Annotated in this window: 39 protein-coding genes (1 of these 39 running past the window's edge); 19 read left to right on the top strand and 20 right to left on the bottom strand. The window is 61.0% G+C overall.

All coding sequences use genetic code 11. From position 1 onward, the window contains the following. The 7 genes from pilQ to hemE form a co-directional block, all read left to right on the top strand. A protein-coding gene (gene pilQ / locus BBI10_RS03010) for a type IV pilus secretin PilQ (protein ID WP_065986738.1) crosses the window boundary here: on the top strand, window positions 1-806 show its end. The gene continues 1,273 nt to the left of window position 1, outside the view; the window shows 806 of its 2,079 coding nt (coding positions 1,274-2,079); its start codon lies beyond the left edge, outside the window; its stop codon occupies window positions 804-806. Between the two features lie 4 nt (window positions 807-810). After that, entirely contained in the window at window positions 811-1,329 is a 519-nt protein-coding gene (aroK, locus tag BBI10_RS03005; RefSeq protein WP_065986620.1) for a shikimate kinase AroK, read from the top strand. A 130-nt stretch (window positions 1,330-1,459) separates the two neighbouring features. Then, a complete protein-coding gene (gene aroB, locus BBI10_RS03000) occupies window positions 1,460-2,563 on the top strand; it encodes a 3-dehydroquinate synthase (protein ID WP_065986618.1) in 1,104 nt (367 codons plus the stop codon). Window positions 2,564-2,573: 10 nt separating this feature from the next. Next, window positions 2,574-4,193, top strand: a complete 1,620-nt coding sequence (locus tag BBI10_RS02995) for an SPOR domain-containing protein (protein ID WP_065986616.1) — start codon at window positions 2,574-2,576, stop codon at window positions 4,191-4,193. A 358-nt stretch (window positions 4,194-4,551) separates the two neighbouring features. After that, window positions 4,552-8,997: a glutamate synthase large subunit gene (gene gltB / locus BBI10_RS02990; protein ID WP_065986615.1), complete on the top strand. Its 4,446-nt coding sequence runs from the start codon at window positions 4,552-4,554 to the stop codon at window positions 8,995-8,997. 122 nt (window positions 8,998-9,119) lie between these two features. Continuing rightward, window positions 9,120-10,538, top strand: coding sequence for an FAD-dependent oxidoreductase (locus tag BBI10_RS02985; protein ID WP_065986613.1), 1,419 nt, complete (start codon window positions 9,120-9,122; stop codon window positions 10,536-10,538). 207 nt (window positions 10,539-10,745) lie between these two features. Then, a complete protein-coding gene (gene hemE / locus BBI10_RS02980; protein WP_065986611.1) occupies window positions 10,746-11,810 on the top strand; it encodes a uroporphyrinogen decarboxylase in 1,065 nt (354 codons plus the stop codon). Between the two features lie 54 nt (window positions 11,811-11,864). Here the strand turns inward: hemE and BBI10_RS02975 are convergent, their stop codons facing one another. From BBI10_RS02975 to BBI10_RS02970, 3 genes are all read right to left on the bottom strand, one after another. Continuing rightward, window positions 11,865-12,164 (bottom strand): HigA family addiction module antitoxin, encoded by a 300-nt coding sequence (locus BBI10_RS02975; RefSeq protein WP_065986609.1) that lies wholly within the window; start codon window positions 12,162-12,164, stop codon window positions 11,865-11,867. A 14-nt stretch (window positions 12,165-12,178) separates the two neighbouring features. Then, window positions 12,179-12,457, bottom strand: coding sequence for a type II toxin-antitoxin system RelE/ParE family toxin (locus BBI10_RS26400; protein ID WP_083233002.1), 279 nt, complete (start codon window positions 12,455-12,457; stop codon window positions 12,179-12,181). A gap of 102 nt (window positions 12,458-12,559) precedes the next feature. Further along, window positions 12,560-13,825, bottom strand: coding sequence for an MFS transporter (locus BBI10_RS02970; RefSeq protein WP_065986608.1), 1,266 nt, complete (start codon window positions 13,823-13,825; stop codon window positions 12,560-12,562). Window positions 13,826-13,941: 116 nt separating this feature from the next. Here BBI10_RS02970 and BBI10_RS02965 point away from each other — a divergent pair, with 116 nt between their 5' ends. Further along, the gene (locus tag BBI10_RS02965; RefSeq protein ID WP_065986607.1) at window positions 13,942-14,832 is read left to right on the top strand and encodes a LysR family transcriptional regulator; all 891 of its coding nucleotides are present in this window, start codon (window positions 13,942-13,944) and stop codon (window positions 14,830-14,832) included. Between the two features lie 64 nt (window positions 14,833-14,896). On the opposite strand, the gene BBI10_RS02960 is transcribed toward BBI10_RS02965, so the two are convergent. Then, window positions 14,897-15,385, bottom strand: coding sequence for a DUF3261 domain-containing protein (locus tag BBI10_RS02960; protein ID WP_065986606.1), 489 nt, complete (start codon window positions 15,383-15,385; stop codon window positions 14,897-14,899). A gap of 354 nt (window positions 15,386-15,739) precedes the next feature. On the opposite strand from BBI10_RS02960, the gene BBI10_RS02955 reads away from it, so the two are divergent. Beyond that, window positions 15,740-16,522 carry a ParA family protein gene (locus BBI10_RS02955; RefSeq protein WP_065986605.1) on the top strand — a complete coding sequence of 261 codons (783 nt, stop codon included), beginning with the start codon at window positions 15,740-15,742 and terminating at the stop codon, window positions 16,520-16,522. 28 nt (window positions 16,523-16,550) lie between these two features. Here the strand turns inward: BBI10_RS02955 and BBI10_RS02950 are convergent, their stop codons facing one another. Both BBI10_RS02950 and trxC read right to left on the bottom strand, forming a co-directional pair. Then, window positions 16,551-16,928 (bottom strand): PAAR domain-containing protein, encoded by a 378-nt coding sequence (locus BBI10_RS02950; protein ID WP_065986603.1) that lies wholly within the window; start codon window positions 16,926-16,928, stop codon window positions 16,551-16,553. 136 nt (window positions 16,929-17,064) lie between these two features. Beyond that, window positions 17,065-17,499 carry a thioredoxin TrxC gene (trxC, locus tag BBI10_RS02945; RefSeq protein ID WP_065986601.1) on the bottom strand — a complete coding sequence of 145 codons (435 nt, stop codon included), beginning with the start codon at window positions 17,497-17,499 and terminating at the stop codon, window positions 17,065-17,067. A gap of 397 nt (window positions 17,500-17,896) precedes the next feature. Here trxC and BBI10_RS02940 point away from each other — a divergent pair, with 397 nt between their 5' ends. The 3 genes from BBI10_RS02940 (at window position 17,897) to BBI10_RS02930 (ending at window position 19,607) form a co-directional block, all read left to right on the top strand. Next, a complete protein-coding gene (locus BBI10_RS02940; protein WP_065986599.1) occupies window positions 17,897-18,838 on the top strand; it encodes a hypothetical protein in 942 nt (313 codons plus the stop codon). 77 nt (window positions 18,839-18,915) lie between these two features. Continuing rightward, window positions 18,916-19,209 carry a type II toxin-antitoxin system HigB family toxin gene (locus BBI10_RS02935; RefSeq protein ID WP_065986597.1) on the top strand — a complete coding sequence of 98 codons (294 nt, stop codon included), beginning with the start codon at window positions 18,916-18,918 and terminating at the stop codon, window positions 19,207-19,209. Next, complete coding sequence (locus BBI10_RS02930) at window positions 19,206-19,607, top strand: helix-turn-helix domain-containing protein (RefSeq protein ID WP_065986595.1); 402 nt, start codon at window positions 19,206-19,208, stop codon at window positions 19,605-19,607. The genes BBI10_RS02935 and BBI10_RS02930 overlap by 4 nt, the downstream gene beginning before the upstream one ends. A gap of 17 nt (window positions 19,608-19,624) precedes the next feature. Here the strand turns inward: BBI10_RS02930 and selO are convergent, their stop codons facing one another. From selO to BBI10_RS02915, 3 genes are read right to left on the bottom strand one after another with little or no spacing between them, the layout of a single operon-like run. Further along, on the bottom strand, window positions 19,625-21,088 hold the full coding sequence (gene selO / locus BBI10_RS02925) for a protein adenylyltransferase SelO (RefSeq protein ID WP_065986593.1): 1,464 nt from the start codon (window positions 21,086-21,088) through the stop codon (window positions 19,625-19,627). A gap of 48 nt (window positions 21,089-21,136) precedes the next feature. After that, a complete protein-coding gene (gene mscK, locus BBI10_RS02920; protein WP_065986591.1) occupies window positions 21,137-24,505 on the bottom strand; it encodes a mechanosensitive channel MscK in 3,369 nt (1,122 codons plus the stop codon). A gap of 35 nt (window positions 24,506-24,540) precedes the next feature. Then, on the bottom strand, window positions 24,541-26,283 hold the full coding sequence (locus BBI10_RS02915) for a potassium/proton antiporter (protein ID WP_065986589.1): 1,743 nt from the start codon (window positions 26,281-26,283) through the stop codon (window positions 24,541-24,543). A 266-nt stretch (window positions 26,284-26,549) separates the two neighbouring features. Here BBI10_RS02915 and BBI10_RS02910 point away from each other — a divergent pair, with 266 nt between their 5' ends. Then, window positions 26,550-29,129 (top strand): dermonecrotic toxin domain-containing protein, encoded by a 2,580-nt coding sequence (locus tag BBI10_RS02910; RefSeq protein WP_065986587.1) that lies wholly within the window; start codon window positions 26,550-26,552, stop codon window positions 29,127-29,129. A 234-nt stretch (window positions 29,130-29,363) separates the two neighbouring features. Next, complete coding sequence (locus BBI10_RS02905) at window positions 29,364-33,800, top strand: dermonecrotic toxin domain-containing protein (protein ID WP_065986585.1); 4,437 nt, start codon at window positions 29,364-29,366, stop codon at window positions 33,798-33,800. Window positions 33,801-33,816: 16 nt separating this feature from the next. Here the strand turns inward: BBI10_RS02905 and BBI10_RS02900 are convergent, their stop codons facing one another. Both BBI10_RS02900 and putA read right to left on the bottom strand, forming a co-directional pair. Then, window positions 33,817-35,619, bottom strand: coding sequence for an acyl-CoA dehydrogenase (locus BBI10_RS02900; RefSeq protein WP_065986584.1), 1,803 nt, complete (start codon window positions 35,617-35,619; stop codon window positions 33,817-33,819). Window positions 35,620-35,753: 134 nt separating this feature from the next. After that, window positions 35,754-39,707 carry a trifunctional transcriptional regulator/proline dehydrogenase/L-glutamate gamma-semialdehyde dehydrogenase gene (putA, locus tag BBI10_RS02895; RefSeq protein WP_065986583.1) on the bottom strand — a complete coding sequence of 1,318 codons (3,954 nt, stop codon included), beginning with the start codon at window positions 39,705-39,707 and terminating at the stop codon, window positions 35,754-35,756. A gap of 431 nt (window positions 39,708-40,138) precedes the next feature. Here putA and putP point away from each other — a divergent pair, with 431 nt between their 5' ends. After that, the gene (gene putP / locus BBI10_RS02890) at window positions 40,139-41,623 is read left to right on the top strand and encodes a sodium/proline symporter PutP (protein ID WP_065986581.1); all 1,485 of its coding nucleotides are present in this window, start codon (window positions 40,139-40,141) and stop codon (window positions 41,621-41,623) included. A gap of 62 nt (window positions 41,624-41,685) precedes the next feature. Here putP and BBI10_RS02885 read toward each other — a convergent pair whose 3' ends face one another. After that, window positions 41,686-42,351, bottom strand: coding sequence for a polysaccharide lyase family 7 protein (locus BBI10_RS02885; protein WP_065986578.1), 666 nt, complete (start codon window positions 42,349-42,351; stop codon window positions 41,686-41,688). A 316-nt stretch (window positions 42,352-42,667) separates the two neighbouring features. On the opposite strand from BBI10_RS02885, the gene BBI10_RS02880 reads away from it, so the two are divergent. From BBI10_RS02880 to BBI10_RS02870, 3 genes are read left to right on the top strand one after another with little or no spacing between them, the layout of a single operon-like run. Then, window positions 42,668-44,809 carry a putative bifunctional diguanylate cyclase/phosphodiesterase gene (locus tag BBI10_RS02880; RefSeq protein ID WP_065986576.1) on the top strand — a complete coding sequence of 714 codons (2,142 nt, stop codon included), beginning with the start codon at window positions 42,668-42,670 and terminating at the stop codon, window positions 44,807-44,809. Between the two features lie 57 nt (window positions 44,810-44,866). Then, complete coding sequence (locus BBI10_RS02875; protein WP_410928351.1) at window positions 44,867-45,367, top strand: YgjP-like metallopeptidase domain-containing protein; 501 nt, start codon at window positions 44,867-44,869, stop codon at window positions 45,365-45,367. Between the two features lie 31 nt (window positions 45,368-45,398). Continuing rightward, on the top strand, window positions 45,399-45,695 hold the full coding sequence (locus tag BBI10_RS02870) for a winged helix-turn-helix domain-containing protein (RefSeq protein ID WP_065986572.1): 297 nt from the start codon (window positions 45,399-45,401) through the stop codon (window positions 45,693-45,695). A gap of 123 nt (window positions 45,696-45,818) precedes the next feature. Here the strand turns inward: BBI10_RS02870 and BBI10_RS02865 are convergent, their stop codons facing one another. After that, entirely contained in the window at window positions 45,819-46,277 is a 459-nt protein-coding gene (locus tag BBI10_RS02865; RefSeq protein ID WP_065986732.1) for a GNAT family N-acetyltransferase, read from the bottom strand. A 206-nt stretch (window positions 46,278-46,483) separates the two neighbouring features. Between BBI10_RS02865 and BBI10_RS02860 the strand changes: the two genes are divergently transcribed. Beyond that, window positions 46,484-47,221 carry a substrate-binding periplasmic protein gene (locus tag BBI10_RS02860; protein ID WP_065986571.1) on the top strand — a complete coding sequence of 246 codons (738 nt, stop codon included), beginning with the start codon at window positions 46,484-46,486 and terminating at the stop codon, window positions 47,219-47,221. Here BBI10_RS02860 and yccS read toward each other — a convergent pair. The 7 genes from yccS to BBI10_RS02825 all read right to left on the bottom strand — a co-directional run bounded on the left by yccS (window position 47,202) and on the right by BBI10_RS02825 (window position 57,524). Next, entirely contained in the window at window positions 47,202-49,409 is a 2,208-nt protein-coding gene (yccS, locus tag BBI10_RS02855; protein ID WP_065986569.1) for a YccS family putative transporter, read from the bottom strand. The two genes, BBI10_RS02860 and yccS, sit on opposite strands and share 20 nt — an antisense overlap. Before the next feature lie 321 nt (window positions 49,410-49,730). Next, window positions 49,731-50,909 (bottom strand): NAD(P)/FAD-dependent oxidoreductase, encoded by a 1,179-nt coding sequence (locus BBI10_RS02850; protein WP_065986567.1) that lies wholly within the window; start codon window positions 50,907-50,909, stop codon window positions 49,731-49,733. A gap of 182 nt (window positions 50,910-51,091) precedes the next feature. Next, window positions 51,092-52,471, bottom strand: a complete 1,380-nt coding sequence (gene dbpA / locus BBI10_RS02845) for an ATP-dependent RNA helicase DbpA (RefSeq protein WP_083233000.1) — start codon at window positions 52,469-52,471, stop codon at window positions 51,092-51,094. 86 nt (window positions 52,472-52,557) lie between these two features. Then, window positions 52,558-54,000 (bottom strand): multidrug transporter subunit MdtD, encoded by a 1,443-nt coding sequence (mdtD, locus tag BBI10_RS02840; RefSeq protein ID WP_065986565.1) that lies wholly within the window; start codon window positions 53,998-54,000, stop codon window positions 52,558-52,560. Between the two features lie 196 nt (window positions 54,001-54,196). Continuing rightward, window positions 54,197-55,522: a TldD/PmbA family protein gene (locus BBI10_RS02835; RefSeq protein ID WP_065986728.1), complete on the bottom strand. Its 1,326-nt coding sequence runs from the start codon at window positions 55,520-55,522 to the stop codon at window positions 54,197-54,199. Continuing rightward, entirely contained in the window at window positions 55,522-56,964 is a 1,443-nt protein-coding gene (locus tag BBI10_RS02830) for a TldD/PmbA family protein (RefSeq protein ID WP_065986563.1), read from the bottom strand. Before BBI10_RS02830 ends, BBI10_RS02835 begins: the two co-directional genes overlap by 1 nt. Before the next feature lie 254 nt (window positions 56,965-57,218). Continuing rightward, complete coding sequence (locus tag BBI10_RS02825) at window positions 57,219-57,524, bottom strand: hypothetical protein (RefSeq protein ID WP_065986559.1); 306 nt, start codon at window positions 57,522-57,524, stop codon at window positions 57,219-57,221. Window positions 57,525-57,671 lie beyond the last annotated feature (147 nt).

Raw genomic sequence — 57,671 nt, 5'->3', positions numbered from 1 at the left:
TTGCCTACCAGACCCAGGACCGTCTGGACGAGCTGCGCCGCATCGTTTCGCAACTGGACATTCCGGTGCGCCAAGTGATGATCGAGGCGCGCATCGTCGAGGCCAACGTCGATTACGACAAGTCTCTGGGCGTGCGCTGGGGTGGTTCGAGCAGCAAGGGCAATTTCACCACCGGCGGCAGTGGCACGGTGACAGGCGCCTCGGCGACCAATGGCCCTTACGTCGACATGGGCGTAACCGACGCCACTTCGTCGATCGGCCTGGGCTTCCTGACTAACAACACGATTCTCGATCTCGAACTGACGGCGATGGAGAAGAGCGGCAACGGCGAAGTGGTCTCGCAGCCCAAGGTCGTTACCTCGGACAAGGAAACCGCGAAAATCCTGAAAGGTACGGAAGTGCCGTATCAGGAGGCCAGTTCCAGCGGCGCGACGTCGGTGTCGTTCAAAGAGGCGTCGCTGTCCCTGGAAGTGACCCCGCAGATCACGCCTGACAACCGCATCATCATGGAGGTTAAGGTCACGAAAGATGAGCCTGACTACGTGAATACGGTGCTGGGTGTGCCACCGATCAAGAAAAACGAAGTCAACGCCAAGGTGCTGGTGGCCGATGGCGAGACCATCGTAATTGGTGGCGTGTTCTCGAATACGCAGAGTAAAGTCGTCGACAAGGTGCCATTTTTAGGCGATGTGCCGTATGTTGGCCGCCTTTTCCGGCGCGATGTGGTTTCGGAGTCAAAATCCGAGCTGTTGGTGTTTCTCACTCCGCGTATCATGAACAACCAGGCGATTGCTGTGAGTCGTTGATTCTGTGCGAAATTTAATTCTTGTGGGGCCGATGGGGGCTGGTAAAAGCACCATCGGCCGCTTGCTGGCCAAAGAGCTTCGACTGCCGTTCAAGGATTCCGACAAGGAAATCGAGCTGCGAACGGGCGCCAATATTCCCTGGATCTTCGACAAGGAAGGCGAGGCGGGTTTTCGTGATCGTGAACAGGCGATGATTGCCGAGCTCTCCGCACTGGATGGCGTAGTCGTGGCCACCGGCGGAGGCGCAGTCATGCGCGAAGAAAATCGCCGCGCCCTGCATGCCGGTGGTCGGGTGGTGTATTTGCACGCTTCCGTTGAGCAGCAGGTGGGCCGGACCTCGCGGGATCGCAATCGCCCATTGTTGCGCACGGCTGACCCGGCCCGGGTGCTGCGCGAACTGCTGGCTATCCGCGATCCGCTGTACCGCGAGATCGCCGATGTCATCATCGAAACCGATGAGCGGCCCCCGCGAATGGTGGTTATCGACATCCTCGCTCTGCTGGCCGAGCTTCCTCCCCGTTAAAGCGCAGACGGAAATGCGCTATCCTCGGCGACCATAAAAAGTGGGGTCGCTACATGGCCTTGCGCCATAGCCGGTGTTGGCGTTTTTCAAGACGTGCACAGGCAACCAATTGTTAACAGCGTGGGGACACATGCAGACACTCAAGGTCGAGCTTGGCGAACGCAGCTACCCGATCCATATCGGCGAAGGCTTGCTGGATCAGCCCGAGTTGCTCAAGCCGTACATTGCCGGTAAACAGGTGGCGATCGTCTCCAACGCCACCGTTGCGCCGCTCTACATGGAACGCCTCACCCGATCCCTCGCCGGTTACAGCGTCTTGCCGATCGTGCTTCCCGACGGTGAAGCCTTCAAGAACTGGGAAACCCTGCAAACCATCTTCGACGCGTTGCTCACCGCACGCCACGACCGCCGCACCACGGTGATTGCGCTGGGCGGAGGCGTTATCGGTGATATGGCCGGCTTTGCGGCTGCCTGTTACCAGCGCGGCGTCGAATTCATTCAAGTGCCGACCACACTGCTCTCCCAGGTCGATTCTTCGGTCGGTGGCAAAACCGGCATCAATCACCCGCTGGGCAAAAACATGGTGGGTGCTTTCTATCAGCCCAATGCGGTGCTAATCGACACGTTGTCGCTGAACACCCTGCCTGAACGCGAACTGTCCGCCGGTCTTGCCGAGGTCATCAAATACGGTTTGATCTGTGACGAACCGTTCCTGACGTGGCTCGAAGAGAACATGGACAAGCTGCGCGGGCTGGATCAGGTCACACTGACGAGGGCAATCGAGCGCTCGTGCGCCGCCAAGGCGGCTGTCGTTGGCGCCGATGAGCGCGAGTCCGGCGTGCGTGCCACGCTGAACCTCGGCCACACCTTCGGCCATGCCATCGAAACCCACATGGGTTACGGCGTGTGGCTGCACGGCGAGGCGGTGGCGGCAGGCACGGTGATGGCGCTGGAAATGTCGGCGCGTCTGGGCTGGATCACCGAGCAGGAACGTGACCGCGGCATACGTATTTTTCAGCGCGCCGGCTTGCCGGTGGTTCCGCCGCAAGACATGACGCCCGAGCATTTCCTCGAGCACATGGCGGTGGACAAAAAGGTCATTGACGGTCGTCTGCGCCTGGTGCTGTTGCGTCGCATCGGTGAAGCAGTGGTAACTGACGAATATCCACAAGAAGTACTACAGGCCACACTGGTCGCGGACTACCGCGCCTTGGTGGATCAGCTTAGAGGTTAATGAGAAATCCATGACTAGTTTGCACGCCGATGAGGCCTTCCTCGGTCATTACCAGTTGAGTCATGACCCCTTTGCAACGCGGGTTCCCGGCTTCAAGTTCTTCCCCGCACAGCGCAAGCCCGTGCTGGGCCAGCTGCATCACCTCGCGCGCTACAGCCAGCTGCTGCTGGTCGTGACCGGGCCTCAGGGCAGCGGCAAAACGCTGTTGCGTCAGGCGCTGGTGGCGAGCACCAACAAGCAGTCGGTGCAGAGCGTTGTGGTGTCGGCGCGCGGCGCCGGTGATGCGACGGGCGTGTTGCGCCAGGTTGCTCAGGCGCTGAACGTTGCTCAAGCGGAAATGCGTCCGATCCTGGCGCAAGTCGTGCAGCTGGCGCTGACCGGCCAGGAAGTCTACATCCTGGTGGACGATGCCGAACAACTGGGCGAATCCGCACTCGAAGCGTTGTTGGGATTGGCAGCAGGCACCCCGGAAGGGCGTCCGCATGTCTTCCTGTTCGGCGAGGCTTCGATCATTGATCGCCTGGATCAGCTGTGCGCCGAGAGCGGTACCGAGGAAGAACGCTTCCACGTTATCGAGCTGGCGCCGTATACCGAAGAAGAAACCCGTGAGTATCTGGCTCAGCGTCTCGAAGGCGCAGGGCAGGGTGTTGAGTTGTTCAGCGCCGCGCAGATCACTGATATCCACGAGCAGTCCGGTGGATGGCCAGGCGCGATCAACCAGGTCGCGCGCGATTCGATGATCGAAGCCATGATTGCCAGCCGCTCTGCGGTCAAGCGTCCAAGTATGGGGTTCAAAATGCCTAAGAAACACGTGTTGGCTTTGGGTGGGGTTGTTGTCGCGGCCGTTCTCGCGGCGTGGCTGATTCCAGGCCGCAGCAACGCTCCTGCCACGGCGCCAGCCAACTCTCAGGCTCAACTGCCTCTGGGTCAGGGCCAGGCGCCTGCGCAACAATCGAACAACGGTGGCCCGGCCATCGAGTTCGCCGGTAATTCGCAACCGATGCCGCTGCCCATGAATGGCTCGCAGCCTGCGACCCGCGCGCCGCTGGCTGAAGCTGCGGGCTCGGGCGAGGGTGATGGCGAAGATGGCGGTCCTGCGGCTAATCAATCGCTGCAGCCGCCGACCGTGACCACCACTGCGCCACCGGTGGGCGCGACGGCAAGTCCTGCGCCGACCGTGGCGCAGCAGCCGGTCCCGGCAACGCGTCCGGCCCCGGCCGCCAAGCCGACGCCCGCTCCGGCCCCTGCCGCGAAACCTGCGCCGGCGCCGACCCAGGTGGCCACCGCCAAACCTGCCCCGGCACCGGCGGCCAAGCCGGCAGCTGCAGCGTCTGGCGCGGCGGGCAGCGGCTGGTATGCGGGTCAGGCACCGACGCATTACGTGGTGCAGATCCTCGGCACCAGCTCCGAAGCCACCGCTCAGAGCTACGTGAAAGAGCAGGGCGCCGAGTACCGTTACTTCAAGAAAACCCTGCAGGGCAAGCCTCTGTTCGTGGTGACGTACGGCAGCTTCGCAGACCGCAATGCGGCACTGACCGCTATCAAGGCCTTGCCAGAGAAGGTTCAGGCTGGTAAACCTTGGCCTCGTACTGTCGGCAGTATCCAACAGGAACTCGCCGCCGCCCGCTGATGACGCAGGGACCTTATCCAGGTCCCTCGCTTGGCCCTCCCGATATCACGCATGAGCGTGCTGCCAACGAGCAGCGCGCCTTGCGGTGTCTGCGTCTCAGACGCGCATTGATCTTCGGGCTCTCATTGGTCAGACTCGCAAAAAAGCTCTGGGTAGCACGAGAATCGATATAAAACCTTTCATGAATGCGACATAAATTTGCGACACTTCGTCGTCAAATTTGTGAGGACTTGTGTCGCTGTGTACAATGACCTCCCTTTTGCTCCCGCAAAGCCGGCATACGTTCGGCGTGGATGGTAAATGGTTGAATTGAAAAGAAATTTGCCTCGTTAAGGGGCAGCCTGGTGAGAATGTGTCTATGAAAGCAGGTCTGTACCATCCAGAAGAATTCAAGGATAACTGTGGTTTCGGCCTGATCGCCCATATGCAAGGCGAGCCCAGTCATCACCTGTTGCAGACGGCTATCGAAGCCCTGACCTGCATGACCCACCGTGGTGGTATCAACGCCGACGGCAAGACCGGTGACGGTTGCGGGCTGTTGATGCAAAAACCGGACACCTTCCTGCGTGCAGTGGCCACCGAGCATTTCGGCGTTGACCTGCCGCGTCAGTATTGCGCTGGCATGGTCTTCCTCAATCAGGACGACGCCAGGGCCGAAGCCGCCCGCGAAAACATGAACCGTGAAATCCTGGCGGCCGGCCTGACCCTGATCGGCTGGCGCCAGGTGCCGATCGACACCAGCGTCCTGGGTCGTCTGGCCCTTGAGCGTCTGCCGAAGATCGAGCAGGTGTTCATCGGCGGCGAAGGCCTGAGCGATCAGGAATTCGCAATCAAGCTGTTCTGCGCACGTCGTCGCTCCTCGGTGGCCAACGCCGCCGACACTGACCACTACATCTGCAGCTTTTCCCACAAGACCATCATCTACAAAGGCCTGATGATGCCGCGTGACCTCACGGCATTCTTCCCGGACCTCAACGACGAACGCCTGCAAACCGCGATCTGCGTGTTCCACCAGCGCTTCTCGACCAACACCCTGCCGAAATGGCCGCTGGCACAGCCGTTCCGCTTCCTCGCGCACAATGGCGAGATCAACACCATCACCGGTAACCGCAACTGGGCCCAGGCCCGTCGCACCAAGTTCACCAACGACCTGATGGACCTCGACGAGCTGGGCCCGCTGGTCAACCGCGTGGGTTCCGACTCTTCGAGCATGGACAACATGCTCGAGCTGATGGTGACCGGTGGCATCGACCTGTTCCGTGGCGTGCGCATGCTCGTGCCGCCGGCGTGGCAGAACGTCGAAACCATGGACCCGGATCTGCGCGCGTTCTACGAATTCAACTCCATGCACATGGAACCGTGGGACGGCCCGGCCGGCATCGTCATGACCGAAGGTCGCCATGCGGTCTGCCTGCTGGACCGTAACGGCCTGCGCCCTGCGCGCTGGGTCACCACCAAGAACGGCTACATCACCCTCGCGTCGGAAATCGGCGTGTGGAACTACAAGCCGGAAGACGTTATCGCCAAGGGCCGTGTCGGTCCGGGCCAGATCTTCGCCGTGGACACCGAAACCGGGCAAATCCTCGATACCGATGCCATCGACAGCCGTCTGAAGTCGCGCCACCCGTACAAGCAGTGGCTGCGCAAAAACGCCCTGCGTATTCAGGCGACGCTGGAAGACCACGACCACGGTTCGGCGTTCTACAACCCGGATCAGCTCAAGCAGTACATGAAGATGTTCCAGGTCACGTTCGAAGAGCGTGATCAGATCCTGCGCCCACTGGGTGAGCAGGGTCAGGAAGCGGTCGGCTCCATGGGCGATGACACGCCGATGGCGGTCTTGTCGCGTCGTGTCCGCACGCCTTACGACTATTTCCGTCAGCAGTTCGCGCAGGTCACCAACCCGCCGATCGACCCGCTGCGCGAAGCCATCGTCATGTCGCTGGAAGTCTGCCTCGGTGCCGAGCGCAACATTTTCCAGGAGTCGCCGGAGCACGCGTCTCGCGTGATCCTCAGCTCGCCGGTCATTTCCCCGGCCAAGTGGCGCTCGCTGATGACCCTGGATCGTCCGGGCTTTGATCGTCAGATCATCGACCTGAACTACGACGAAGCCATGGGCCTGGAAGCGGCCGTGCGTAACATCGCCGATCAGGCTGAAGAGGCCGTGCGTTCGGGCAAGACCCAGATCGTCTTGAGCGACCGCCATATCGCGCCGGGCAAACTGCCGATTCACGCGTCGCTGGCCACCGGTGCGGTGCATCACCGTTTGACCGAAAAAGGCCTGCGCTGCGACAGCAACATCCTGGTCGAGACCGCAACAGCACGCGATCCGCACCATTTCGCCGTGCTGATCGGCTTCGGCGCCTCGGCGGTCTATCCGTTCCTGGCGTACGAGGTGCTGGGCGACCTGATCCGTACCGGCGAAGTGCTGGGCGATCTGTACGAAGTCTTCAAGAACTACCGCAAAGGCATCACCAAAGGCCTGCTGAAGATCCTGTCGAAGATGGGCATCTCGACCGTCGCTTCGTACCGTGGCGCGCAGCTTTTCGAAGCCATTGGCCTGTCGGAAGAAGTCTGTGACCTGAGCTTCCGTGGCGTGCCGAGCCGCATCAAGGGCGCGCGTTTCGTCGATATCGAAGCCGAGCAGAAAGCTCTGGCCTTCGAAGCCTGGAGCGCGCGCAAGCCGATCCAGCAGGGCGGGCTGCTGAAGTTTGTCTACGGTGGCGAATACCACGCCTATAACCCTGATGTGGTGGCGACGCTGCAAGCCGCCGTTCAGCAGGGTGATTACGCTAAATTCAAGGAATACACAGCGCTGGTGGACAACCGTCCGGTGTCGATGATCCGTGACCTGCTCAAGGTCAGAGAGCTCGACACGCCGCTGGGCATCGATGAAATCGAACCGCTTGAAGCCATTTTGAAGCGCTTCGACTCGGCGGGTATCTCGCTGGGCGCGCTGTCGCCGGAAGCCCACGAAGCGCTGGCCGAGGCGATGAACCGTCTGGGCGCGCGCTCCAACTCCGGTGAGGGCGGCGAAGATCCGGCGCGCTATGGCACCATCCGCAGCTCCAAGATCAAACAGATCGCGACCGGCCGTTTTGGCGTAACGCCTGAGTACCTGGTCAACGCCGACGTGCTGCAGATCAAAGTCGCCCAGGGCGCCAAGCCGGGCGAGGGTGGTCAATTGCCGGGCGGCAAGGTCAACGGCCTGATCGCCAAGCTGCGTTACGCAGTGCCGGGCGTGACGCTGATTTCGCCGCCGCCGCACCACGACATCTACTCCATCGAAGACTTGTCGCAGCTGATCTTTGACCTCAAGCAGGTCAATCCGGCCGCGCTGGTCTCGGTCAAGCTGGTGGCTGAAGCAGGCGTGGGCACGATTGCGGCCGGTGTGGCCAAGGCCTACGCCGACCTGATCACCATTTCCGGCTATGACGGCGGCACTGGTGCGTCGCCGCTGTCGTCGATCAAATACGCGGGCTCGCCATGGGAAATCGGCCTGGCCGAGACCCACCAGACCCTGCGCGGCAACGACCTGCGCGGCAAGGTCCGGGTACAGACGGACGGCGGCCTGAAAACCGGCCTGGATGTGATCAAGGCAGCCATCCTTGGCGCCGAAAGCTTCGGCTTTGGTACGGCGCCAATGATCGCGCTGGGCTGCAAATACCTGCGCATCTGCCACCTGAACAACTGCGCCACCGGCGTCGCGACCCAGAACGACAAGCTGCGCAAGGACCACTACATCGGCACCGTCGACATGGTGATCAACTTCTTCACCTACGTGGCTGAAGAAACCCGCGAGTGGCTGGCGAAGCTGGGCGTTCGTTCGCTGGAAGAGCTGATCGGGCGTACCGACCTGCTGGACATCCTGCCGGGTGAAACCGCCAAGCAGCAGCATCTGGACCTGACGCCCCTGCTGGGCAGCGACCACATTCCGGCCGACAAACCGCAGTTCAGCCAGGTTGATCGCAACCCGCCGTTCGACAAAGGCCTGCTGGCCGAGAAGATGGTGGAACTGGCGATCTCTGCCATTCAGGCCAAGAGCGGCGGCGACTACGAACTGGATATCTGCAACTGCGACCGCTCCATCGGTGCGCGGATTTCCGGCGAAATCGCCAAGCTCCACGGCAACCAGGGCATGAACGACGCGCCGGTGACTTTCCGCTTCAAGGGCACGGCCGGTCAGAGCTTTGGCGTGTGGAACGCAGGCGGTCTGAACATGTACCTGGAAGGCGACGCCAACGACTACGTCGGCAAAGGCATGACCGCTGGCAAGCTGGTGATCGTGCCGCCGAAAGGCAGCCCGTTCAAGACCCAGGACAGCGCCATCATCGGTAACACCTGCCTGTACGGCGCGACCGGCGGCAAGCTGTTCGCGGCGGGCACGGCAGGTGAGCGTTTCGCGGTGCGTAACTCCGGCGCTCACACCGTTGTGGAAGGCACGGGCGATCACTGCTGCGAATACATGACCGGCGGTTTCGTCTGCGTGCTGGGCAAGACCGGCTACAACTTCGGCTCAGGCATGACCGGCGGCTTCGCCTACGTGCTCGACCAGGACAACACCTTCGTTGACCGGGTCAACCACGAACTGGTCGAGATCCAGCGCATCAGCGGCGAAGCGATGGAAGCCTATCGCAGCCATCTGGAGCGCGTGCTGGCCGAATACGTGACCGAAACCGACAGTGAATGGGGCCGCAATCTCTGGGAAAACCTGGACGACTACCTGCGCCGCTTCTGGCTGGTGAAGCCGAAGGCCGCCAACTTGAAGTCGCTGTTGTCCAGCACCCGCGCGAATCCGCAATAACAGCAGCTGCGAGCGGCAAGCTTCAAGCCGCAAGTTAACGGCAGCGCGCGAGTGCCTGCGAACATGATTTTCTTGCAGCTCCAAGCGTGGCGCTTGGGGCTGTAGTCAGGAGTTCTAACACCATGGCTGAACGTCTCAGTAACGACTTCCAGTTCATCGAAGTCGGGCGTAAAGATCCGAAGAAGAAACTGCTGCGTCAGCGCAAGAAAGAGTTCGTGGAGATCTACGAACCTTTCAAGCCTCAGCAGTCCGCCGATCAGGCGCACCGTTGCCTGGGTTGCGGCAACCCGTACTGTGAATGGAAATGCCCTGTGCATAACTTCATTCCCAACTGGCTGAAGCTGGTCTCCGAGGGCAACATCCTCGCGGCCGCCGAGCTGTCGCACCAGACCAACACCCTGCCGGAAGTTTGCGGCCGTGTGTGCCCGCAGGATCGTCTGTGCGAGGGCGCGTGCACCCTCAACGACGGCTTCGGCGCGGTGACCATTGGTTCGGTCGAGAAGTACATCACCGATACGGCCTTCGCCATGGGCTGGCGCCCGGACATGTCCCGCGTTGTGCCCAACGGCAAGCGCGTGGCAATCATTGGCGCAGGGCCTGCGGGTCTTGGTTGCGCTGACGTTCTGGTGCGTGGCGGCGTGAAGCCGGTGGTGTTCGACAAGAACCCGGAAATCGGCGGTCTGCTGACCTTCGGTATTCCCGAGTTCAAGCTCGAGAAGAGCGTGCTGAGCAATCGCCGCGAAGTGTTCACCGGCATGGGCATCGAGTTCCGCCTCAACACTGAGATCGGCAAGGACATCACCGTCGAGCAGTTGCTGGAAGAGTACGACGCGGTGTTCATGGGCATGGGCACGTACACGTACATGAAGGGTGGCTTCCCCGGTGAAGACTTGCCGGGCGTGCACGACGCGCTGGATTTCCTGATCGCCAACGTCAACCGCAACATGGGCTTTGAAAAGTCGCCGGAAGATTTCGTCGACATGAAGGGCAAGAAAGTCGTGGTACTGGGCGGCGGTGACACGGCGATGGACTGCAACCGCACATCGATCCGCCAGGGCGCCAAGTCAGTGACCTGCGCCTATCGTCGCGACGAAGAAAACATGCCGGGCTCGCGCAAGGAAGTGAAGAACGCCAAGGAAGAGGGCGTAAGGTTCCTCTACAACCGTCAGCCCATCGCCATCGTGGGCGAGGATCGGGTCGAAGGCGTGAAAGTCGTCGAAACGCGCCTGGGCGAGCCGGATGCGCGAGGCCGTCGCAGCCCGGAGCCGATTCCGGGTTCCGAAGAGATCATCCCGGCGGATGCCGTGGTCATCGCCTTCGGCTTCCGGCCAAGCCCGGCATTGTGGTTCGATCCGCAGGGTATCCAGGTCGACAGCCAGGGCCGTGTCGTGGCGCCGGAGCAGGGCCAGTTCAAGCACCAGACCAGCAACCCGAAGATCTTCGCCGGCGGCGACATGGTGCGCGGGTCTGATCTGGTGGTGACGGCGATCTTTGAAGGCCGCAACGCGGCTGAAGGGATTCTGGATTATCTGGGCGTCTAGTTGACGCAAGCTGCAAGCGGTAAGCGGTAAGCGCCAAGCCACAAGCTAATGGCAGACGCTGATCTGCTTTTACTTGAAGCTTGCCGCTTGAAGCTCGCCGCTGCATTGATGCGACAAATCGCCCCGATAAATAAAAGGCACGGCACCGACCGTGCCTTTTATGTTGGTGTCTGAGAAAATGCCCGCACTTTTTTTCCGGATGCCGACATGACTGCCCTGAAGAACGACCGTTTCCTTCGCGCCCTGCTCAAGCAGCCTGTTGACGTCACGCCTGTATGGATGATGCGCCAGGCCGGCCGCTACCTCCCGGAGTACCGCGCCAGTCGCGCCAAGGCCGGAGACTTCATGAGCTTGTGCATGAACCCGGCGTTCGCCTGTGAAGTTACCCTGCAGCCCCTTGAGCGCTATCCGCTCGACGCCGCCATTCTGTTCTCCGACATTCTCACCGTTCCCGATGCCATGGGCCTGGGCCTGTACTTCGAAACCGGCGAAGGTCCGCGCTTCCGCAAAACCGTCACCGCCCTGGCTGACATCGAAGCGCTGCCGATCCCTGACGCGCAGAAAGACCTCGGCTACGTCATGGACGCGGTCAGCACCATTCGCCGCGAGCTCAACGGCCGTGTGCCGCTGATCGGGTTCGCCGGTAGCCCGTGGACCCTGGCGACGTATATGGTCGAAGGCGGCTCGTCCAAGGACTTCCGTAAATCCAAGGCCATGCTCTACGACAACCCGCAGGCCATGCACTTGCTGCTCGACAAGCTCGCACAATCGGTCACGGCGTACCTGAACGGCCAGATTCTGGCAGGCGCCCAGGCGGTGCAGATCTTCGACAGCTGGGGCGGGAGCCTTTCGGCTGCGGCGTATCAGGAATTCTCACTGGCTTACATGCGCAAGATCGTCAACGGCCTGATCCGTGAGCACGACGGGCGCAAAGTGCCGGTCATCCTGTTCACCAAAGGCGGCGGCATGTGGCTGGAAAGCATCGCCGACGCGGGCGCCGATGCGCTGGGCCTGGACTGGACCTGCGACATCGGCGAAGCCCGCCGCCGCGTCGGCAGCAAGGTCGCGCTGCAAGGCAACATGGACCCGACTGTGCTCTACGCCAACCCAAACGCCATCCGCCAGGAAGTCTCGAACATCCTCGCCAGCTACGGCAGCGGCACCGGCCACGTCTTCAACCTTGGCCACGGCATCACCCCCGAAGTCAACCCGGCCAATGCCGGCGCCTTCATCGAAGCGGTGCACGAAATGTCGGCGAAGTATCACCAGTAAGCGCTTTGCAGCTATGAAAACGCCCGGCACATGCCGGGCGTTTTCGTGTGGGGTTCAGGCTGCAGTGATCGTCGGTGCGATATACAACGGCCTTATGGGCGGCTGCTCCCGGTGCTCGGCCTGCCAGAGGTCGTGGCTCATCTGTAATGCCAGCCACATTCGTGCAGTGCTCAGACCGGCGCGTTCCAGTCGGACGGCCAGATCCGGGCTGACCGGCGCACGGCAATTGATGACCCGTGACAACATCTCGCGAGAGTAGTGAAGCCGCCTTGCCATTTCGGCAATTTTAATATTCATCTCCGGAAGCATCTCTTGGATGATTTCACCAGGGTGCGGAGGATTATGCATTCTCATGCCAGTGACTCCTGTCAGTGGTAGTCGAGATAGTCGACCAATTCGATGTCGTTCTCGATAAATCTAAAAATAATTCGCCAGTTTCCGCTCACTGATACAGACCAAAATCCGGTCAGGTCACCCCTCAGAGGATGCAACCTGAAACCGGGTATATCTAAGTCATTAGCGTTTCGTGCAAAGGCCATAACACCAAGGATCTGGCTAAGCCGTCTCGCATGATCGGGGCGAATTCCCTTTGTGGTTCCAGTCTGGAAAAAAGCCCTAAGGCCCTTATGTTTGAAAGATCTAATCATAGCAGCAAAGCGTGAATCAATTATTCACGCTTTGCTGTCAGGCGAGGTAGACGCGAAAGATGTGAAACGATGCCGCGATTTGTGCGAAAACGCATACACCCTTCAAACCTGCACATTCACCGCAAGCGGTTTTACTTTCGCCAGTTTCAGCGCAACGGCGAGGGCGATCAGCAGGAGGGTGCCAATGAAGGCGCCGATGCCGTTCCAGCCGGCGTAGTGCCAGAATACGCCGCCGCCGGTGCCGGCAACGCTGGAGCCTACGTAGTAGCTGAACAGGTACAACGAGGATGCCTGGCCTTTGGCTTTGATGGCGCGGCGGCCGATCCAGCTGCTGGCGACGGAGTGGGCGCCGAAGAAGCCGAAGGTGAACATCAGCACGCCGACGATCACCACCACCAGCGGGGTGAACAGGGTCAGCGCCACGCCGACGAGCATCAGCACGATCACGGCCCACAGCACGTTGCGCCGGCCCAGTTGGTCGGCCAGTGCGCCGATCTTCGCCGAGCTGTAGATGCCGGACAGGTACACCACCGAAAACAGGCCGACGACGGCCTGGCTCAGGTTGTATGGGTCTGCCAGCAAGCGGTAGCCGATGTAGTTGAACAGCGTCACGAACGCGCCCATCAGCAGGAAGCCTTCCAGAAACAGCCACGGCAGCCCAGCGTCACGGAACTGCAGGACGAAGCCTTCCAGCAGGCTGCGGCCATTGAGCGGTCGTGCGCGGAAATTGCGCGACGGTGGCAGGATTTTCCAGAACACACCGGCTGCGCCCAGCGCGATGATGCCCATGATCAACAGTGCCGTGTGCCAGCTGACGTAATCGCTCAACACCCCGGTGATCACCCGGCCGCTCATGCCGCCAATGGCGTTGCCACCGATGTACAGACCCATCGCCAGGCCGATGTGCTGCGGGTGGATCTCTTCGCTGAGATAGGTCATCGCAACGGCGGCAAGGCCGCTCAGCGACAAGCCCACGAACGCCCGTGTAATGAGCACGCCCTCCCAGGTCGGCATCAGTGCGCTGGCGATGGTGAAGAGGGCGGCCGAAAACAGCGAGAACACCATCACCGATTTGCGCCCGAGGCGGTCGGAAACGGGGCCGGTGATGAGCAACCCGATCGCCAGCATCGCGGTGGACACCGAGAGAATCATGCTGCTCTGGGCGGCGTTGATGGAGAAGTCCCGCGACAGCACCGGCATCATCGGCTGCACGCAGTACAGCAGCGCAAACGTCGCGAAACCGCCAGAAAACAGCGCCAGCACCGTGCGAATGAAAGCAGGCGTGTCCTTTTCGATGTAGGAATCGCCCAACGGAATGGCCGCTGTGGCGAACTCGGCAGATGCGGCGGGGGATGCAGCAGTATTCACGGGTGACCTCAGGCGGGAGAGCGGGGAGCAGTGGCAAAAGAATATAGCCGCCTAACGATCGCTTCCAATATATTGTTCGACCTGTTTGATAGGTTTGACGACCTAATGGAATGATTGTGGAATTACGACACCTGCGTTACTTCATCGCTGTCGCTGAAGAGCTGCATTTTGGTCGGGCCGCTCAGGCGCTCGGCATCTCTCAACCGCCGTTGAGCCAGCAGATTCAGGCGCTGGAGCAAGAGCTCGGCGCGCGTCTGTTTGAGCGGACCAATCGCCGGGTGGAACTGAGCGAGGCGGGCCGGTTGTTCCTCGATGAAGCTCGTCTGGTGCTGGCGCAGGTCGAGAAGGCCTCGGACGTCGCTCGGCGCGCGCAGTTGGGAGAGCTGGGCGAGCTGAAGATCGGCTTTACGGCATCCGCGCCGTTCACCTCAAGCATCCCGCAGGCCATCTTCGCGTTTCGCCAGCGCTATCCCGCTGTGCACCTGGCGCTTCAGGAAATGAGCAGCCGGGAGGTTGCCGAGCGGCTCGAGAACGAGTCGATGCAAGTGGGCATCATGCGGCCCCTGCCGCTGCCGGATTCACTGGTCGCCGTGGAGCTGTTGCACGAGCCGTTGGTGGCAATCCTGCGCTCGGACCATCCGCTGGCAGAAGGTTCGGAGCGCGGCATGCATTTGCGGGAACTGGCCAGTGAGCCGTTTGTGTTCTTCCCGCGCAGCTACGGCAGCGGGCTCTACGCGCAGTTGCTGGATCTGGCGCGGGAGGCGGGTTTCAGCCCGTTGTTCACCCAGGAGGCGGGCGAGGCGATGACCATCATTGGTCTGGTGGCAGCCGGACTGGGCGTGACGGTGCTGCCGGCGTCCTATCAACGCATGCGCATCGAGGGGGTGGTGTACCGGACGCTGCTGGATGCCCAGGCGACGTCAGCGGTGTGGCTGGTGCAGCGCAAGGATCAGAAATCGCCCATGGCCAAGGCGTTTGTCGAGCTGGTGACGCGCAAGGCGGGCTGAACCGAGGCACGGTGTAGAAGCCGATGGCGTTATTGCAGATGGTCCAGAGTGCAGGGCAACGCCGTCATTTGCTCACCTTGCCCTGGAGTGGAGTGACCACGTATTTCAGTTCGCCGCTCTCCATGCTGATCCGGAACACACCCGCGGAGGCGTAATCGACAAACCAGCGATCGTCCAGGCTGCGACCATAGGGACGCAGCTGCACGCCAGGGTAGTCAAAGCGCACTTCCTCGAGGGACGTCAGGGCGAAAAGCACGGCGGCGAACAGCTCCCTTGCCTCGTGGTTGGGGGGCAGTTGGCTGTCTGCCTTCCAGCGCTCTTCGCGAAGCTGCTGACGCGCCACGGGAGTACCGAGGGTGTCCAGCAACGAGAAGCGCAGGCCGTGGCGCTCCTTCTGAATCGTCATCAGCCACTCTTCGCGCTGACTGGCTTGCTCACGCTGGACCTGCAGCTGCACGGGGAATTTGATGTGAGGTATTTGCGCAGGCAGCGGCGCATGGCTGGCGCAGCCACTGACTAACAGCACGCATAACAGCAACAAAGCGCGAATCATGAAGCTTTACCTTCCAGGTGTGCCGACAATTTGTATTCCCGGGCTTCGAGTCGCCGAAATGACACAGGCTATGGCGCGGCGCCATCACCGAGTGACGGGCATTATCTCGATGCCAGCGCACTGAGGCAAACGTTGAAACAAATAGTGAGTTTACTGAGGACTACTCTTAGGGGCAGAGCAGTGGCGTCTGACATCATTTTGTAGGTGCAACCAGACTTCTGATGTTCCAGGCTGGGTGCTTGCCGTCAGATTTTTCCGAGAGACTCGCCCTACTCACCGCGATTGCCTAGACTCGGGACCATTCATCGGGTCATAGGCGATCCTTCACAGCTAGACAGCAACAGGGAGTCTTACATGCGGCGTGTGGTGTTCAATCAGAAGGGCGGTGTTGGCAAGTCCAGCATCGCCTGCAATCTGGCGGCTGTCAGTGCTCATGAAGGTTATCGGACGCTGTTGATCGATCTTGATGCCCAGGCCAACTCGACGCAGTACCTGACCGGGCTGACTGGCGACGAGATTCCCATGGGCATCGCCGATTTCTTCAAGCAGACCTTGTCGTCCGGGCCTGGGGCTAAAAAGAACCAGGTCGACATCTACGAGACGCCCTTCGACAACCTTCATGTGGTGACCGCTACGGCGGAGCTGGCTGATCTGCAGCCCAAGCTGGAAGCCAAGCACAAGATCAACAAGCTCCGCAAACTGCTGGATGAGCTGAGCGAAGATTACGAGCGCATCTACCTGGACACGCCCCCGGCGCTGAATTTTTACGCGGTGTCGGCGTTGATCGCGGCGGATCGGGTGCTGATTCCGTTCGACTGCGACAGTTTCTCCCGTCAGGCGCTTTACGGGCTGCTGAAAGAAATCGAAGAGCTCAAGGAAGATCACAACGAGGATCTGGAGGTGGAGGGCATTATCGTCAACCAGTTCCAGGCGCGGGCGAGCCTGCCCCAGCAGATCCTTGATGAACTCATCGCGGAAGGGCTGCCGGTGCTGCCGGTCTACCTCACCAGCTCGATCAAGATGCGTGAATCCCACCAGGCCAACATGCCGCTGATCCATCTGGAACCGCGGCATAAGCTGACTCAGCAGTTTATTGAGCTGCATCATTTGCTGGAAACGGGTGCCGGGAATCGCTGACTGACGAGATGCGAGGCAAGATCAAGGCTCAGGTCAGCGGCGCGTGGCTTTCCCGACGGGCTCGGGTCATGTGCTTGGCTCGCTTGCGCGCCTTTTCGGCCATGTCCTTGGGAATGTCGATGGTCGCGTCCATGTCGGCCTGAAGCTGATCCTGGCTGGCGATCAGGCGATGGGTGCCTTCCGCGCAGCCGCAGCGCACCGTCTGTCCGTGGGTCGCCACGGCGACGAGTTCGTCGATGAAGGTCGGATTGCCTTGGGCAATGAAGCCGATCTGTGCACAGCCCTCGCACCAGACCGGATCGCCCATCCGCGCCAGGCGCCGCTCCTCCCATGTGTGCGAGCCTGAAGCGCTCAACACCACGCCGCCGGTTGTCGTTGAATCGCCCTCTCTGACCACGTATGTCATTGCTAACCACTCCAGGGTGCCGATAGGAATGGCGAAGCCTAGACGCAGAATTCGACGGACTCGGGGCCAAGAAGCGCTTTCAGAACATCCCTACAGCGCTAGCTGTCACGCACTTCGATCGCCGAGGAAACGCCTTTCATATTCCCTGACTGGTCAGCCAGGCCATCAGCTGTTGCAACGGCATCGCGCCACTCTGCCGGGCAACTTCACGACCGTCCTTAAACAGGATCAAACTCGGGATCGAGCGAATGCCCAGTTGCGCGGAAAGCTGCTGATTGGCTTCACTGTCCAGCTTCGCCAGGCGAACACGCCCGATCAGTTGAGTGGCCGCCTGCTCGAACGTCGGCGCGAAGGATTTGCACGGCCCGCACCACTCGGCCCAGACGTCCACCAACAGCGGCAGATCGCCCTTTATCTGACTGGCGTAATCGCCCTGTGTCAGGTTGAACGGCTTGCTCAGCAAAACCGGCTGCTTGCAACGCCCGCATTTCGGCTGGTCGGACACCCGCGCGGCAGGGATGCGATTGAGCCCGTTGCAATGCGGGCATGGGATCAGCAGGGAATCGGACATGGCAGAGGCCTGAGTAGGGTTGATGACTACTAGGTGGAGCCGGCGGGGTGAGTTATCAAGCTTTACGGTTTCACCGTTATCGCCGGGTCGTCGTAAATGGCTGGCTTCGTTGGCTACCTCAAATCCGAGGTGTGAGCTGGCTCACCTTTTCATCGCTCGCTGGGGTACCCCTCGCTCACAAAATCTCAAACCTGAAGAAGCAACAAGCTCCCCTTTCATCCTTGGTCCCAGCCCCTGACTGCGCGCGTTAAGCCGAATCCCCAAGCGCTAATTATCCGAAAGCATCCCCCGTTCGCCCAACTGTTCGCCCTCCCTGCCCGTCGTTAGTGTCGACGCGAGGGGCTGACTGACGAATATGCGCGTCGGCCCCTGTCATCTCATAGCCAGGGAGTCGCCCATGATCAGCCAGATCCAGGCCGCCGTTGCAGCGGTTGTCGCGAACAAAACACAAGCCCTCGGCACTGTCGCGACCAGCGATCCAAAAGCTGTCGACAAGGCCGCACCGGCGACTGCCGACAAAGCGACGTTTTCGACACTGGCGGCTCAGTTGAACGAGAGCGCAGCGCGAGCCGAGAAGAGAGACGCAGGGATGACCCATGCCGAATTGGGGCAATACGGGCGTAATCGCATCAATGAGTTTTTGATCGAAGGCCGCGCGGCCAACAGCGGCACCCGGGCGATGGAAGTGCCCAAGACGAACGACCCTGAGTTGCTGGACCGTGCGCGCGAGGCCAGTGCGTTCGTGACCCGGACGCTGGCGGGCGACAAGAACGCCAAGAGCCCGTTCGAGAACCTCTCCCGCGAACAACTGAACCTGATTGCCTTTGACGACAGCGCAAGCTTCACGCTCAACGAACGGCGTGCGGCCTGGCAGGGCGTGCAGAAGATGGACGAGGACTGGCGCAAGGTTGCGATAAACGGGGGAGTGATCGAGCAAGCCCGGACGGGCAAGGCCTCCCGGTTCTACAACGACGCTCTGAGCTACCTCAAGTCGCTGCCCGCGATTGAAAGGGCGGTGAGTTATCCCAAGGGAGCGCAAGCCATTCTGGAGGCGCGAATCAAGAGTGCCCCGACGCTGCCCAGCCTGCCGGGCGCTTTTGGACGTCAGGCGGCGGACCGCAAATTGACCCTCTATGACATTCTGGCCGGCATCGTCGACACCAGCAAAGACAAGAAAGCCGACCCAAACAACATCGCCTACACGAAGAAGTTCGCGCCTCGTAGTTCACCTGAGCCAGCTACGGCGGCGCACGGACTTGAAAAGCCAGCGGCTGCGAATTCCGGTACGCAAGTTGAGCAAGTGGGTACCACGACCAGGAATGAGAAGGCAGCAGGATAAAAAATGCTCCGGCCATTGCAGTTGGTAATGGTCGGATGGGTCGCTAAGCTGGATATTGCACGCACAACGGTAGGGAAATGCACGTCATCACTGAAAAGCGAATCTGGGAGGCAAAAAAGAGATGGCCACAATCGGCAACGGCTCTGGACGCTTGGTACCGCTTAATCAAAGCATCCAGGCTGAACGATTTTAGTGCGATGAGAGCGGTGTTGCCCTCTACAGATAAAGTGGGAAGATTTCATGTTTTTGATATCGGCGGGAACAAGATCCGGCTGATTGCGTCGGTTAACTACTCAGCGCAGCGGCTGTACATAAAGCATGTGTTCGACCATCGTGAATACGACAAAGGTAAATGGAGGTATGAGCAATGAGCGCGCTCATTAAACAGGCTGCGGAGCACTGGCATCACTTGGCGCCATTGCTGACTCGGCCTGAAACGGAAGCTGAATATGACCTGCTTGTCAGCGGGCTCGACGAACTGTTGGAGATCATCGGAGAGGATGAGCAGCACCCTCTGAATCGTCTCGCCATATTGGTCAGCGAAATGATTGAAGCCTATGACCATGAGCATCGGCCCATGCCTATGGCCTCAGGCTCCGAGACGCTGCGTTACCTGATGCACGAGCACAACCTTGGCCAAGGCGACATGCCTGAAGTGGGGAATCAGTCCGTCATTTCCGAAATACTCTCAGGCGAGCGCCAGTTGTCCCTCAAGCAGATCCGCAAGATTTCGGAACGTTTCGGCGTGCCGGCAGAGGTCTTTATCTGACCTCAACTCACCCCCACTCACGACGAGCAACTGATCTCCAGATGCTTCCCCCAATCCGGAGGACGCTGTGCATAACCCTCCATTCCAGGCTGCTCATCGAACGGTGTGCACAGCACCTGATGCAGGCGGCGGACTTCGCTGTCATCGCCTTGTTCGGCCGCTTCGATGGCGCGTTGGGCCAGGTAGTTACGCAGGATGTACAGCGGATTAACCGCGTGCATGCGCGTGCGGCGATCCTGTTGGCTGGACTCGGGTTCGCGGGCGATGCGGGCTTTGTAGGCGTCGGCCCAGGCGTCAAAGCCGAGCATGTCGACGATGTCGTCGCGCAACGTGCCTGCCGCGACGTCAGCTGATTCCTCCCCCAATTGGCGGAAAAACAGGGTGTAGTCGACGCCGCTGTTCTGCATCAGTTGGAGTAAGCGCGCGATCAGCTCAGCGTCATCTTCTTCCGCCGTTGTGAGGCCCAGACGTCGACGCATCAGGTCCAGGTAATGCGCCTGGTACAGCGGCAGAAACAGGTCCAGCGCCCCGCGCAAATCCTCGACGCTGACGAAGGGCGTAAGCGCCTGCGCCAATGCGCTGAGGTTCCACTGGCCGATGGGGACCTGATTGCTGAAGGAGTAGCGGCCTTCGTGATCGGAATGGTTGCAGACGAAATGCTGGTCGAAGTCATCCAGAAACGCGAACGGGCCGAAGTCGAAGGTGATGCCGAGAATCGACATGTTGTCGGTGTTCATCACGCCATGACAGAAGCCATAGGCCTGCCATTTGGCAATCAGCTCGGCCTGACGCTCGACGATCACGCGAAACATCGCCAGGTGCGGCTCGGGCTGTTCCAGGCACTCGGGGTAGTGCAGGGACAGCACGTGATCGGCCAGTTGCTTCAGCTGTTCCGGCTGTTTGGTGTAGAAGAAGTACTCGAGGCTGCCGAAGCGCACGTGGCTTTGCGCCAATCGCAGCACCATCGCCGCACGCTCCTGGGTTTCGCGCCACACCGGGGTGCTGGAGCCGATCACACAGGCCGCGCGGCTGGTCGGGATGCCCAAGGCATGCAGAGCTTCTGAGGCCAGAAACTCGCGGATCGACGAGCGCAATACAGCACGACCATCGCCCATGCGCGAGTACGGTGTCTGTCCGGCGCCCTTCAGGTGCAGGTCCCAGTGTTCGCCGGCGTCGTTATACACCTCGCCGAGCAGCAAACCGCGGCCATCACCCAGGCGCGGGTTGTACGAACCGAATTGATGACCCGAATAAACCATCGCCCGCGGATCGGCTTCGGCCCACAGTTTGTGACCGCTGAAAATTTCAGCAAACAGAGGTTGTTCTGCCTGAGCGAGGTCCAGATCGAGCAACGCGAGGGCCGCTTCGCTGGCAACCACCAGCCGCGGGTCGGCGATGGGCTCGGGCAGCACGGTGGTGGAAAACGCATCACCCAGACGGGCAAAACGATTATCGAAAGTCAGCTCGTCGAGGGCTTTCAAGGGATGCCTCCAGCAGAATGTCCGACCATTCTGCTGGGTTTTCCATGGTCAGTCGAGCCTGACTTCGGGCGGCTCCGGAGCATCTTTTGGCGCTGGAGGCACAACAGTGGTCGGCGTGATGGTTTTCTGCTCTGGCTCGACCGGCACCATCTTGTACTCCTGTCCCTGCATATTCTTGAGGTAAACCTCCATCTGCCGGAACGAGATATTGATGTGCTGCTTCTTGAATTCCTTGTTGATGAACCGGTTGATCTCGTCGAGCACTGGATTGCGGTCGCCCAGGTCACGCACATGCATGCGCAGCTCGTGGTCGAGGGTGCTTTCACCGAAATTGAGGAAGTAAACGATCGGTTCGGGCTCTTTCAAGACCCGCGGATTATCACGGGCGGCCTTGAGCAGCAGGCTGCGCACCAGGTCCAGATCCGAGCCGTAATCCACGCCCAGCTTCAGCGTCACGCGGGTGATCGTGTCGGTCAGCGACCAGTTGATCAGTTGTCCGGTGATGAACGTCTTGTTCGGGACAATGATGTCCTTGCGGTCGAAGTCAGTAATGGTGGTCGCGCGGATGCGGATCTTGCTCACAGTACCCGACAGGGCGCCAATGGTGATCGTGTCGCCGATCCGCACCGGGCGTTCGAACAGGATCATGATCCCGGAGATGAAGTTGGCGAAGATCTCCTGCATGCCGAAACCCAGGCCCAGTGACAGCGCCGCCACCAGCCATTGCAGCTTGTCCCAGCTCACGCCGAGGGCCGACAGCGTGGAGACAAACCCCACGCCGACGATGGTGTACGACAGCAATGTGGTGGTCGCGTACGAACTGCCCTGCTTGAGGTTGAGCTTCGACAGCACCAGCACTTCCAGCAGGCCCGGCAAGTTGCCGGCCAAAACGAAGGTAATGCCGATGATCACCAGGGCGCCGATCAAATCGCCGAGGCTGATCGGCACCATGCTGATGTTGGCGCCCGTGCCGCTGGTGTACTCGTACAGCGTGATGTTATCGAGGTACGAGAACACCGAAATCAGGTCGGCCCAGACGAAGTAGAGCGCGCCGATGAAGCCTGCGATGAGTGCCAGACGAATCAGTCGCAGCGACTGCTGGTTGACCTGCTCGATGTCCAGCGTCGGCTCTTCGATCAGAGTTTCGCCTTCTCCGGCTTCTTTCGCGGCCTGACGTTTGCTCAGCGCGCGCTGGTACGCCAGACGGCGAGCGGCGACGCTCAGCCCGCGCACGAAGGCGGCTTCGATGACCAGCCACAGCATCAGCAGGTACAGCGTGTCGATCAGGCGATCACTGAGCTTCAGCGCGGTGTAGTAATAGCCAAAGCATACGGCGACGAACAGCGCGACGGGCAGGGCGGTAAAGACCAGACCCACTGCGCGGCGAAACAGTGAAGCGCTGTGGTGGGTCGGGCTGGTGAGCAGCAGGCGCGCGAGCAGCCAAGTCATCAGGGCGTAGCACTTCAGCACCACGGCGATGCCGATCACGTCGTCGGCCAGCGCTGAAGGTTCGTGCTCGGCCACCGCGACCACTGTCACCAGCGCCAGCACCACAAGACCCAGACGACGGATCCAGCCGCGCAGGAATTCCACTTGCGGTTTTTCCCAGCGGAAGTGCAATTGCGCCACGCCGCCCGGCGCGAGAATCCGGTAGGCGGTGTAGAACACCAGCCAGGCCAGCGCCACTTGCAGCAGTGCCGAACCCAGATTGATGTTCTGCCCGCGGGCGTCGATCTGCAGCGCGAACGCACACACCGCCAGGGTCAGCGACAACGGCATCGCCAGCAGCACGTTGATGAAAATGGCCAGCGGCGTCTGCCACTGCCGGTCCCGTTTGAAGTGGCCGATGTCGGCGTGCAGTCGATTGAGCTTGTCGTACAGCGCCTTGCGTTTCCACATCAGCGCGCCGATCACCAGAAACAGCGGCAGGAAGATCAGCGGACGCTGGGTCAGCCCGTCATACAGCTCGCTGACGCTGGACGTCCAGGGCAGGGTGGTCACCTGTTTGACGAGTCGCGGCTGAATGCGCTCGAACCACTCCAGGTCCAGCGGCTTGTTGCTCGGAATCCAGAACATCTGCTCATCAAGGGTGGCTCGCAGGCTGTTGGCCGTGCTGACCAGCTGTTTCTGATTGAGCTGCAGGGTGATGGATTCGTTGAGCAGCGCACTGAGCTCGCGGTTCAGCCGCTCGAGCAGGTCGCTGCGCGTGGTCGCCAGATCAAGCAGCGTCTTGCGCAGCGCAGGCGTGACGTCTTCCGGCTTCTGCGTCGCCAGCAGCGTGTCGACGTAAGCGCTTGGGCTGCTCATCTGCTCGCGCTGCTGATTGACCTCGAATTGGTACAGGCGAATGTCGGCGATTTCGTCAGCCAGGCCGCTGTCGAGTTTGAGCTTGGGCAGCGACTGCTTCTGTTTGTAGAGGATTTTCGACAGCAGCAGGCTGCCGCTCAACACGTTGATCTGCTCGTCCAGCGCCTGATCGGTTTGCGTGATGGCATCCAGCTGGGTCTTGGTTTTCAGGTTCTGCTGGGTCAGCTCGTTGAGGCGGTCTGTGCCGCGCAGCAGGTAGTCGGAGAGCTTGAGGTTGGCGGCGCTTTCGGTCGCCAGCAGGCTGCTGCCGCCTGCTTTCTGCGCTTCGAGGGACAACTGCGCCACGGTTTCCTGGGACTGGGCGCGACGCTTCTCGTTGATCAGCGTTTGCAGGTCCTGGATTTCCTGATCCTGGCGATTGACCTTTTCCGTGAGCAGGTCGCGCTGGCTGCCGCCGAGGTCCTGCAACTGGCTGTTGCCGGCGAGCTCCTGACGACGCAGGGCAATCAATGCATTCAACGAGGCCTGTTCAGCGTTCAAGGCGTTGCGCTGGTCGGCGTTGATGGTCTTGCCACCGTCCTTGCCGGACTTGAGGATGCTGTTAATGGCCTGAATGCGCGTCTGGCTGCTGCTGATCTCGGCCTGGGCGCGCTCTGGTCTGGTTTGCGCAGTGATGGTCAGGCTGTTGGCATCATTGAGGGCTTTCTGCAGATCAGCCTGCTGGGCGCTGCGCTGACTCAGTACTTGCTCAAGCTGCGGCACGTCCAGATTGGCGTAACGCTGCGCGACCGGTATGACTTTGCTGGCTTTGAGCTTGGTCAGCTCGCGCTGGTTCTCGGTGGTCTGTCGGGGTGCATCGGCAAGCTGCTTTTTCAGGTCTTCCAGCTTCTGCTGGTTGTCCTTCTGGCTGGACAGAAACGTCAGCGTCTGTTCCAACACCTGCTGCAGCGCTTTCTGGTCGTCAGCGGTCAGCTTGCGGTCGGCGATCTTGTCCAGACTGCGCTGGACGGCCTCGCTGGACAGGGGAGGCGTATCGGCGGCATGCGCCGGTACGGACGACAGGCAAAGCCCAAGCAGAGCCGAGGCAAAAAGGTTTCGCAGCGTGAACATAGACACCGGGTCGAGCGAGCAGAAATGGGGGCAGTTTAAAGGAACAGCCCGGGGCCCGGGCGGCTTCCTTCGGGGAATCTGACGCCCACTTTGAGGATCTTGTTCCCGTCCATAACCGCAACTGTCCAAATAGTTCCATTCCATTCGATCTGGTCGCCCACGATCGGCGCGCCGCGATTCTTCTGAATGATGAACTGACTCAGCGGCATCCCCGGATCCAGCCCGTCGAGTTTCAGGCCGTAGAGTGCCGCGACAGCCCCCAGCTCAGCGTCTCCTTCGAGAACGAAGTCGCCGAAGAAGCGCAGATCCAGACCCCGCTGCGGCGCCTGACTGAACAGCTTGCCGAGTGCAGGAAGGTCGTGTTCGTGGCCGATGACGCACAGCAGATCGCCGACTTCCAGCACCGTACTACCCGACGGGTGGAGCAGTTGCTGACCACGGAACAGCGCTGCGATCCGCGTGCCTTCGGGCATTTTCAGCTCGCGCAATGCGGCGCCGATGCACCACTTTTCTGCGCCAAGGCGATACACGAACAGCTCCCACTCGCTGGTGACATGGACTTCCAGCGCCGCGCGGGAGATCGGCGCCGGATCAGGCGGCACCGTCACTTTCAGCCATTTCGCCACCCACGGCAGGCTCGTGCCCTGAACCAGCAGCGACACCAGCACGATGAAGAACGCGAGGTTGAAGTACAGCTGCGCATGGGGCAGGCCGGCCATCAGCGGGAACACCGCCAGAATGATCGGTACCGCGCCGCGCAAGCCTACCCAGGCGATAAAGGCTTTTTCGCGACCGTGGAACACCCGGAAGGGCAGCAGCCCCGCCAGCACCGACAGCGGCCGCGCCACCAGAATCATCCACAACGCCAGGCCCAGCGCCGGCAGCGCGATCGGCAGCAAATCATGGGGCGTGACCAGCAGGCCCAGTACCAGAAACATGCCGATCTGTGCCAGCCAGGCCATGCCGTCGAGCATGTGCAGAATGCCGTGGCGGCTGCGAATCGGCTTGTTGCCCAGTACCAGACCGCACAGGTAAACCGCGAGGAAGCCGCTGCCGTGGATGGCGTTGGTCAGTGCGAAGACGACGAGACCACCGGCGACCACCAGGATTGGGTACAGGCCGTTTGCCAGATTAATCCGGTTGACCAGTTGCAGCATGATCCAGCCGCCGCCCAGCCCGATGATGCCGCCGATGCCGAATTCCTGAATCAGGTGGCCCAGCAGGCTCCAGTGCAGGCCGGTTTGTCCGCTGGACAACATGTCGATCAACGTGACCGTGAGGAACACCGCCATCGGGTCGTTGCTGCCGGATTCGATTTCAAGGCTGGCGGTCACCCGCTCGTTGAGGCCTTTGCCGCCCAGCAGCGAGAACACGGCGGCGGCGTCTGTGGAACCGACGATGGCGCCGATCAACAGGCCCTGGATGATGTTCAGGTCAAACAGCCAGGCGGCAACCATGCCGGTCAGCCCCGTGGTGATCAGCACCCCGACCGTCGCCAGCGACAAGGCGGGCCAAAGTGCAACCCGGAAGCTCGCCACCCGCGTGCGCAAGCCGCCATCGAGCAGGATGACCGCCAGCGCCAGGTTGCCGACCAGATAGGCCGTTGGGTAATTATCGAAGATGATGCCGCCGCCATCGACGCCCGCCACCATGCCGACGGCGAGGATGATCACCAGAATGGGAATGCCGAGGCGGGAGGACAGCGAGCTGACCAGAATACTTGCACCCACCAGCAACGCGCCGATCAGGAACAGGCTGTTGATGGTCGTGGCATCCAAGGGCGGTACTCCAGAAACGAATTCGAACAAGCGAGGGCGCGAACTGACCATGCAGTCCGCGTGCCAAGGGATTTAACCTGTTGAATTGCATGGCTGTCAAAGCGTAATTCCAGATGGGTGGGCTAATGTTGCCGCAGGGCCCGCCCTGCCACTCGCATGCCGCTGTGCATACAGGTTTCCCAGATGACGGCGGTAATACCTATTTATGCCAGTCACTGGCGTGGACTCTGGTCACCTTCTGTTTCTATCCAGAAGAAGTGATCACCATGAACGTACAAGCCCACCCATTACCCGAATCGGATGAGCGTCAGCTCAAAAAAATGGCGAGCCGTTATGTCGCCGATTACCCCGATCTCAACGCGCTGGCGAGGTCCGCTGCGCAGAACATCATTTTCAGGCACACCGGTAAGCATCTGGATCCTGATCAGGTGTATTGGCATCGTTTCTCAACCGCCAGCAGCAGTTCACGGTCTTTTACCGGATGGCAGCATGCTGGTAAGGCGGTGAAGTCGATGACGATGACCGAGTTGGTGATTCGCCGTTTCGACGTTAGCGAGCAGCAAGCCCCGGACGAGCTGGCGGTGTATGGCGGTTTCTACACCGACGGCCCCGAACATGGCGTTTTCAATGAACAGAATGAAGTGCGCATGCTTCCGGCAGAGGTGCTCAACGATTTCTGGGCCCTCGATTTCAGTGCGGGCTACCGGCGCCAGATGGACCGGTTCTGGGCTCAGCACAGCGACAACTTCTGCGTGCTTGCCAAGGTGCGCTACTTGGCGTCTGCGGGAGAAAGCCTGAGCAGAGGTCTGTTGTCGGCGACGGATTTCGACGCACTGCGCAGCGTCCTGACTGCCGGGGGTGACTCTGTGACGCTTGAGCAGCTGCGTGAGCCCGCGCCTGCGACGTCAGCGGTATCGGTGTTCCATCTGGAACTGGGCGCGTTCAAGGCTCGGGACATTTTGCGTGTTGTCGATGAGGGTGGCCGTCAGATCCTCTATGTCTGCGGTGCGCAAACCCCTTTCTACTGCTTCGATACCCATCAACAGGTGTACGAATGGTTGAAGGCGCAGTTCCTTTCCCTTGGCACTCGAGAGGCTATTTGCGCTCGCTTTCTGCATTCGGCGAGCGATTGGGACACGCACCGCGGTGCGTTTCAGCGCGATGTGACTCAACTGCTGATGAGCGACCACGATAACGCGGGGGTCAATCGCGGGGCGGCACCGATTCCGGGTGATCCGTTCGCCTATCTTCGTGATGTCGCCCGTCACGACATGACCGCTGACGCCACCACCCTGTTGACCGATAACAGCGACCTTCGCAAGCAGATCTGGCTGGGGTATCTGAACGCCTTTCTCTCCGTGTTCGGCAATCTGGCGCCGCTGGGTTGGCCGCTGGCATTGGCTGTGGTGGGCGCGAGCCTGATCAGCACCGGATTGAGCATCGATCAGGCGGTCAACGCTAAAAACGCCGAACAACGCAGGCGGGGTATCTTGGGCGCCATCGCCAGCGCTATTTATCTGTTCGTGAACCTGCCGCTGCTGTCGCGCCTGGGGGCTGATGTCAGGGAACCCATGAGGCCCCGAAGCCCAACGGGGCTGAGCGCAGGTGCCGATGCCCTGCCGACTCCCGTGGCCACCGATCCTTTGTCCGGCATGAGCAACAACGTTGCCCTTGAATCGCTGACGCCGGTCTCGGAGCAAGGGCTCTATCAAGGGACATATCGGCTGGGCAATGGCGAGACATGGGCGTTCATCGACGGGCAGGCGTATCGGTTGAGCCTCGATGAAAGCCTGGGCAGCTGGGTCATCGTCGATCCCCAGAACCCGTTTGCGTTCAGTGGCAGATGCCCGGTTCGGTTCGATGGGCAAGGCCGGTGGGAACGGCTTCCCATCCCGGGCCTTGCTGGCGGTGCACCCATGGACGCCGGCGCCCTGGCGGTCACTTCGCCGCCTGCGACGCCCTTTTCCAGCGTGCAATCGGCATTCTGGGATCGCTTCATGCAGCTCAACCTGTTTGATGAGCAGCTGTATTCCGAGGCCGCTCTGGCCCGGCAAAAGGCCGTGGTGGAAGTGTTCTGCATGGAGCCACAGGAAATAGTCTCGACCGACTCCGAGGGTGAAGACGTGCATTTTGATCAGTGGGGCGCCAAGCATCGCGTGTTCAAGACCGCAGACGGTGAATACGTCGGCTCTTCCATCAAGCACTACACCCACGAAGACGATGCGTATAACCAGTTTTTGCGAACCGGCGTGGCGATCTATTCCGATCAAGTCGCGCTGGTACAAAAGCTCGTCGAGGATGTCAGCACGCTGGGGTACAACAATGACGTCGCACTGTATCGCGGCGGCAGTGGGGCGCGTGGTACGTCGGGGGCCTTTTTTCGCACCGGCGAGGTGACCGTGGGCGATGTGCTGGTCAATACCGACATCACCTCGTTCAGCGAAAATCCCTATCAGGCGCGCACTTTTGCCAGCAGTCAGGCAGGCGCCCATGCCAGTGCCACGAATACCCCGGTCCGTTTCGACGACACCAGCGTGGTGTTTGTGCTGCCGGAAAAACAGTACTTGGGCGCGGCACCCATCGCGCCGTTCTCCGCGAGTCCGGACGAGGCTGAGGCTATCTTTTTGCCCGGGCACTATTTTCAGATCGACAGCATCGAGCAAGTGATCGGGACGTTTTATCGGTTCATGAAAGTACAGCTGCGCGAAGTCACCGGTCCGGTCCCGGGCCGAAAATTGCTCGACATGCGAACCGCAGAGCCTTTCAGTCGCCAGGGTTACGCGGCCCGACTGGGAAGCGCCGGGCGGGTGTTGGTCGATTGTTTTTTCCCGTCTCAACAACCCTGAACTGCCTGCTCATTTCGTAAGCAATAATTATCTATGGCGGCCCGGCGTGCCTGTCGGTGGACTCTAAGGGCTCACTCACTGACAGGATGTCGGGTTATGAAAGACAGAAAGGATACGACCGCTCTGCAGCGCAGAGCTGACGCGCTTGGGCGCAGCCGCGACAGCTCGCGACCTTCGGGCTGGGGTGGCCAGCGAGGCGAAGACTGGGGAGACAGTGGCTGGAATGAGCCACCCGTGCCGCGCGACCAAGACGGGTGGCCCGTCGAGCCTGCCCCCGGGAAAGAAGTCGACGCTCACGCCACGCTGCTGAGCGACTGGCTCGGTCAGCAGCACGTGCGGTACGAATCGCCCCATGACTACGCACGCACGCAGGCGCAAGCCTACCTGCTCCAGCACTTCCCGGAAGAAACTGACCCTGATGAATTGCTGATCACCACGCTGTACCTCAATGGTCAGGATGCTGCGCCCCAGCGAGCCAACATCGCTCACGCCTTCACGCTGACCGACGCGCTGATGCATAACTGGCAGCAGGCAGGTAACGGCGACTGGTTTGATCATCTGGGTCACGTGCAGTCGTATCGCGAGGGAGGGTATCCCGCACGTGTCTCGCCCACGCCTCTGAACCTTCCGGATTGTTTCGCCTATGAGGCCGTTTATCGCAGAACCTCCCCGCAGCGATTTGATGCCTCCACCCACACGTCCATCGACCCCAAGGCGTTCAAGGCCTTCGTCTGGGATAACGCATTGCTCGATCACTACGAGAGGACGCTCGACACGTTCTGGGAACAGCATGGCGGTGACTACAACCTGCTTCTCAAGGCTGCCTTGCTCAAGTCAGCCTACATCCAGCATTCCGAAGGCTCGATGAGCCAGGAGGACAAAGCGCTGGTGCTCAAGTCCCTGGGCCTCGATCCGTCACAAGCCTGGGAGCAACTGACATTCGAATCATTCCGCGATGCACCTCTTTCCCATGCGTTCACGTTCCGCGAACTCATTCTGTATCGCTATGCAGCGACCGACATCATTGTGATCAGGGATGAACAGACAGGCCGGCTAGTGGTTTATATCCCCGGCAACTCGTCGCCTTTTCATGGCTTCAACGATCTCACAGCGCTACAGAACTGGATCGCGCTGCAGTGTAAAGACACCCGCAAACGGCAGGCCCTGGAGCGTCACTTCAAACTTGAAGACGACAGCGACGGTCTTTTTCTGAGCGGTCTCCATACGACGCTGGCCGGTCTTGCGGTCTTTCCGCACCTGCTGAACGGTGCGACAGGCAGTTGGCCCCCTTATCGGGAGATCGCGCTCGGTGCCGCACTTTCCCCTTGGCCGTTTTCCCACTTTCGCCAAAGCCTGCAGGATCGTCAGCGCTCTGATGCGGCGCTGAGTATTCGCACGCAAAGCGACTACCGCAAAGAGGTGCTCGCGCAGCGGTTGTCCACCGCCATCAGCGTCACGGGAGCCATCGCAATGGTCGTGCCCGAGCTGTGGCTGCCATTGGCGGCGATGTCGGTCGCGCTTCTGGGGCTAGGGGCAGACGAGGTGATCGAGGGCAAGACCTATGAAGAACGAAAAAACGGTGTTGGCCGCCTTGTCTTCGGTGTTTTGAATGCGGTGCCGGCCATTGCCCAGGGCGCCGTGGAGATTATTGACGCAGCCGCTGCGGCGCAGCGTGCAGGCGAAGTCGTTCCGGGTGCAGCAGATGAAGTGGGGCAGGTGATCGACAGTCGGAGCGCCGAGCAGAAAGCGGCAGCGTCTGCACAACAGCAGGAGATCGATGAGGAGATTGCGCAGCAGGCGCACGAGCGAGCCAACGAAGATGCAAGCGCACGAGAGGCCCGACTGGCGCAGGAAGAGCACAGTCGCCTGCTGCGCAAAACCCAGCACGAAGCAGGTTATGACAGCGCGAAGGCGTTTGGTGTTGAGCCAGAGGGCCTTCGATCGTTGCCCCCACGTTTACGGGCGGAACTGACCCGGTTCGAGTACAGCGAGCCCCTTGATCTTTCGGGCAGCTGGACACGCGATGACGTCGGCGCCGTGTACAAATCCGTCGATCCGGCGTCAGGCGAGACCGTTTATTTCGCCAGGATTCATTCGAAGATCTACCGGGTCGAGCGGGTCGATTCGGTCAAGCAGTACAGGATTTTCTCTCCCGAAGACGCGGCCATCAAAGGTCCTTATATCAAGCGCCTTAATGGATTCTATTCAGACCTGGACCTGAGGCCAGGACTGCGGGGAGGGGAAAGCTATGGCGATGCCGTCACAGCGGCTTCCACGAAAGACCAGGGCGTGACTGCGCCTGTCGAGCGCGTTCGGGCACAGCCCCGGGTTCAGATCGATGTGCCGATGGATGGCATTGAGCAGAGGACGCTGACTGACAGTTCCGGTCATCAGGTCCATCGGTTTTACGCCATGAATACGCCGGAAGGTACGGGCGTTTATTACGATGCTGACGTCGCGTGCTGGAGACATAAAGTCACTGAGGAGCTGCTTTGGCTGGATAACAACGGCAAGTGGAGCGTGGGGGACGAGCGTCGTTATCTGAGCGTCAAAGGCCGCCTTCGCGCCGGTGTGAATGACACGGTTTACACATTTCCGCGGCTGCCAGGCGTGTCTGCGAAGTCTTTGCCCATCGATCGCACGATTCATCAGATCTGGTTAGGCGATGGATTGCCCGGACCAGACCTGATCGAAACGATCAAACAGAACATCAGGACCAGTCCGGATCTCAAGTTCGCACTTCATGTCGATATCGATTACTCCGCAACAGTGGACGGCTTGACCGCCGAGCAGCAGTTGCAGGCTGAATTTTCCAGCTTTCCCCAGATGACCATTTCGAGCCTCCAGGACGAGCAGTTCTTCGATGGCTTTTCCCTGTACGAACAGGAAAGTGCCGAGCCGTACGCCTACTTCCGTCATGGCCACAACCAGAACCTTGCGGCCGCTGCGGATGTGCTCAGGTACCGCCTGATCAGGGAGTACGGGGGCATCTACATGGATTGCGATGATGTCCTGGCCCAGTCGTTCAAGGGCCAGGCACTTGCCGCAGGCCCTTCCGATGTGCTGGTGGGCAGGTCAGTCAACTCCGAAACGCTCATGCACGTCGGCCCTGCAAACAGTCACTTTGCCAGCCATCGGGACAATCCGGTGCTCAGAGCGATGGAGACAGCGTTGCACCAGCGATTCAAACTGGGGGAAGAGGCGTTGAGGGCCCTCAAACATTCGTCCTCGGACGCCAAGAGGTATCTCGCCGAAGTGTCCCGTATCACGGGACCCGGTTTGTTCCTGGACGTCATTAAGTCGTCCCGGCCCGATTATGCGGGGCTGCTGACCGGAAACTATCGGGCGACCAGCAACATACTCTCCGTCGCGTATTCGGAACGTCTGGAGGAAGTGGAGCGGTTTTATCTGCCCTTCGCCAACCGACTGAAAATCGAGCCGGGTGGCGAAAACCTCCGGGGAGAGGCGGCGGCCCCCACTGAGGGCGTCTCGATCGTTGATCTGCCCGAGGTCCTGCCACCGACCCAGAGTGGTTTCCTGCAGCCGGATGCCCCCGCGATCAAGGTGGCGATTCCCATCGACGGCGTCAGCACGTCTGGCGGGCGTTATTCGATCATGATCGATGGCAGACAGCGCGGGGTCATTTACGATGACGACGCGAAAACCTGGAAGCTTCCGGGCACCGACTCAAGAGGGCTGAGGCTGGACCAGAATGGAGACTGGCAGTCGCGAAGCGTGCTGGATGAACCCCAGCCTATCAACCCGCACGCCAACGTCGAGGTGGTCGAACTGCCACGGCTGCCCACGATGCCCACTCACCTCAAGCCGATACCGAGAAAGATTCACTACATCTGGGTGGGCGATCAGCCGCTGGAGGAAGCCCGCATGGAAAACCTCATCAGAAACGCAAATCGCAGCCCGGATTTTCAGTCTGTTTTGCATGTGGATGTCGACAGTCAGGAAACGCTGAATCGCATTCGCGCAAGCGTGAAAAGTCGTGCGCCGTCGCTGGCGGTGTCGAACCTGCAGGATGAGAATTTCTTCGCCGCGTTCCTTCGCGGCAGGCATCAGGCGCTGTATCGCGAGGCACGAGGCGGTGCAGGTAAAAACTATGCTGCCGCCTCCGACATCCTCCGTTATCCCCTGATCGACGCCTACGGAGGCATCTACATGGACTCCGATGATGTGCTGACCGCTTCCATCAACGGTGTTCATCTTGAGGCGGCCCATGGCGACTTGCTGCTCGGCAAAGCGGTTGCTGTGCCCTCGCTGGATTTTCGCGGCTATGGCAATAGCCTGTTCGCCAGTCATGCGGGAAACCCTGTGCTTGCTCGTCTCAGCGAAGAGCTGGCCTTGCGAAACCAGGCGCAGCCCGGGTTTTTCGAGACGCCCCCTCCCACGGTTGATCGTTCCACGCCGGTCACCGAGTTGCTGACCTCGCAGGCGATGAAGGGGTACCGCAAAACCGTGTTCGAGCTGACGGGCCCGGCGCTGTTCAACGATGTATTGCGAGAGCAGCGGCCGGACTACTATCACCTGGGCATCGATCCGCCCAGTCACCTGCCCGTTCGCTCCGCCGCGTTTCAGCGGCAGCTGGAAGCATTGCAGGATCACTTCTTCCCGTTCAAACGCAAAGCGCCTGTCGAAATCGGAAATGGACACGACTGGTAGCAGGTGAGCGCGGCCCTCAGAACCACGCGTCGTGCATCGTCAGGCACGCATCATCCCGGCGCTCGAGGATCGCCAGTTCATGATGGCAGCCCGGTACTTCCCATGTCAGGAAGTACCGGGCGGCCTGCAACTTGCCCTTGTAGAAGTCGCTATCGGCTTCGTCGTTCTTCTCCAACCCTTCCTGGGCGCGAATCGCCTGCGCCAGCCAGCGCCAGCCAATCACTGCGTGCCCGAACGCCTTCATGTACAGCGCCGAGTTGGCCAGTGTCGCGTTGACCTTGCCCTGGCCCAGATCGGTGAGCAATCCAAGTGTGACCCCTTGCAGGCGGGTGACCAGTTGCTCCAAGGGTTGTCGCAATACCGTCAGCGATTCATGGGCCTGCGCGCGCTCGCAGGTATCAGCGATCAAACGAATCAGTTGCTTGAGCCCGGCGCCTCCGTTTTGCGCCAGTTTCCGGCCCAGGAGGTCCAGCGACTGAATGCCATGGGTGCCTTCATGAATCGGGTTCAGGCGGTTGTCGCGGTAGTACTGCTCCACCGGGTACTCCCGGGTGTAACCATGGCCGCCGAGAATCTGGATCGCCAGTTCGTTGGCCTTCAGGCAAAACTCCGAGGGCCAGGACTTGACGATGGGCGTCAGCAGGTCGAGCAGCTCGTGGGCGTGTTTGCGCACCTCCTCGCTCTCGCCCGTTTGCGTGTCGTCGAACAGGCGAGCGGCGTACAGACCCAGGTCAAACGAGCCTTCGACGTAGGCTTTTTGCGTCAACAGCATACGTTTCACGTCGGCGTGCTGAATGATCGACACCGGCGCGCCGTCCGGTGACTTGCTGTCAGGCAGTCGGCCCTGGGGGCGTTCGCGGGCGTATTCCAGTGAATACAGATAACCGGCATAACCCAGCATGACTGCGCCCATGCCGACGCCGATGCGCGCCTCGTTCATCATCTGAAACATGCAGCTGAGGCCTTGATGGGGCTTACCAACCAAGTAGCCGACGCAGTTGCCGTTGTCGCCGAAGTTCAGCGCGGTAGACGTGGTGCCGCGCCAGCCCATCTTGTGAAACAGGCCGGCCAGGATGACGTCGTTGCGCTCACCGAGGCTGCCGTCGTCGTTAACCAGAAACTTGGGGACGATGAACAGGGAAATGCCTTTAACGCCCGCTGGTGCGTCGGGCAGTTTGGCGAGGACCAGGTGGACGATGTTTTCGGAGAGCGGGTGATCGCCGCCCGAGATAAAGATCTTGTTGCCGCGCAGGCGATAGCTGCCGTCTGCGGCGGGCTCGGCGCGGGTGCGGATGTCTGACAGCGACGAGCCCGCGTGGGGCTCGGTCAAAGCCATAGTGCCGGAGAAGCGACCCTCGACCATCGGTTGCAAAAAGCGCCGCTTTTGCTCATCGGTGCCGAAGTTTTCGATCAGATTTGCCGCGCCCATGGTCAGGAAGGGGTAGGACGCCGTCGCGGCATTGGCGGACTGGAAGTGGGCAAAGCAGGCCTGAGAAAGCAGGGTCGGCAGCTGCATGCCACCGGCTTCGAAGTCCCGGGCGGCATTGAGAAAACCAGCCTCGAGGAAAGCGTCCACGGCGGGTTTTACTTCCGGGATCAGCACCGCTGCGCCGTTCTCATAGCGCGGCTCGTTCTCGTCGTTTTTACGGTTGTGGGGCGCGAAGTATTTCTCCGCGACGTTGCGTGCCGTGCTGATCGCCGCTTCGAAGGTTTCCCGACTGTGCTCTGCGAAACGCTCGCGTTGGGTCAGCGCCTCGGCGTCCAGCACTTCATACAGCTCGAAAGCCAGATTGCGTGAACTGAGCAGCGTCTCGGACATGGCGGCGTACCTTTCTTGGGAATGCCGTCGAGTCTAGGGGCGAGGGGGAGGGGTGAACAGGATGATTGATGCGGGTGATGGGGCGATCAAACGGGGGGTGAACGCAGGTCGGATGACCTGCGCACCCCCTGCACTTATCCGATCGTCATGAGGCTCGCGTTACCGCCCGCTGCTGCGGTATTCACGCTCAGCGCACGCTCGATCACCAGGCGCTCCAATGCAATGTTGGTTTCGCCTTTGGACAAGCCGTGAACGCCGACAATAGCGCCGCTGCGTTGAGCGACCTGTTCGCAGATGGCGCGCAACTGATCGGAATCACCGTGGTGCAATACCGCGTCAATGGCGACCTCATCCTTGTGCCAGTCGGCGACCAGCTTGATGCGCGACTGAACGTCCTTCGGCAGACGGTTGCGCAGTGACTTGGCCGGCTCAACGTCCGGCACGATCGCCGTGCTGCCCACCGCCATCACGGCGGCCAGTTGCGCCAGCAGATCCGTCTCATCCTCGGCCAGGCACAACACGTGTTCACGGGGCAGGATGCTGTAACTATTGCGCTCGCCGGTGGGGCCCATGAGCGTGCGGGTCACGCCGCTTTGGGATTGCTCGGCGAACTGGCTGCACAGCGCTTCCAGGCCGCTGAGTTGCTGAGTGCCTGCCCAGGCGTTGAGCGCATTCAGCGGCTTGAGCATCGCCTCTTGCATGCGGGTGTCCGGCGCCTGTTGTGCATCGCGGGCGGCGAAGGATTTCTGCACGGCGTCGGCGGGGCGCGTCGACAGCAAACGGTACAGATACAGCGGTCCACCGGCTTTCGGACCGGTCCCCGACAGACCTTCGCCACCGAACGGCTGCACACCCACCACGGCGCCAACGATGTTGCGGTTGACGTACATGTTGCCGGCGTTGACGTTGTCGATGACCTTGGCGATGGTCTCGTCGATGCGCGTGTGCACGCCCAGTGTCAGGCCATAACCGGAGGCGTTGATCTGCGCGATCAACGTGTCCAGCTCACGGCGCTTGTAGCGCACGACGTGCAGTACCGGGCCAAAGATTTCCCGTTGCAACTCGTCGAAGCTGTCCAGCTCGATCAGCGTCGGCATCACGTAGGTGCCGCGCTTGATCTCGTCGCTGTCGGCAATGGCGACCTGATACACAGTGCGGCCTTTGTCGCGCATGGCCTGAATATGTTTCTCGATACCGGCCTTGGCTTCTTGATCGATCACCGGACCGATGTCCACCGACAGGCGTTCCGGGTTGCCGAGGCGGCTCTCAGCCATCGCACCTTTGAGCATCTCGATGACACGATCGGCGGAGTCTTCCTGCAGGCACAGCACGCGCAGCGCTGAGCAGCGTTGACCGGCGCTGTCGAACGCCGAGGACACCACGTCGATGACCACTTGCTCAGTCAGCGCCGAGGAATCGACGATCATCGCGTTCTGGCCACCGGTTTCAGCGATCAGCGGAATCGGCCGGCCCTGGGCATCGAGACGGCCGGCGACGTTGCGCTGCAGCAAGCGGGCAACTTCGGTAGAGCCGGTGAACATGACGCCCTTGACGCGATCATCGCCGACCAGTCGCGCGCCGACGGTTTCACCCCGGCCTGGCAGCAGTTGCACCACGCCTTCGGGAATACCGGCTTCGAGCAGAATGCGGACGGCCTGCGCGGCAATCAGCGGTGTTTGTTCAGCGGGTTTGGCGAGTACCGGATTGCCCGCCGCCAGGGCTGCGGCGACCTGACCGCTGAAAATCGCCAGCGGGAAGTTCCACGGGCTGATGCATACCACGGGGCCCAACGGGCGGTGAGCGTCGTTGCTGAAATCATTGCGCGCCTGCACCGCGTAGTAGCGCAGGAAATCCACGGCTTCGCGCACTTCGGCGATAGCGTTGGCGAAGGTCTTGCCGGCTTCGCGGGCCAGCAGGCCCATCAACGGCTGAATCTCGGCTTCCATCAGGTCGGCGGCGCGCTCAAGGATGGCGGCACGTTCGGCAGGCGGCGTCGCTTGCCAGATCGGGCCGGCGCTCAGGGCGCTGAGCAGGGCGTTATCGACGTCTTCCAGACTCGCTTCCTGCACGTGGCCAACCACGTCACGCAGATCGGACGGGTTCAGGACCGGCGCTTCAGTGCCGGCGCTGACCGGGCTGCCCAGCATAGGGCCGGCCTTCCAGTCGTTGTGCGCCGTGGCGAGCAGGGCCGAAGACAGCGACGCCAGACGATGTTCGTTGGCCATGTCGATGCCGGCCGAGTTGGCGCGTTCGCTGCCGTACAGGTCGCGGGGCAACGGAATGCGCGGGTGCGGCAGGCCGAAACCACCTTCCTGAGTCGCCATACGCTCGATGCTGGACACTGGGTCGGCCACCAGTTCCTGTATCGATATGGACTGGTCGGCGATGCGGTTGACGAAGGAAGTGTTGGCGCCGTTTTCCAGCAGTCGACGCACCAGATACGCCAACAGCGTTTCGTGGGTGCCGACCGGTGCATACACCCGGCACGGCCGGTTCAGCTTGCCGTCGGCGACCTTGCCTACGACCTGCTCATACAAGGGCTCGCCCATGCCGTGCAGGCACTGGAACTCGTACTGACCGGGGTAATAGTTCTGACCGGCAATGTGGTAAATCGCCGACAACGTGTGGGCATTGTGGGTCGCGAACTGCGGGTAGATGACTTCCGGCACCGACAGCAGTTTGCGCGCGCAGGCGATGTAGGAAACGTCGGTGTAAACCTTGCGCGTGTAGACCGGGTAGCCTTCCAGGCCCTCGACCTGAGCGCGCTTGATTTCGCTGTCCCAGTACGCGCCTTTCACCAAACGGATCATCAGGCGATGACGGCTGCGGCGTGCCAGGTCGATGACGTAATCGATCACGTAAGGGCAGCGCTTCTGATAGGCCTGAATGACAAAACCGATGCCGTTCCAGCCGGTCAGTTGCGGTTCGAAGCACAGGCGTTCGAGCAAATCCAGCGACAGCTCCAGGCGGTCGGCTTCTTCGGCATCGATGTTCAGGCCGATGTCGTATTGCTTGGCAAGCAAGGTCAGCGAAAGCAGGCGCGGGTACAACTCGTCCATCACGCGCTCGTATTGCGCCCGGCTGTAACGCGGGTGCAGGGCGGACAATTTGATGGAGATGCCCGGCCCTTCATAGATGCCACGGCCGTGGGAAGCTTTGCCGATCGAGTGGATGGCCTGCTCGTAGGACGCCAGGTATTTCTGCGCGTCGTGCTCGGTCAGCGCTGCTTCGCCGAGCATGTCGTAGGAATAACGGAAACCTTTCGCCTCGAACTTGCTGGCGTTGGCCAGGGCTTCGGCGATGGTTTCGCCGGTGACGAACTGCTCGCCCATCAGGCGCATGGCCATGTCCACGCCCTTGCGAATCATCGGTTCGCCGGACTTGCCGATGATGCGGCTGAGCGAGGAGGTCAGGCCGGCCTCGTTGTGGGTGCTGACCAGTTTGCCGGTCAGCAGCAGGCCCCACGTGGCGGCGTTGACGAACAGCGACGGACTGTTGCCCAGATGCGGGTGCCAGTTGCCGGTGCTGATCTTGTCGCGGATCAACGCGTCGCGGGTGCCTTTGTCGGGGATGCGCAACAAGGCTTCAGCCAGACACATCAGTGCCACGCCTTCCTGGGATGACAGCGAGAATTCCTGCAGCAGGCCCTGGACGATGCCGGCGCGCCCGCCGGCGCTCTTCTGGTTACGCAGCTTTTCGGCAATCGACGCGGCGAGCTTGTGCGTTGCATCGGCCATCGGCGCAGGGAGGCGCGCCTGCTCGATGAGCATCGGCACCACTTCAGGCTCGGGGCGGCGGTAGGCCGAGGTGATCGCAGCGCGCAACACCGACTGGGGAAGAATGCTTTCGGCGAATTCAAGAAATGCCTGATGGCCATTTTCGGCGGGCAGGTCACCCTGATCGTCGGCGTCTTTGCCACCTTGTCCACTGAGTTCATTCAGCGTCGCACCGCCCTCGAGCTTCTCCAGATAATTGAAGATCGCCTGCTTGATCAGCCAGTGGGGCGTCCGGTCGATGGACTGCGCCGCCGCTTTCAATCGCTCACGGGTGGGGTCGTCGAGTTTGACACCGAGGGTGGTGGTGGCCATTTCTTATCCTCATGACAGCCACGGTCATGTGGCTTAGCTGCGGCAAGATTAGCTGTGCGACTGCAAGGGTGCAACCGGGTGCAACCGCTTTTTTCAAAGTGTTTCACGGGTGCCCCGTATTGAGCCGAACCGCCCTGATTCAGCTCCGTTGAGGTGCCCCGCAGGGCAGGGCTCTATTTGGCGGCTCCCCGTAAACACGGCATATGTGGCACTTTGATCTAATTTGTAAAAAAGCTCAGTGAAGTCTTTTTTCGGGTTGCACCTGCTCCGGGATGTCCTCTAGGATGCGCCGCTTTGGTGCATTCAAGCGGTGTGCAGCGGCGAACTTTTTGCCAGCCCGCAACATACGCGAGCAGCCTTGCTGCGAACCTGATGCCTCAGGAGAACGTCGCTCTGCTCGCGCCTATAAAAACAACGCCGGAACCTAACCGATGAGTGTCAGCAACCCTACCTTGATCACCTTCGTGATCTACATCGCCGCGATGGTCCTCATAGGACTCATGGCCTACCGCTCCACCAATAATCTCTCGGACTACATTCTCGGCGGGCGCAGCCTCGGCAGTGTGGTCACGGCGCTTTCAGCCGGTGCATCGGACATGAGCGGCTGGCTGCTCATGGGCTTGCCGGGCGCGATCTACATGTCCGGTCTGTCGGAAAGCTGGATCGCCATCGGGCTCATCATCGGGGCCTACCTGAACTGGCTGTTCGTCGCCGGTCGCCTGCGGGTACAGACCGAGCACAACGGCGATGCGCTGACCCTCCCGGATTACTTCTCCAGCCGCTTTGAAGACAACAGCGGCCTGCTGCGGGTGATTTCCGCCATCGTGATTCTGGTGTTCTTCACGATCTACTGCGCCTCCGGCATCGTCGCTGGCGCGCGGCTGTTCGAAAGCACGTTCGGGATGTCCTACGAAACCGCCTTGTGGGCCGGCGCTGCGGCGACGATCGCCTACACCTTCATCGGCGGCTTCCTGGCCGTCAGCTGGACAGACACCGTGCAAGCCACCCTGATGATCTTCGCGCTGATCCTTACGCCGATCATCGTGCTGCTGGCGACCGGTGGCGTCGACACCACGTTCATGGCCATCGAAGCGCAGGACCCGAGCAACTTCGACATGCTCAAGAACACCACTTTCATCGGCGTCATTTCGCTGATGGGCTGGGGCCTGGGCTACTTCGGTCAGCCGCACATCCTGGCGCGTTTCATGGCCGCTGACTCGGTCAGGTCGATTGCCAAGGCCCGCCGTATTTCCATGACCTGGATGATCCTCTGTCTGGGTGGCACCGTTGCCGTGGGTTTCTTCGGCATCGCGTACTTTTCGGCGCATCCGGAGGTGGCAGGGCCCGTGACTGAAAACCACGAGCGCGTCTTCATCGAGCTGGCCAAGATCCTGTTCAACCCGTGGATCGCCGGTGTGCTGCTGTCGGCGATTCTTGCGGCGGTCATGAGCACGCTGAGCTGTCAGTTGCTGGTCTGTTCAAGTGCGCTGACCGAAGACTTCTACAAAGCCTTTCTGCGCAAAAGCGCGTCCCAGACAGAGCTGGTGTGGGTAGGCCGGGCCATGGTGCTGCTGGTTGCGCTGATCGCGATCGCCTTGGCCGCAAATCCTGAAAACCGCGTGCTGGGTCTGGTCAGCTACGCCTGGGCAGGGTTCGGCGCGGCATTCGGGCCAGTGGTGCTGATCTCGGTGATCTGGAAAGGCATGACCCGCAACGGCGCGCTGGCGGGGATTCTCGTCGGCGCGATTACCGTCGTGGTGTGGAAGCACTTCGAGCTGCTGGGCCTGTACGAAATCATCCCCGGCTTCATCTTCGCCAGCATCGCGATCGTGCTGTTCAGCGTCGTCGGTAAAGGCCCGACGCCGGGCATGCTGACGCGCTTTGAAGCAGCAGAAAAAGAGTACAAGGCGGCGTAAAGGCCGCCTGCTCAAAGCCCGCGCGACGTCAACGCTCGGGCTCTTGAGCGACCGCACCCGATTTAGTTGTGGTCGGCGTCCAGGTTGAAGAACATGGTCTTGCCGCCTTCGCTGGTATAGCCAGTGTGATCCTGGGTATAGACCCCGGCCTTGAAGTAAAGCTGCTGTTTACTCCAGGTGGCGCTGATCCGGTCGTTCCAGCCCATCCCGTGGGCGGTCACGCTGAGCAACCCGGCTTTATTCAGGTGGATCACGTAATTGAACGTCTCGTTCAGGCTGACGTTTTCCGCCACCGTGATTACGCGCGCTTTTTTGTCGTCGGGGTGATAGCGGACCTTTGCGACGATGTTGCCCATGTGCGTCGCTTCCAGGTACTGATATTCGACCTTCAGCAGGGGCTGCGTGCTTTCGTAGACGTGGATTTGACCGATGACCACCCTGCCGGAGGACGGCACCTGAAGGACCTTGAGCTTGGCATTCAGGTAATTGTCGGCGTCCTGGTAGTACCAGTTGTGCAGCGTGCCGTTGGACCAGGTCTCGCGCAATTCGGTACGTGGGTAGATCGCATTGGCGGTCTTGCTTCCGGTGACCGGTGCCCAGAATGTGATGTTCGATGAGCCGGACTTGAAGTACTTGCCGTCGTAACCTTGAAGCAGTTGCTGTGTCTCGATAGTGGCGGGGGGCGAGCCCACTGGAATGCTCAGATTCCACGTTCCCAAATCAATCATGTCTAGTCGTCCGATATGTCTCATTGCCAGCAAAGTTGCGGGCGAAAGGGGGTTGGGGGCAGCTTTTTATACGGTTCCACGGCGCGTTTGTTAACGTGAATCTGTCGGATGGTTGACGTCAAAGTGCCGCTATTTGAGCCGCAGCGCAGAGTCCTCCTGACATTCAGCGCCGTTACCGTTAGTCGGTTGGATGGCACTTTTTGGATGGCGCTACTATGGCCGCCTTCTTTTTTCCCCAATCGAAGCTAGAGTAATGGCCTATCAGGCCCTCAGCGGGGACGTTCCCCGGGCAGTAAAGTGAATGATGAGTAGCAGCATGGAATGCGTGCAGTCCCTGCCACTAAGTGGCAAATCAGTATTGTTGGTTGTTGATGATTACCCGGAAAATCTGGTGACCATGTGCGCAGTCCTGCAGCGACAGGACCGGGAAATCATCACCGCCGCCTCAGGCATGGAAGCGTTGGGTATTTTGCTGGACCGAGATGTCGATCTGGTGCTGCTTGATGTGCAGATGCCGGACATGGATGGTTTCGAAGTCGCCCGCCTTATGCGTGGCAGTCTGCGAACGCGGTTGACGCCGATCATCTTCCTCACTGCCAACGAACAATCCCGCGACTCGGTGCACAAGGGCTACGCCAGCGGCGCAGTCGATTACCTGTTCAAGCCCTTCGATCCCAATATTCTCAGGCCCAAGGTTCAGGCGCTTCTGGAGCAGCAGCACAATCGGCGTGCCCTGCAGAAGCTGAGCCGCGAGCTTGAATCGGCGCGGGCATTCAACGCCTCGGTGCTGGCGAACGTGGCCGAAGGCATTCTTGTGGTGTCCGAAGACGGCGTTGTCAGTTTCGCCAATCCGGCGATCTGCCGCTTGCTGGGCATGACTGACGGCGAACTGCGCGGCACCGCGTTGCGCGCCTATTTGCACGAGCCCAGCGTCGGGGAATGGGTCGACTCCGGCTTTTATCATCACTATCGCCGTGCTGACACCTACCGCGTCCACGACGCCGTGTTGCGAACACCCGAGGGGCGTCAGGTCCCGGTTTCATTGTCCTGCGCGCCGCTGCCCGCCGAGCAGCGTGCCATGGTGCTCAGCGTGCTCGACATGTCAGTGGTGCGTGACCTCTACAGTCAGCTCGAGCACCAGGCCGTGACGGATTCGCTCACCGGTCTGCTGAACCGCCGTGGTTTCTATCAGACGGTCGAAGGGATGCTGCTGCGCAATGAGCATGCGGGCAAATACCTGGTTGTGCTGTACCTGGACCTCGACGGCTTCAAGGATGTGAACGACTCTCTGGGCCATGACGCCGGCGATCAGGTGTTGCAGTGGGTCGGCGGGCAGTTGAAAGACTGCCTGCGTCCTTACGACGTGCTTGCGCGGATGGGCGGCGACGAGTTCGTGGTGGTCATCGACGGGCTGGATTTCCCCGAACACGCTGCCAAGGTCGCCGAAAAGCTGATCGAGCGTGTGTCCGCGCGGCGTTTGGTGGACGGGGTAGAAGCCACGCTGGGAGCCAGTATCGGCATCGCGGTCTACCCGGACTGCGGCGCCAATCTGGATGGCCTGCTGCGTGCGGCGGACATTGCCATGTACGAAGCCAAGCGGGCAGGGCGTCAGCAATATCGTTTCTTCGATCAGTACATGAATGGTCGCGCGCGCTCGCGTCTGATGCTCGAAGAGAGCGTGCGCACGGCAATCGATGGCAAAGACTTTTCCATGGTCTACCAGCCGCAGGTCAATGTCGTCACCGGCAAGACCCGGGGCTTCGAGGCGCTGCTGCGCTGGCACCATCCGGACGCGGGCGACGTGCCGTCAGGCGTGTTCATCCCGCTGCTGGAAGAGACGCGGCTGATCAACAAGCTCGGCAGCTGGATTTTCGAGCAGGGTGCGGCGCAGCGCCAACGCTGGAGCGACGTATTCCCGGACGATCTGATCATGAGCGTCAGCGTGAGCCCGGCGCAATTCAGCCTGCCCAATCTTGCGGCCGAGCTGCAACGTGCGATGCAGATACATGGCCTGAAACCCCGGCAGCTGGAAATCGAGCTCACCGAGCCATCGCTGGTCCATAACCTGGTGCACAGCCGCAAGCAGCTGCAGAACCTGCATGACATCGGCGTGCGGGTGTCGCTGGATGATTTCGGTGCAGGCGACAGCTCCCTTGCCCACCTGCGCAACCTCGATCTGGACACTCTGAAGCTCGATCGGCACTTCATTGGCGGCATGCTGGGATCGCCCCGAGACCTGGCCGTTGCGCGCAGCATCATTGACCTGTGTCGCATGCTCGATATCGAGGTGATTGCCGAGGGCGTCGAAACCTACGAGCAGTATGAGTGGCTGGTCGACAACGGCTGCCAGATCATTCAGGGCTTTCTCATCGCTCACCCGATGCCGCCCCTTGAGGCAGAGCGTTTCGTCGAGCCGGTCGACCTGCCGATCGCGTTACAGCTGCTCGGCCAGGACTGACGCGGTAGACTCGCGCTTTTCCCGCGACCCGGTTCGACCATGACTGTCACCACGCCCATGCCGCTCAAATACCTGCAGGCCTATCCCGAAGGCCTGCAGGATCAGGTTCGGCAACTGATCGCGCAGAACCGGCTGACGGATTATCTGCAGCAGCGTTACCCGGATCGTCACGAAATCCAGAGCGACAAGGCGCTGTATGCCTACGCCCTGTCGCTCAAACAGGAATACCTGCGCAACGCGCCAAACATCGACAAAGTGCTGTTCGACAACCGCCTCGACCTGACCCACCGAGCGCTGGGCCTGCATACCACGGTGTCGCGGGTGCAGGGCGGCAAGCTCAAGTCCAAAAAGGAAATCCGGGTGGCGGCGTTGTTCAAGGAGGCGGCGCCGCAGTTTCTGAAGATGATCGTGGTCCACGAACTGGCGCATTTCAAAGAGTCGGACCACAACAAGGCGTTTTATCAATTGTGCGAACACATGCAGCCGGGCTATCACCAGTTGGAATTCGACCTGCGCATCTACCTGACCTGGCGAGACATGCAGACGGCCGTGCGCTGATCAGCCGCTAACGCTTTTCAAGGAAGTTTTGATGGAAGTCAGCAAGACCAAGAGCAGTTTTTATCGCCGCCTGTATGTGGCGTATCTGATCGACAGCGGCATCGCCAGCAGCGTCCCGGCCCTGACCGACGTCACCGGCATGCCTCGGCGCACCGCCCAGGACACCATCGCGGCGCTGGCTGATCTGGATATTGTCTGCGAGTTCGAGCAACTTGATGGCGCCCGCAATCATGCCGGCGGTTACCGGATTCGTGATTGGGGCGCGATTGACCGCCGCTGGATCGAAGGGAATCTGCAGACCATCAAGACGGTGCTGGGGTATCCGTGACGTCGTGTCAGGGGCGTTGATTCAAGAGCTTCCCGGCTAAAGCCGGTCCTACAAAGGTCCAACAAGTGGTCCGAGTCCGGATGGATCCGGCCCGGCAAGAGCCATCGGGGTTCAGATGCCGGATCAGTCCAGATCGCGACGCATGCTGATGTGAGGAATGCCGTCCTCGACGTAGACCTCGCCCACCGGATTGAAACCGTAGCGGCTGTAGTAGCCCTGCAAATGCGCCTGGGCCGAGAGGAATATCGGCTGGTCCGGCCATTGGAGCTCAGCGTGCTTCAGCGCCTGAACCATCAGCTCATGGCCCATTCCCTTGTTGCGCATCGATGGTGCAGTTACCACCCGGCCGATGGTCACGTCACCGTTCTGCTGAATCGGGTCCAGCAGGCGCAGGTAAGCGACCAGCTGATCATTTTGCCAGGCCATCAGATGGCAGGTATCGCCCAGCAAATCCTGACCGTCGACGTCCAGATACCAGCATTTCTGCTCCACCACGAACACTTGCGCCCTCAGTTGCAGGATGGCGTACAGCTGCTCTTTTCCAAGGTCGGTATGGTGTTTGCAAATCCAGTTGATAGACATGACGCCGGCCTGCGAGAAGAAGTGGATGCCGGATACTAAACGCATATCGGCGCAAGCCCAAATTCGCGGCAAACCGGGCGAGACGGAGGGTGCGGTTAACGGTGTGTCATTTTGTTGAACTGCTGCACAAACATCACAGTGTTACCAGTTGTGCAAAGCTCAAAATGAGTCTTCACTGAAGGCCAGTTGCCACAAGGAAGCTGAGCATGACGCGTTTGCTGTGCGCCGCAGGGCTGTTGGGAATGATGCTGATAGCCCAGGGCGCGGTCGCGCAGACATTGCGTCTCGCCGGCGATGCGTGGGCGCCCTATGCCGACGTGTCATTGCTGCACGACGGGCTTTCCACTGACCTGATTCGCACGGCACTGGGCCGCGCGGGCTATGACACCGAATACGAGCAAGTGCCGTGGGCGCGGGCGATTCATGGGCTGAGCGAAGGGCGGTATGACATCGTCATCAACGCCTGGTACAGCGAAGACCGCACGCGCATTGGCGTGTTCTCCGCGCCGTACCTGATCAACCGCCTGCGTTTTCTGAAGCGCAAAGACGCCTCCATCGAATTTCAGACCCTGTCCCAGCTGCACGGCTATTCGATTGCAGTGGTGCGCGGCTACGCCTATTCGCCGGAATTCGACGCCGATGCCAACCTGGAAAAGGTGCCGGTGGCGAGTTTCTCGATCGCCGTCAGGATGCTCGCTGCGGGCAGGGTCGGCTTGACGGTGGAAGACGAGTACGCGGCGCGGTTTGCCCTCAAACGCGAGCCTGCAGACGTGCAGGCAGACGTCGAATTCCTGCCCAAATCACTCAGCGAAAACAGTCTGCATGTGCTGGTGAGCCTCAAGCGGGCGGATCACCAGCAGATCGTTATGGATTTCGACAAGGCGATCGCCGACATGAAAGCGGACGGCACGTACGACAAGCTCATCAAGCTGCACGGTCTGTGATGTCGGGTTCTTTGACCGGCTCTTTGATCAAGTGCGCCGCCAGCGTGCGCAGTGGGCCTAGCTGACGGCAGATCAGGGCCAGTTGGGTTTGCACCAGCCGTTGGCCCTCGTCGATCTCTTCCGGCATCTGTTCCAGGCTCGTTGCCAGCGCTTCTTCGGCATCGCTTTGCACGGCAACCGGCTCACGCATCGCCAGGCTTTGGGCGATCTCATCGATGCTCGCGGCAAGGCTTGCTGCGGCGCCCTCGATCAGTTGCTCGCGCACTTCAGGCGGCAGCGGTGCGTCGCGGTGCGCGCCCAGCCCCGACAGGTAACTGAGCAGGGTGTGTGACAGCACCAGAAAGCGAAAACCGACGTCGGCCTCTTTGCGGAAATGCCCCGGCTCCATGAGCATGTTGGCCAGTGTGGTGGACAGCGCCGCGTCGGCGTTATGGGCGTTGCGGCGGGCCAGTCGATAGGCGAGGTCGTCGCTCTTGCCGTTCGCGTATTGCTGCATGATCTGGCGCAGGTAAATGCTGTTGCACGACAGCGTGTTGGCCAGCACCTTGTTGAGCCGGCGACCTTGCCAGTCCGGCAGGAACAGGAACACAGCCAGGCCGGCGATCAGGCTGCCCAGCAGCGTGTCCAGCAGGCGCGGCAGGAACACGCCGTAACCGTCGCCGACCTGATTGAAGCAGAACAGAATCATCACCGTGATCGCCGCCGTCGACAGCGTGTAGCGCGTGGTCCGGTTGACGAAGAAAACCACGCCGGCCAGCACCGCGCACATCGATTGCAGGACTGGCGTGGTGATCAGGTCAAACAGAATCCAGCCCGCCGTCAGGCCAATGGCCGTGCCGATGATGCGCTGCCCGAGTTTGCGTCGCGTGGCGCCGTAGCTGGGCTGGCAGACGAACACCGTGGTGAGGATGATCCAGTACCCCTGGGACGGGTGAATCAGGTGAACCATGATGTAGCCGATGACCAGCGCCAACGGCAGGCGCAGGGCGTGACGGAACAGCAGCGAGGTCGGCGTCAGTTGCAGGCGCAGGCGCGTCCAGACGTCTTTGAGGTTGCGCGGTGAGCGGTCCAGCAGGCTGCTGTCGGTGGCGTCGGCCAGGGCGTCGGGATTGCTTGCATCGCTGAGCAGCCGGTCGAGGGTGCCAAGGTTATTGGCCAGCGCCCGCAACGAACGCAGCAGCCCGCGCCACGCCGGATTGCTCTGAATCCGAAGGTGTTCGAGGGAGGCGCGCAGATCATTCAGCGCGTGGGCGAAGCTGTCGTCATAGATGAACGGCTGGCGCAGCTGGATCGACGCCGACAGGTCACGGCAGGCGCGGCCTTGCTGGCGCAGCAGGCGCTGGCAGCGAAACAATACGTCGCTATGAAAAAACGCTTCGGCCAGGGAGTTGTAGGGATAGTGCGACGAACTGGCCCGTTCGTGGATGTCCTGGGCCAGAAAGTACAGCTTCAGGTAGCGACTGACCTTCGAGCCCGGGCGACCGCTGCCGACGCGGTTAAGGATGATTTCCTTGGTCACGTTGAGCGCGCCGACGACCTTGCCGTTCTGTTTGGCAAGCTCCAGGCGCTTGGCTTCAATATCCAGGGTACGAATCGGCTCGAACAGCTCTGATTTGAGCTTCAGGTACAGGCCCAGCTCGCGAAACAGTCGGGCCAGCGCCTGCTGCACCGGCTGATTGGAAAACAGCATCTGCCACAGCACCGACAGCAGGCCGTACCACGCGGCGCCTGCGACCAGCAGCATGGGTTCGTGCCAGAAATCGGTGACTTCCCCGCCGCGCTGATCGACGCCGATCATGGTGTAGACCGAGAGAATCAGCGTCGCGTAGGCAATCGCGCCATAGCGCTCACCCAGCGCGCCGAGCATCGTCAGGCAGAACGCCGCGAAGGCAAACGCGCAGATGAACACCACGGGGTAGGGGAACAGCAGCTCCACGGACAGCGCCGCGATGCTGAAACACACCAGCGTCACGGCCAGCGCATTGAGGCGGCCTTGCCAGCTGTCATCGGTCTCCGACAGGGCGCTGGCGATAATCCCGAGGAACAGCGGGATCAACTGGGACATCTCGTTCTGGTACCAGCACAGCGCCATGCTGCCGGTCAGCGCGATAAAAACCCGCACGCTGTAGGAAAACTTGTCCAGCGCCCAGAGACGGCGGAATGTATTGCGCAACGATGTCGATGCCATGAACGCTGACGGCCTTGTTCGCGATTGATTTTGCTGAGGGATATGTACAGCGCCGGATGCGCGCTGTACATCCGGTTGGCAAAATTTATTCCGGCAGCGGATGCCAATGCTCCAAAACGCACCTTAACCCTGACTGTAACTCTGTCATGTGCGACGCGCACTTGTAGGAGCCATCGGAGGTAACGACGGTCGCGAAGGCGGATGGTCAGGCACTGAATGTGTATCGCCTGGCTCGGCCTCTTCGCGACCGTCGTAAACTCCGATTGCTCCTACAAAGATCGCGTGCGTCTGTGCCGGTGTGAGCTTGCCTGCAATGAATGCTCAGACGTACTGCGCCGCCGCATACGCTGACGCCCAGGCCCACTGGAAGTTGAAACCGCCCAGATGCCCACTGACATCCAGCACCTCGCCGACGAAGTAGAGGCCCGGCGATTTAAGGGATTCCATGGTCTTCGACGACACTTCACGGGTGTCGATGCCGCCCAGTGTCACTTCCGCCGTGCGATACCCTTCGGTGCCCGCCGGTACCACCTGCCAGCTCGCCAGTTTGGTGGCGATGTCGGCCAGTTCGGCGTGGGTGTACTGCTTCATCGGCTTGGACACGAACCACTGCTCTGCAATCAGGTTGGCCATTTTCTTGGTGAAAATCTCGCCGAGCAGCGTTTTCAGTTCACTGTTCGGGCGTTCGGCCTGTTGCTCGGTCAGCCAGCTGGGGGCGTCGTGGTCGGGCATCAGGTTGATTTCCACCGTGTCGCCCGGCTGCCAGAAAGACGAGATCTGCAGAATCGCCGGCCCACTCAGACCGCGGTGGGTGAACAGGATGTTTTCGCGAAAGCTGACGTCGTTACAGCTCACCAGGCAGTCGACCGACGTGCCGGTCAGCTCGGTGCACAGCTCTTTCAACTGATCGGTGATGGTGAACGGCACCAGGCCCGCCCGGGTAGGCAACAGCGTATGGCCGAATTGCTTGCCGACCTGATAACCGAAACCGGTCGCCCCCAGCGTTGGAATCGACAGGCCGCCCGTGGCAATCACCAGCGACTCGCAACGGAGTTCGCCCAGAGTGGTTTTCAGCAGATAACCGCTGTCGGCTTTCTCGATACACTGCACCGAGGTGTCCATGTGCAGGCTCACGCCAGCGGTGTCGCATTCGGCGAGCAGCAGATTGAGGATGTCGCTGGACTTGTTGTCGCAGAACAGCTGGCCGAGTTTCTTCTCGTGGTACGGCACGCCGTGCTTGCCCACCAGTTCGATGAAATCCCACTGGGTATAGCGGGCCAGCGCCGATTTGCAGAAATGCGGGTTCTGCGAGAGGAAGTTGGCGGGCTCGGTGTACAGGTTGGTGAAGTTGCAGCGCCCGCCGCCCGACATGAGGATTTTCTTGCCCGGCTTGTTGGCGTGGTCGATCAGCATGACCTTGCGCCCGCGCTGGGCGGCCGTGAATGCACACATCAAACCTGCGGCGCCGGCGCCGATGATCACAACGTCAGTAACGGGCAAAGCGGTGTCCTCTAACAGCTATTGATCTATGTAAGTTGCGCTGACGCCTTCGCGAGCAAGCTCGCTCCCACAGGGAGTCATGATGTCGCTCACTTGTAGGTGAACTCCACCCCCGCTGGTTCGCGGGGTCTCCGTGGGAGCGAGCTTGCTCGCGAATGGGCGTGATGCGGTATTGCGGGTGTTTACAAGATCCGAACGCGCAAGGATTTGCCCTTGATCTTGCCGTTGTTCAAACGCTCCAGTGCTTGCTTGGCCATGCTGCGTTCCACGGCGACGTAGGCCTGGAAATCAAAGATCGCGATCTTCCCCACCTGAGTGCCGGGAATGCCTGCTTCGCCCGTCAGCGCGCCCAGAATGTCGCCAGGGCGCAGTTTGTCTTTGCGGCCGGAACCGATGCACAGCGTCGTCATCGGCGGCAGCAGCTTGCCGCCTTCCTTGCGCTCCAGTTGGTCGTACTGCTGCCAGTTGAGCGGCGCTTTCTGCAGCTCTTCAACGGCGCGGGCGCGCTGGCTTTCGCCGGGAGCAACGAGGCTGACGGCGATGCCGGTCTCACCCGCACGACCGGTACGGCCGACGCGGTGGATGTGGATTTCCGAATCCCGCGCCAATTCGACGTTGAGCACCATGTCCAGACCATCGATGTCCAGACCGCGCGCGGCGACGTCGGTGGCCACCAGCACCGAGGTGCTGCGGTTGGCGAACATCGCAAGCACCTGATCGCGATCACGCTGTTCCAGATCGCCATGCAGACCGACAGCGGATATGCCTTTGGCGGTCAGGTGATCGACCACTTCCTGAACCTGCTGCTTGGTGAAGCAGAACGCCACGCAGGACTGCGGACGGAAATGATCGAGCACACGGACCACCGCTTCGAGGCGTTGCTCGGGGGAGATTTCGTAGAAGATCTGTTCGATCTGGCTGTCGGCGTGGAGCGCTTCGACCTTGACGGTCTGCGGGTCACGCATGAATTTCGAGGACAGCTGCTTGATGCCGACCGGATAAGTGGCCGAGAACAGCAGAGTCTGGCGACGCTTGGGCGTCTGCTCGATGATGTCGGCGATGGCGTCGTAGAAACCCATGTCGAGCATGCGGTCGGCTTCGTCCAGCACCAGCGTGTTCAGGCCGTCCAGTACCAGGGAACCCTTGCGCAGATGCTGCTGAATGCGACCCGGCGTGCCGACGATGATGTGCGCGCCGTGCTCCAGCGAGCCGATTTGCGGGCCGAACGACACGCCGCCGCAGAGGGTCAGGACTTTGATGTTGTCTTCGGAACGCGCCAGACGACGGATTTCCTTGGCCACCTGGTCGGCCAGCTCGCGGGTTGGGCAGAGCACCAACGCCTGGCAGCCGAAGTAGCGCGGATTGATCGGATTGAGCAGGCCGATGCCGAATGCAGCGGTCTTGCCGGAGCCCGTCTTGGCCTGCGCAATCAGGTCCATCCCCTTGACGATCACCGGCAGGCTCTGCGCCTGAATCGGCGTCATCTCGGCATAACCAAGGGACTCCAGGTTAGCCAGCATGGCGGCGGAAAGGGGCAGTGAGTTAAAAGCGGTGTTAGTCACGGGACGGGCCTGCAAAACAAAATGTCGCGCAGTGTATCAGGTCGCGGCCCCCGCCTTGGGGGCGCGCGCGATAAATGGTGAGTCAATCACGCCTCGATCTCGGGCTCCGGTTGCGGTTTGCGCGCCGGTGCTTCGGGGGCCATGCGGGGCGACAGCTGCAGGAAGATAGACGCTGCGAGCATCGCCAGCACGCCGACGCACAGGAAGGTCAGCTGAAACGCGCCGAGTACGTCGCTGACGTCGCCCGTGGCCACGTCGTCGCTGAACCCGCCGAGCAACGCCGCCGCACAGGCGACGCCGAGACTCAGGGACAACTGCGCAACTACTGACAGCAGACTGTTGCCGCTGGCGGCACTGGCGTCATCGAGATCGATCAGCGTCACCGCGTTCATCGCCGAGAACTGCAGCGAGTTCACCCCGCCCAGAAACGCCAGATGAATCAGCAGCAGCCAGTACGGCGTGTCGGCAGTGACCAGCGCCATGCTCGCCAGCAGAATACCCAGCAGCAGCGTGTTACCGGTCAGCACGATGCGATAACCCAATCGCTCGATAGCTTTGGTTGCCAGCGGCTTGGCGAACATCGCCGCAAGGGCCAGGGGAATCATGCTCATACCGGCGTGAGAAGGCGAGTAACCCAGGGCGACTTGCAGCATCAGCGGCAGTAGGAACGGCAGGGCGCCGCTGCCCAGTCGGGCAAACAGATTGCCCATGATGCCCACCGCAAAACTGCGGGTTTTGAACAGCCGAGCAGAGAACAATGGCGCTTCCACGTGACTGGCGCGCAACCAGTACGCCGCCAGACACGCCATGCCGCCAAACAGCAGCATCACCACACGCAAGTGCGGGAGGTTCAGTTCGCCAAGCCCTTCCATGGCAATCGTGATCAGCACCATTGAGGCGCCAAACAGCCCAAACCCCGCCAGATCGAAGCGCGTGCGTCCGCCGCCTTGGAGATCGGGGATGAACTTGCGCACGGCGAAGCAGCCGAGAATCCCCACCGGCAGGTTGATCAGGAAGATCCAGTGCCAGCTCAGGTATTCCACCAGCCAGCCGCCGACCGTCGGTCCCATCAGCGGGCCAAGCAGGGCGGGCATGGTGATGAAGCTCAAGGTGCGCACCAGCTCGGTTCGGGGATAGGCGCGCAGCACGATGAGCCGGCCGACCGGCATCATCAACGCACCGCCGAGGCCCTGAATCACCCGTGCGCCCACCAGCATGCCGAGGGAGTTGGACACCGCGCACAGCAACGAGCCGAAGCTGAACAGCAGGATGGCGCTGAAGAAGATGCGCTTGATGCCGAAACGGTCGGAAATCCAGCCCGACGCTGGAATCAGCAGGGCGATGGTCAGCATGTAAGCGATGATCACCGACTGCATGCGCAGCGGGTTTTCCGCCAGCGAGCCGGCCATGGAAGGCAGCGCGGTGTTGAGGATCGTGCCGTCCAGGCTTTGCATGAAAAAGGCGATGGCAATGACCCATGGCATCCAGCGCAGGGTGCGGGCGTCCAGCTGCGGTGTTGAGGTCGGCATGTGGATCGAGGGTCCTTGTGGTTGCTCGTGCTTGATCGATTGTTGCTATCGCGGGCTGCCTGTCGCGCGGCAGGTCCCGCTTGTGGTCGCATTCCGTAGGAGCCGGCTTGCTGGCGGACGCATTAAATCAGACACCCTGGAGGTGACTGACCACCGCTTTCGCCAGCAAGCCGGCTCCCAAAGGTAGACGTCGGCGTTACAGCGTCAGCGTCAACCCACTCAGCAGCGCGCCCGGCAGCAGATTCGAGGCGGTCTGGCGCTGACTGTAGGTGCTCGTCGACAGCAGGAGTTCCCTTTCTGTGGTCAGTTGTTCCAGTGCCGTGCCCAGCAGGCTGAAGAGACTGTCGTCGAAGCGCATGGTGTTGACCGGTGCCTTGATCTGCCCGTCTTCGACCCAGAACGTGGCGAAGCGCGTCATTCCGGTGATGCGCCCGGCGGTGCGATCCGAGAAATTCAGGTACCACAGGTTGCTGATGTACAGGCCCGTGCCCAGCGCTTTCAATACGTCATCCAGCGCCAGTGAACCGCCGTCCATGCTGAGCGCGCTTGGCGACTCGCCCCAGCCCGCGCCGTTGGCCACGAGGCCGTATTCGGCGGCGCTGCGCGAGTCGATCATGCGATCCCGGGCCACGCCTTCGGCCACCAGCGACAGGTCCATGCGCGGATAACCCTCGCCGGAAAACGCAGGGGACAACGAGCCGCTGACCTGCTCGTTCAGGCTCACCAATGGGCTCAACGTGGCGTGCCCGTCGTACAGCCGCTGCAAGGGGCTGGTCTTGTCGGCCAGCGACTGCGCAGAAAATCCACCCCAGCACAGCATGCCCATCACTTCTTCCAGCGCGGCAGGCGCCAGATAGGCGCGGTATTGCCCGGGCGCGAGGACGTGGGCCGGGCGTCCAAGAAACGTCAATTGCTCACGGGCCAGGGCGAAGCGCCGTGCAAAGCCGTCGTCAGTCCAGGTGTGCCCGGCGTAGTTGGCTTTCACCGCCTGGCCATTCTCGTGGAACAGGCTCCAGTCGACATTGAAGCTGTTGGCCTGATGCCAGCCCAGCGCACCGCTGGAACTGGCGAAGCCGCGATAGATCGGCCCGGCCGCGTAGATGCCGACCAGATCCAGCCCCTTGCCCAGTTGCGCGATCTGCTCGACGACATGGGCGCTGTCCGGCAACGGCGTCTCCTGCACGTTGCTGCTCTGCCACGCCTCGTCGTTCAGTTGCAGATACGGGTCTTCCGGCAACAGCGTCAGGGTTTCCCGCAACTGAAGCAGGGCTTCGCTCAGGCGTTGCTGATCCACCTCGCCATCGCCTGACAGCGTGAGGTTAAGGTTGGCGTGGCGGCCTGCGGCGATCAGCTTGAACGTCACGCTGGCCTGCTGCACGTGGCCGGCCTGACGCACTTTGGCGTGGTTGAAGCGGATGAAGTCCGACGCTTCGGCGTCGTAGCTCAAGGTATAGCGCTCGTCCGCGGTGACTGCGCCGTGCAGCCACTCGGCCAGGGCCTTGAATTGCGCTTGATGGGACATCATGCGTCACCTCCGAAAACATCAACGCTCGCGAACACGCAAGCGGGCGAGGCATGCCCCACACGGATCACTTGATTGGGCTCGCCTTTGCCACAGTTGGGTGTGCCAAGGACCTTGAAGGTGCTGGCGTCGCCGACCGCGCTGAGGTTGCGCCAGAACTGGGCAGAGATCGCGCGGTAGTTCGGGTTCTTCACCACGCCCTTGAGTTCGCCGTTCTCGATCAACTGACCCCACTCGCAGCCGAACTGGAATTTGTTGCGCGCGTCGTCGATCGACCATGAGCGATTGGTACTCATCAAAATGCCGTGCTCGGTGTCGCCAATGAGCTGCGCCATCGACTTGTCGCCCGGCTCGATGTTGAGGTTGGCCATGCGGTCGATGGGCGCGCGGTTCCAGCTCGACGCGCGGCTGTTGGCGACGCCTTCCATACCGCTGCGGTATTGCGACAGCGCGCCGCCCAGCGGCCTCACCAGTACGCCGTCCTTGATCAGGAATTGCTTGCTCGCCGGCGTGCCATCGTCATCAAAGCCGTAGCTCGCCAGTTGCTCGGGGATCTCCGGGTCGAAGGTCACGTTGAGCAGGCTTGAGCCATATTGCAGGCTGCCGAAGTCACTGGCTTTGACGAAGCTGGTGCCGGCGTAATTGCGCTCATCGCCGAGGATGCGGTCCAGCTCCAGCGGGTGGCCGATGGATTCGTGGATTTGCAGGGTCATCTGGTCGGGCGTCAGCAGTAGATCGCGCGGCCCGGTGGGCGTGTTCGGCGCCATGACCAGTTGCAGCGCCTGATCGGCGACGTTGACTGCGGCGCCAATGATCCCGCAGGACGCGATGACTTCCGCGCCCCCCTGCTGGCCGAAGTTCTCGCGACCGAGGCTGCGGGTCTGGCTGTCCTGGCCGTCGTAAGCCGTGACGGTCAGGCCAGGGAAGACGAAGCGCTGGGCCTGGCGAATCTCGGCGCCGGCGTTGTTGAGGTAGATCTGCTCGACGTTCTCAAGCCCCAGGCTCACCTGCCAGTTGACCAGGCGTTCGTCCCTGGGCACCGACGCGGATTCGGCATTGAGCAGGGCGTAGCAATCACTGAGCGATGGAAACGCGTTCTGCAGGTTGGGCGAGAGGTAATCGGCACGGGCGGTGGCGACAGCGTGGTCGTGCAGGTCGAGGAGGGAATGCGGGGCCAGTTGCCGCGCTTGAATTTCCGCCTGTTCCAGCGCCGATTGAAGCCCGCGCTGGGAAATGTCGTTGGTGGCCGCATAGGCTTCGACGCCATTGACGCGCACGGTGAGCATCGCGCCTTCGTCGATGCTCAATTGCGGCGGCTCGGCAACGTTCTTGCGCACCGACAAATGCTGGCTGGTCTGTTTGACGTAACGCAGGGAGAAAAACGGGGCGCTGCTCTGCAGAGCGGCGAACCGCTGCTTGAGCTGAGCGGAGAAGTCGAACATGCAGGAAGGCTCCTTGGCGATTCGGACAGGCAACGGCCCGAATCATAGCGCGGATGATCACTGCAGCGGGGGAGGGATGGATGACACGGACACGGCGCGTGCCCATTGTGGGACCGGCTTTAGCCGGGAATGCGTCAGGTGTCACACCGTAAAATCGAGGGTGTAGCCACCGGCCCCTTCCCGGCTGAAGCCGGTCCTACTGACACAGCGCTTGACCATTGTGGGACCGGCTTCAGCCGGGAAAGCGTCAGGTGTCACACCGCGAAATCGAGGGTGTATCCACCGGCCTCTTCCCGGCTGAAGCCGGTCCCACTGACACAGCGCACGACCATTGTGGGACCGGCTTTAGCCGGGAATTCGTCAGGTGTCACACCGCAAAGATCGAGGGTGTAGCCACTGGCCTCTTCCCGGCTGAAGCCGGTCCCACTGACACAGCGCACGACCATTGTGGGACCGGCTTTAGCCGGGAATTCGTCAGGTGTCACACCGCAAAAATCGAGGGTGTACCCACCGGCCTCTTCCCGGCTGAAGCCGGTCCCACTGACACAGCGCTTGACCATTGTGGGTCCGGCTTTAGCCGGGAATGCGCCATGTGTCACACCGAAAAATCGAGGGTGTACCCACTGGCCCCTTCCCGGCTGAAGCCGGTCCCACTGACACAGCGCACGACCATTGTGGGACCGGCTTTAGCCGGGAATTCGTCAGGT

Source organism: Pseudomonas graminis, assembly GCF_001705435.1.
In the GTDB taxonomy this organism is placed as follows: Bacteria; Pseudomonadota; Gammaproteobacteria; order Pseudomonadales; family Pseudomonadaceae; genus Aquipseudomonas; species Aquipseudomonas graminis_B.
The sequence above is the reverse complement of the archived record's forward strand: the minus strand, read 5'-3'. Positions and strand labels throughout refer to the sequence as shown.

Coding starts and splice junctions, on each gene's coding strand:
- aroB (WP_065986618.1), top strand. CDS start 1,460: ATGCAGACACTCAAGGTCGAGCTTGGCGAACGCAGCTACCCGATCCAT.
- BBI10_RS02995 (WP_065986616.1), top strand. CDS start 2,574: ATGACTAGTTTGCACGCCGATGAGGCCTTCCTCGGTCATTACCAGTTG.
- gltB (WP_065986615.1), top strand. CDS start 4,552: ATGAAAGCAGGTCTGTACCATCCAGAAGAATTCAAGGATAACTGTGGT.
- BBI10_RS02985 (WP_065986613.1), top strand. CDS start 9,120: ATGGCTGAACGTCTCAGTAACGACTTCCAGTTCATCGAAGTCGGGCGT.
- hemE (WP_065986611.1), top strand. CDS start 10,746: ATGACTGCCCTGAAGAACGACCGTTTCCTTCGCGCCCTGCTCAAGCAG.
- BBI10_RS02975 (WP_065986609.1), bottom strand. CDS start 12,164: ATGAGAATGCATAATCCTCCGCACCCTGGTGAAATCATCCAAGAGATG.
- BBI10_RS26400 (WP_083233002.1), bottom strand. CDS start 12,457: ATGATTAGATCTTTCAAACATAAGGGCCTTAGGGCTTTTTTCCAGACT.
- BBI10_RS02960 (WP_065986606.1), bottom strand. CDS start 15,385: ATGATTCGCGCTTTGTTGCTGTTATGCGTGCTGTTAGTCAGTGGCTGC.
- BBI10_RS02955 (WP_065986605.1), top strand. CDS start 15,740: ATGCGGCGTGTGGTGTTCAATCAGAAGGGCGGTGTTGGCAAGTCCAGC.
- BBI10_RS02950 (WP_065986603.1), bottom strand. CDS start 16,928: ATGACATACGTGGTCAGAGAGGGCGATTCAACGACAACCGGCGGCGTG.
- trxC (WP_065986601.1), bottom strand. CDS start 17,499: ATGTCCGATTCCCTGCTGATCCCATGCCCGCATTGCAACGGGCTCAAT.
- BBI10_RS02940 (WP_065986599.1), top strand. CDS start 17,897: ATGATCAGCCAGATCCAGGCCGCCGTTGCAGCGGTTGTCGCGAACAAA.
- BBI10_RS02935 (WP_065986597.1), top strand. CDS start 18,916: ATGCACGTCATCACTGAAAAGCGAATCTGGGAGGCAAAAAAGAGATGG.
- BBI10_RS02930 (WP_065986595.1), top strand. CDS start 19,206: ATGAGCGCGCTCATTAAACAGGCTGCGGAGCACTGGCATCACTTGGCG.
- mscK (WP_065986591.1), bottom strand. CDS start 24,505: ATGTTCACGCTGCGAAACCTTTTTGCCTCGGCTCTGCTTGGGCTTTGC.
- BBI10_RS02910 (WP_065986587.1), top strand. CDS start 26,550: ATGAACGTACAAGCCCACCCATTACCCGAATCGGATGAGCGTCAGCTC.
- BBI10_RS02900 (WP_065986584.1), bottom strand. CDS start 35,619: ATGTCCGAGACGCTGCTCAGTTCACGCAATCTGGCTTTCGAGCTGTAT.
- putA (WP_065986583.1), bottom strand. CDS start 39,707: ATGGCCACCACCACCCTCGGTGTCAAACTCGACGACCCCACCCGTGAG.
- putP (WP_065986581.1), top strand. CDS start 40,139: ATGAGTGTCAGCAACCCTACCTTGATCACCTTCGTGATCTACATCGCC.
- BBI10_RS02885 (WP_065986578.1), bottom strand. CDS start 42,351: ATGATTGATTTGGGAACGTGGAATCTGAGCATTCCAGTGGGCTCGCCC.
- BBI10_RS02880 (WP_065986576.1), top strand. CDS start 42,668: ATGGAATGCGTGCAGTCCCTGCCACTAAGTGGCAAATCAGTATTGTTG.
- BBI10_RS02875 (WP_410928351.1), top strand. CDS start 44,867: ATGCCGCTCAAATACCTGCAGGCCTATCCCGAAGGCCTGCAGGATCAG.
- BBI10_RS02870 (WP_065986572.1), top strand. CDS start 45,399: ATGGAAGTCAGCAAGACCAAGAGCAGTTTTTATCGCCGCCTGTATGTG.
- BBI10_RS02865 (WP_065986732.1), bottom strand. CDS start 46,277: ATGTCTATCAACTGGATTTGCAAACACCATACCGACCTTGGAAAAGAG.
- BBI10_RS02860 (WP_065986571.1), top strand. CDS start 46,484: ATGACGCGTTTGCTGTGCGCCGCAGGGCTGTTGGGAATGATGCTGATA.
- yccS (WP_065986569.1), bottom strand. CDS start 49,409: ATGGCATCGACATCGTTGCGCAATACATTCCGCCGTCTCTGGGCGCTG.
- mdtD (WP_065986565.1), bottom strand. CDS start 54,000: ATGCCGACCTCAACACCGCAGCTGGACGCCCGCACCCTGCGCTGGATG.
- BBI10_RS02835 (WP_065986728.1), bottom strand. CDS start 55,522: ATGTCCCATCAAGCGCAATTCAAGGCCCTGGCCGAGTGGCTGCACGGC.
- BBI10_RS02830 (WP_065986563.1), bottom strand. CDS start 56,964: ATGTTCGACTTCTCCGCTCAGCTCAAGCAGCGGTTCGCCGCTCTGCAG.
- BBI10_RS02825 (WP_065986559.1), bottom strand. CDS start 57,524: ATGGTCAAGCGCTGTGTCAGTGGGACCGGCTTCAGCCGGGAAGAGGCC.